Raw genomic sequence first — 57,671 nt, 5'->3', positions numbered from 1 at the left:
AGAGCCGTAGCTATCATCGTGGCCAGAAGGGTGGGGATACGTTTTTTCATACGTTTTATTTATTGTTCCGTCATCAGTGGCTTATCGCTGGCAAACGGTCAGAGACTATCTTACTCATCATCACAGTGCCAGCGTTAATCCTGCCCGTAAACGAGCCATGGTGATAGGCTCGTTATTGAATGACGAGTATGATAATGCAAATTATAGGCGATGTCCTTCACTTGACCGTGGCCAGGCCACCGGAATGATGGCGTTGCGCTGGATCAAATCGATCACCATTTGGGGAGTATATGCAGTATTGGGGAAAAATTATCGGCGTAGCGTTCGCTTTACTGATGGGCGCGGGCTTCTGGGGTATCGTTCTGGGGCTGCTTATCGGCCATATGTTTGATAAAGCGCGCAGTCGCAAGATGGCCTGGTTCGCTAACCAGCGTGAACGCCAGGCGCTTTTTTTTGCGACAACCTTCGAGGTAATGGGCCATCTGACCAAGTCGAAAGGGCGTGTCACCGAGGCCGACATCCATGTCGCCAGCCAGTTTATGGATCGCATGAACCTGCACGGTGACTCCCGGGCGGCCGCGCAAAACGCATTTCGTATCGGTAAGGCGGATAACTATCCCTTGCGCGAAAAAATGCGTCAGTTCCGCAGCATCTGCTTCGGGCGCTTCGACTTAATTCGGATGTTTCTGGAGATTCAGATCCAGGCGGCGTTTGCCGATGGGTCGCTCCACCCGAACGAACGTGAGGTGCTGTATGTTATCGCCGAAGAGTTGGGCATTTCCCGCACCCAGTTCGATCAGTTCCTGCGCATGATGCAGGGCGGCGCACAGTTTGGCGGCGGCTATCAGCAACAGCAGGCGGGCGGAGGCGGCTGGCAGCAGGCGCAGCGTGGTCCTACCCTGGAAGATGCCTGTAACGTGCTGGGCGTGAAGCCAACCGATGAGCCGACAACCATTAAGCGCGCCTACCGTAAGCTGATGAGCGAGCATCATCCGGATAAGCTGGTCGCGAAAGGTTTACCGCCAGAGATGATGGAGATGGCGAAGCAAAAAGCGCAGGAAATTCAGAAAGCCTACGAGCTTATCAAAGAGCAGAAGGGCTTTAAGTAAGGAAGCGGTTGGCCCGGCGGCAAGGTGCTGCCGGGCAACGGTTCAAAAGTCTGCCGGTGCCTTAAAGGTCATCGGCGTACCGTATTCCGGGTGGGTGATGGTGAGCATTTCCGCATGCAGTTGCAGACGCGGCGCCATCGCCCGGGCTTCCGGCGTGGCATAAAAGCGATCCCCCAGAATCGGGTGACCCAGCGCCAGCATATGCACACGCAGCTGGTGCGAGCGGCCGGTAATCGGTTTTAACAGCACGCGGGCGCTGTTGTCCTCCGCGTACTCCAGCACTTCATACTCGGTTTGCGCCGCCTTGCCGGTCTCGTAGCAGACCTTCTGTTTCGGGCGGTTAGGCCAGTCGCAGATCAGCGGCAGGTCAACCAGCCGTTCCGCAGGCTGTGGATGTCCCCAGACGCGCGCCAGGTACTGCTTCTTCGGCTCACGCTCACGAAACTGACGTTTCAGCTCGCGCTCTGCCGCCTTGGTCAGCGCCACTACAATCACTCCACTGGTGGCCATGTCCAGACGGTGGACGGACTCCGCCTGTGGAAAATCACGCTGAACGCGCGTCATCACGCTGTCTTTGTGCTCATCCAGCCGGCCCGGCACGGACAACAGGCCGCTTGGCTTGTTGACCACCATAATATGCTCATCCTGATAGAGAATGACCAGCCACGGATCCTGCGGCGGATTGTAGGGTTCCATCAACATGTTTCGCTCCGCTTACTGATGCGTCACAACGATAAGGCGCAGCGCATCCAGACGCCATCCCGCCTGGTTCAGGCTCTCAAGCACCTGCTGACGATTGGTTTCAATCGCCGCCAGTTCATCGTCACGAATATTCGGGTTCACCGCACGCAGGGCCTCGAGACGAGAGAGCTCCGCCGACAGTTTTTCATCCGCCTCGCTGCGCGCCGCGTCAATCAGGGTACGCGCTGCTTTCTCAACCTGAGACTCACCCTGCTGGAGGATGGCGTAGACATCCTGCTGCACCGCATTCACCAGCTTGCTGCCGGTATGGCGATTCACCGCGCTCAGCTGGCGGTTAAAGCTCTCAAACTCGACCTGCGCCGCCAGGTTGGTACCGTTTTTGTCCAGCAGCAGACGCACCGGCGTGGCAGGTAGGAAGCGGTTGAGTTGCAGCTGTTTCGGCGCCTGGGCCTCCACCACGTAGATCAGCTCCAGCAGCAGGGTACCCACCGGCAGCGCCTTATTCTTCAGCAGCGAGATGGTGCTGCTGCCGGTATCGCCAGAGAGGATCAGATCCAGACCATTGCGGATCAGCGGGTGCTCCCAGGTGATGAACTGTGCATCCTCGCGGGACAGCGCCACATCACGCTCGAAGGTGATGGTGCAGCCATCTTCCGGCAGGCCCGGGAAGTCCGGCACCAGCATGTGATCGGACGGGGTCAGCACAATCAAGTTCTCGCCGCGATCGTCCTGGTTGATACCGACGATATCAAACAGGTTCATGGCGAAGCTGATCAGGCTGGTATCGTCATCCTGCTCTTCAATGCTCTCTGCCAGCCGCTGGGCTTTCTCGCCGCCGTTGGAGTGGATCTCCAGCAGGCGGTCGCGGCCCTGCTCCAGCTGCGCTTTCAGGGCGTCATGCTGTTCACGGCAGGTTTTGATCAGCTCGTCAAAGCCCTCGGTGTTTTCCGGCGCCGCCAGATAGCCAGTCAGCTCGTTATGCACGCTATCGTAAATGGTACGACCGGTCGGGCAGGTATGTTCAAACGCATCCAGCCCTTCGTGGAACCAGCGCACCAGCACCGACTGGGCGGTTTTTTCCAGATACGGAACGTGGATCTGAATGTCGTGCGCCTGACCGATACGGTCCAGACGACCGATACGCTGCTCCAGCAGGTCCGGGTTGAACGGCAGATCGAACATCACCAGACGGCTGGCGAACTGGAAGTTACGCCCCTCGGAGCCGATTTCGGAGCAGAGCAGCACCTGGGCGCCGCTGTCCTCTTCGGAGAACCACGCCGCGGCGCGGTCGCGCTCGATAATGGACATGCCTTCATGGAACACCGCCGCGCGAATACCTTCCCGCTCGCGCAGAACCTGCTCAAGCTGCAGCGCGGTGGTGGCTTTGGCGCAGATGACCAGCACTTTCTGGGAACGGTTGGCGGTCAGATAACCCATCAGCCATTCAACGCGCGGGTCGAAGTTCCACCAGGTGCCGGTATCGCCTTCAAACTCCTGATAAATCTGTTCCGGATAGAGCATGTCCCGGGCGCGCTCTTCCGCTGTTTTGCGTGCGCCCATGATGCCGGAGACCTTGATCGCCGTTTGATACTGGGTGGGCAGCGGCAGACGAACGGTATGCAGCTCGCGTTTCGGGAAGCCTTTCACCCCGTTACGGGTATTACGGAACAGTACGCGGCTGGTGCCGTGCCTGTCCATCAGCATGGAGACCAGCTCCTGGCGTGCTGCGTCGGCGCCTTCACGATCGCTGTTGGCCGCCTGGAGTAACGGCTCGATATCCTGTTCGCCAATCAGATCGCTCAGGGTGTTGAGCTCGTCGTTGGAGAGGTGCTTGCCCGCCAGCAGCAGGGCAACGGCATCCGCCACCGGGCGATAATTTTTCTGCTCTTCGACAAAGAGGTCAAAGTCATGGAAACGGTTTGGGTCCAGCAGGCGCAGACGCGCGAAGTGGCTCTCCAGACCCAGCTGTTCCGGCGTAGCGGTGAGCAGCAGTACGCCAGGTACGCGCTCGGCCAGCTGTTCAATCGCCATATATTCACGGCTCGGCGCGTCGACGTTCCACACCAGATGGTGCGCTTCATCGACCACCATGATGTCCCACTCGGCATCACAGAGGTGTTCAAGACGCTGCTTGCTGCGGCGAACGAAGTCCAGGGAGCAGATCACCAGCTGTTCGGTTTCGAACGGGTTATCGGCGTCGTGCTGGGCTTCGGCGTAGCGCTCGTCGTCAAACAGGGAGAAACGCAGGTTGAAGCGACGCAGCATCTCCACCAGCCACTGGTGCTGTAGGGTTTCTGGCACCACAATCAGCACGCGCTCGGCTGCGCCGGAGAGCAGCTGCTGGTGCAGGATCATGCCCGCTTCGATGGTTTTACCTAAACCGACTTCATCCGCCAGCAGGACGCGCGGCGCATGGCGGCAGCCAACGTCATGGGCGATGTTGAGCTGATGGGGAATCAGGCTGGTGCGCTGGCCGCGCAGACCGCTCCACGGCATGCGGTACTGCTCGCTCTGGAACTTGCGCGCACGGTAACGCAGCGAGAAGCGATCCATGCGGTCGATCTGACCGGCGAACAGGCGATCCTGCGGCTTGCTGAAGACCAGTTTGCTGTCGAGCAGCACTTCGCGCAGCATGACGCCCGTCTCTTCGGTATCCAGTCGGGTTCCGATATAGGCGAGCAGACCATTCTCTTCTTTTACGTCTTCAATCTTCAGCTGCCAGCCTTCATGGCTGGTAACGGTGTCGCCCGGGTTAAACATCACGCGGGTAACAGGGGAATCATTGCGAGCATACAGACGGTTTTCACCGGTGGCGGGGAAGAGGAGAGTGACCATACGCGCATCCAGCGCCACTACCGTTCCTAATCCAAGTTCGCTTTCGGTGTCGCTGATCCAGCGTTGACCAAGTGTAAAAGGCATATTTGTTCGGCTCTAATCTTTAATTGCAGGCAATAGTTCAACCACCGATCAGAAATGACGGTAATCGAATAATGGGTCCGGGAATGGAAAGGGCGCTATGGTACTGGATGGCAGCGATTTCGTCACCTGTCAAAATAGCCCCAACTGACCTGTCATCAGTGTAGCAAAGTCGTCGTCCATGAACGGTAAAATTCCCTCGGCGACGGGCTGTAGCTGGCGCGTGAGGTAGTGCTCATAGTCAAGGGGCGAACGCTGATAATCCACCGGCTCCGGGCCGCTGGTGGTCCAGACATACTTGATGGTGCCTCGGTTCTGGTACTGCGGCGCGCGCCCAAGACGGACGTTCTCTTCATCGGCAAGCCGGGCGGCACGAACGTGGGGCGGCACGTTGCGCTGATACTCCGCCAGCGGGCGACGCAGCCGCTTGCGGTAGACCAGCTGGTCATCCAGCTCGCCCGCCATCAGGCTGGCGATGGTCTCGCGCACAAACTCCTGATAGGGTTCGCGACGAAAAATTTTCAGATAAAGCTCCTGCTGGAAACGCTGCGCCAGCGGGGTCCAGTCGGTACGGACGGTTTCCAGCCCTTTAAATACCATTCGCTGCTTTTCCCCCTCCTGGATAAGCCCAGCGTAGCGCTTTTTGCTGCCCTGATCGGTTCCCCGGATGGTGGGCATTAAAAAGCGGCAGAAGTGGGTTTCATACTCCAGCTCCAGGGCGCTGGTCAGGCCAGCCTGTTGCAAATGCGTTCGCCACCAGTCGTTCACGTAAGCCACCAGCGCCTGGCCGATGGCGGTCGCCTCCGCTTCGCTTTTCGCCCCCCTGAGCCAGACGAAGGTCGAGTCGGTATCGCCATAGATCACGTCATAGCCCCGGGATTCCACCAGCACTTTGGTCTGGCGCATGATCTCGTGGCCGCGCATGGTAATCGACGAGGCCAGGCGCGGGTCGAAGAAACGGCAGGCGCTGGTGCCGAGCACGCCATAAAAGGCATTCATGATGATCTTCAGCGCCTGGGAAAGCGGCTTATTGCCGTGGCGCTTGGCCTCTTCGCGCCCGTACCAGATCTGGCTGACGATCTCCGGCAGGCAGTGTTTTTCCCGGGAGAAACGCGCCCCGAGGAAGCCCTCGGTGCTGTGCTGCTCATCCGGCTGGGCGAGCCCTTCCACCAGTCCAACCGGATCGATAAGAAAGGTGCGAATGATCGACGGATAGAGGCTTTTGTAATCCAGCACCAGCACCGAGTCGTACAGGCCGGGGCGGGAGTCCATCACATAGCCGCCGGGGCTGGCCTGGGGCGGCACGTCACCGAGATTGGGGGCTACATAGCCCGCCCGGTGCATGCGCGGAAAATAGAGATGGCTGAAGGCAGCCACGGAGCCGCCGTGCCGGTCGACCGCCAGGCCATTGACCGTGGCGCGCTCCAGCAGAAACGGCATGATCTCGGTTTTGTGGAAAATCCGCGTCACCAGCTCGCAGTCTTTCAGGTTATAGGTCGCCAGGGCCGGTTTATCTTCGGCGAAGCGGCGGTCAATTTCGTCCATCCTGTCCCAGGGATTGTCGATGGATTTACCTTCCCCGAGCAGCTCCTGCGATACCGATTCCAGCGAAAATGACGAGAAGCTCCAGAAGGCGGATTTCAGTGCCTCGATGCCGTCGATGATTAAGCGCCCGTTCGCCTGAGCAAAAAAGACGCCTTTTTTAAAGCCGTGCTCGCGCCACTCCAGCTCGCTGTTGCCGCGGCCGAGCAGCAGGGGGATGCGGTAACGCTCGGCATGTTTTTGCAGAATGCGCAAATCAAACTGCACTACGTTCCAGCCGATGATGACGTCCGGGTCATGCCGGGCGAACCATGCATTCAGTTTTTCGATCAGCTGCAGACGGCTGTTCACATACTCCAGCTGGAAATCGAGCCCCGAGGCGTCGCCGTTGGCCGGGCCCAGCATATAGACAACCCGCTGGCCGCAGCCTTCGATGCCGATGCAGTACAGCTCCCCGTGACGGGTGGTTTCAATGTCCACCGACGCCCATTTCAGGGGCGGACGATAGTGCGGATTGGGTTTGAGACGGGCATTGATCAGCCGTTCGCCCTGGGGCGTACCGTCCACCCAGACCGGTGCGGTGATAAAGCGCTCCATCAGAAAGCGCTCCGGGGGACGAACATCGGCCTCAAAGAGGGTCACGCCCGCCTCGCGCAGCAGCTTTTCATAACGCATCAGCTGGCGGTGGGCACGGCAGTAAAGGCCGTAAACCGGACGACGGTGGAAATCTTTCAGCTCAAGGGGCGTCAGCCGCCAGCCATTTTCACCCTGCAGCAGCTGGCGGGCTTTTTCGACGTCAGGCTCGGGAATAAACGCAACGGACTCCTGGACAGGCAGGGTGACGTTTAGCGGGCCGGTATCTGTCGCCAGCCAGAATTCAACTTCGGTACCCTGGGGCGTATCCCGCCAGTGTCGGGTGAGTAAAAAGCCTTGTTGCGCCTGCGCCACGCCGTTCTCTCATAAAACAAAACCAGGCCTGATTATAGCCTGGTTAAGGTTGTTTTGCTGGGGTTTTATACAGGTGAGCTTTGCCAGATGGCGCTGCGCTTATTCGGCCTGGGAGACCTGTAGGCCCGGTAAGCGTAGCGCCACCGGGCGGGTTTTACTGCCCGTAATAGGCTTTCGCGCCGTGCTTACGCAGATAGTGTTTATCCAGCAACGTCTGCTGCATATCCGGCAGCTGCGGCGCCAGCTGGCGGCAGAAGATGCCCATATAGGCCACCTCTTCCAGCACAATAGCGTTATGCACCGCATCTTCGGCATTTTTACCCCACGCAAACGGGCCGTGAGAGTGAACCAGCACCCCCGGCATCTGTGCGGCGTCGATACCCTGTTTCTCGAAGGTTTCAACTATCACGTTGCCGGTCTCCCACTCATACTCGCCGTTGATCTCGGCATCGGTCATCTTGCGGGTACAGGGGATGGTGCCATAGAAATAGTCGGCGTGGGTGGTGCCGGTCGCCGGTATCGGCTGGCCTGCCTGCGCCCAGATAGTGGCGTGACGGGAGTGAGTGTGGACGATGCCGCCGATAGACGGGAAGGCCTGATAGAGCAGGCGATGCGTTGGCGTATCGGAGGAGGGCTTTTTCTTCCCCTCAACCACTTCACCGGTGGCGATGCTCACCACCACCATATCCTCGGCAGTCATTACCCGGTAGTCGACGCCGGACGGTTTAATGACGAACACGCCTGCTTCGCGGTCCACGGCACTGACGTTGCCCCAGGTCAGGGTAACGAGATTATGTTCCGGCAGGGCGAGGTTGGCTTCAAGCACCTGACGTTTGAGATCTTCCAGCATGTATCCTCCAGGAAAAAAGGCCCGCCCTGCGGCAGGCCAAAGGTTCCCCTGTTAACGTTTTGAACCGTAGTAGACTTCGTTCCAGCGCAGCGCATCTTTAAAGGCTGGCAGACGGGTGTCGTTATCAATGACCGTCAGTTCGATGTCGTGCAGTTCCGCGAACTGACGCATGTCGTTGAGATCCAGCGCATGGCTGAAGACGGTATGGTGCGCGCCACCTGCTACGATCCAGGCTTCGGAGGCGGTTGCCAGATCCGGCTGGGCTTTCCACAGGGCGTTCGCCACTGGCAGTTTTGGCAGGGAATGCGGCGTTTCAACGGCGTCGACGCAGTTCACCAGCAGGCGGAAACGATCGCCCAGATCGATCAGGCTGGCGTTAATGGCCGGGCCGGTACGGGTATTGAAGATCAGACGCGCTGGATCGGCTTTGCCGCCGATGCCGAGATGCTGAACGTCGAGGATCGGTTTTTCATCCACGGCGATCGACGGGCAGACTTCCAGCATGTGCGAACCCAACACCAGATCGTTGCCGTTCTCGAAGTGGTAGGTGTAATCCTCCATAAAGGAGGTGCCGCCCTGCAGACCGGTCGACATCACTTTCATGATGCGTAGCAGAGCGGCAGTTTTCCAGTCGCCTTCACCGGCAAAGCCGTAGCCCTGCTGCATCAGACGTTGTACCGCCAGGCCCGGAAGCTGCTTCAGGCCGTGAAGATCTTCAAAGGTGGTGGTAAAGGCATGGAAGCCGCCCTGTTCCAGGAAGCGTTTCATGCCCAGCTCAATACGGGCTGCATCCAGCACGTTCTGGCGCTTATCACCATTCACCTGTGCCGCCGCCGTCAGGCGATAGCTGCTTTCGTACTCATCCACCAGCGCATTGACGTCGCCATCGCTGATTTCATTGACGACCTGCACCAGATCGCCCACCGCCCAGGTGTTGACGGAAAAACCAAACTTGATCTGCGCGGCCACTTTATCGCCGTCCGTTACCGCCACTTCACGCATGTTGTCGCCGAAGCGCACCACTTTCAGCTGGCGGGTATCCTGCTTCGATACGGCCTGGCGCATCCAGGAACCAATCCGCTGGTGCGCCTGCTTGTCCTGCCAGTGGCCAGTGACGACAGCATGCTGCTGGCGCATACGCGCGCCGATGAAGCCGAACTCACGGCCGCCGTGCGCGGTCTGGTTCAGGTTCATAAAGTCCATATCAATGCTGTCCCATGGCAGCGCCGCGTTGAACTGGGTATGGAACTGCAGCAGCGGTTTGTTGAGGATGGAGAGGCCGTTGATCCACATCTTGGCCGGAGAGAAGGTGTGCAGCCACACCACCAGACCCGCGCATTTATCGTCGTAGTTAGCATCGCGACAGATATGGGTAATTTCATCCGGTGAGGTGCCCAGCGGCTTCAGTACCAGCTTGCACGGCAGTTTTGCTTCCGCATTCAGGGCGTTTACAACATGTTCTGCGTGTTGAGTCACCTGGCGCAGGGCTTCCGGCCCATAAAGATGCTGGCTACCAATCACAAACCACACTTCATAATTATTAAAAATCGTCATTATCGTGTCCTTAATGTGTCAGGGTTGCCGTAGATTCCGGGATGTTTTTAACCGGGGCGGCGACAGGGAGATAGTGCTGCTCAGCGCTCTTCGCCCACTGCTGGTAGCGCTGATAAAGCTGTTCAAAACGTTGCGCCTGCTGCGTGCGCGGCTGCAGGGTGCTTTCCACCTTGCTCGCCATATGCTGCTGCGCTGTTGGGATGTCGGTGTGTACGCCCGCCGCCACCGCCGCGAAGATCGCCGCGCCCAGGGCACAGCACTGATCCGAGGCGACAATCTGCAGCGGACGGTTCAGCACGTCGCAGCAGGCCTGCATAATTACCGGGTTCTTACGGGCGATACCGCCCAGCGCCATCACCTCATTGACGGCGATCCCCTGTTCGGTAAAGCACTCCATAATGGCGCGCGCGCCAAAGGCGGTAGCCGCTACCAGCCCGCCAAACAGCGCCGGGGCGTCGGTGGCGAGATTCAGATCGGTAATCACCCCTTTCAGACGCTGGTTGGCATTTGGCGTACGGCGGCCGTTAAACCAGTCGAGAACGACCGGAAGATGATCGAGGGAAGGATTCTTCGCCCAAGCGTCGGTCAACTGCGGCAGCAGCTGTTTTTTGCTCTCTGTGATCTGGGTTTTCAGTTCCGGATGGGCGGCGGCCAGCTGATCCAGCGGCCAGCCCAGCACGCGGCCAAACCAGGCGTAGATGTCGCCAAAGGCGGACTGACCCGCTTCCAGCCCGATAAAGTCAGGTACCACGCTGCCGTCAACCTGGCCGCAGATGCCTTTCACGGCGCGATCGCCGACGCTGGCTTTATCCGCTGTCAGGATGTCGCAGGTGGAGGTGCCGATCACTTTCACCAGCGTGTTGGGCTGTGCGCCCGCGCCGACCGCGCCCATATGGCAGTCAAAAGCGCCGCCGGAAATGGCCACCGTCTGAGGCAGGCCCAGGCGTTCCGCCCACTCGGCGCAGAGCGTGCCGACCGGGATATCAGCGGTCCAGGTATCGGTAAAGAGCGGGTAGTCGAGGTTCTGGTTGATGATGGGGTCGAGTTCGTCAAAGAAGGCGGCAGGCGGCAGGCCACCCCAGCTTTCATGCCAGAGGGATTTGTGCCCGGCGCTACAGCGACCGCGACGGATATCCTGCGGACGGGTAGTGCCGGAGAGCAGGGCCGGAACCCAGTCACACAGCTCAATCCAGGAGACTGCCGCTTTTGCCACCTGCGGATCCTGACGGGTAACGTGCAGGATCTTCGCCCAGAACCACTCGCTGGAGTAAATGCCGCCGATGTAGCGGGAGTAGTCGTTTTTGCCTGGCTGATGGCACAAACGGGTGATGGCTTCGGCTTCTTCCACCGCGGTATGGTCTTTCCACAGCACAAACATGGCGTTCGGGTTATCGGCGAACGCCGGCTGCAGCGCCAGAACGTGACCATCGGCGTCAATTGGCGCCGGGGTAGAGCCGGTACTGTCCACGCCAATCCCGACGATCTGAGCGCGCTGCGCCTCGCTTAACTCCGCCAGTACGGTTTTGATTGCCGCTTCCATCGACTCGATATAGTCACGTGGATGATGGCGGAACTGATTGTTTGGCGCATCGCAATAGCGCCCCTCTTGCCAGCGCGGATACCACTCGACGCTGGTTGCTATCTCCTGACCCGTAGTGCATTCCACTGCCAGGGCGCGTACTGAGTCACTGCCAAAATCGAGGCCAATCGCAATTGCCATGGTGTTGCTCCATCAAAAAACAGATATGAATGAACATTAGAGAGTGAGGGGGAAAATCGTCAGGCGGGATCCGCTAATCTTATGGATGATTTTGCTGTGACATGGGAAAGTGTGACGCCGAGCAAATAATCCATGTGGACATTTCTGCCGTGGTTATAGACACTTTTGTTACCGCCGACCCGCTCGATGTTACGGATAAATCGCAACGGAAGCGTTATGATGGCGGATCTGAAAGCGGGCTGATACTTTTTCGATCTTTGTGTAGCCCGTTTTTATGCCGCTTTTGATGATATGGACAAATGGTTTCCTTCAGGACTGCCAGGAGGACTGAAAATATGGCTGAAACGCAAAGCGATCCGCTGCTGCCGGGCTACTCGTTTAACGCGCATCTGGTGGCGGGACTGACGCCCATTGAGGCTGACGGCTATCTCGATTTTTACGTTGATCGACCGCTGGGGATGAAGGGCTATATCCTCAACCTGACCGTGCGCGGAGAGGGGGTGATCAAGAATGGCGATCAGACCTTCGTCTGCCGTCCGGGCGATATTCTGCTCTTCCCGCCGGGTGAAATTCATCACTATGGCCGTCATCCCGATGCCCGGGAGTGGTATCACCAGTGGGTCTACTTCCGTCCGCGCGCTTACTGGCAGGAGTGGCTGGCCTGGCCGTCGATGTTTGCCCATACTGGCTTTTATCGCCCGGATGAAGCGCATCAGCCGCAGTTTCGGGAACTGTTTGCCCAGATCATCGAGGCCGGACAGGGCGGGGGGCGCTATGCCGAGCTGCTGGCTATCAACCTGCTGGAACAGCTGCTGCTGCGCCGGATGGAGGCGATCAATGAATCGCTCAACCCGCCGCTGGATCACCGGGTGCGCGAAGCCTGTCAGTACATCAGCGACCATCTGGCGGACAGCCAGTTTGATATCGCCAGCGTCGCCCAGCATGTCTGCCTGTCGCCGTCGCGTCTGTCGCACCTGTTCCGCCAGCAGCTGGGGGTGAGTGTGCTGAGCTGGCGCGAGGATCAGCGCATCAGCCAGGCCAAGCTCCTGCTCAGCACCACCCGCATGCCGATTGCCACCGTCGGGCGCAACGTCGGCTTTGAGGATCAGCTCTACTTTTCCCGGGTCTTTAAAAAATGCACTGGTGCCAGCCCCAGCGAATTTCGCGCAGGGTGTGAATAGAAAGTAAATAAAACTAAACAAGTTCGCTGAATGTCGTTCACACCCGGTAAACTATTCAGACAATTGTTGTCTTGACGCAGCAGGGCGCTCTTCGCAGAATCCCTGCTTCGCCACCTGACCGGAACTGTTATGCAGGCATTGCTGGAACATTTTATTACCCAGTCCGTTACCTATTCGCTCGTCGCCGTCGCGCTCGTGGCCTTCCTGGAATCTCTGGCGCTGGTTGGACTGATCCTGCCTGGCACGGTGATGATGACCGGGCTCGGCGCGCTGATTGGCAGTGGCGAGGTTAACTTCTGGCAGGCGTGGCTGGCGGGGATCGTCGGCTGTCTGCTGGGCGACTGGATCTCATTCTGGCTGGGCTGGCGCTTTAAAAAGCCGCTGCACCGCTGGTCATTCATGAAAAAGAACAAAGCCCTGCTCAATAAAACCGAGCATGCCCTGCATCAACACAGCATGTTTACCATTCTGGTGGGGCGCTTTGTTGGCCCGACGCGCCCGCTGGTGCCGATGGTGGCGGGAATGCTGGATCTGCCGGTGGCGAAATTTATCGTGCCGAACCTGATTGGCTGCCTGTTCTGGCCGCCCATTTACTTCCTGCCGGGTATCCTGGCCGGCGCGGCAATCGATATTCCTGCCGGTGTGCAGAGCGGCGGCTTCCGCTGGCTGCTGCTGGCGACCGCGCTGCTGCTGTGGCTGGCGGCCTGGCTCTGCTGGCGGCTGTGGCGCAGCGGGAAAGCCTCCTCGGATCGCCTCAGCCGCTATCTGCCGCGTGGACGTTTATTCTGGCTGGCCCCCGTCACCCTGGGCGTGGCGCTGGTGGCACTGGTGATGCTGGTACGTCACCCGCTGATGCCGGTGTATGGTGAGATCCTGCTTAAGGTTGTCAGCCGCTGATCGGCGTCAGTGGATCCCCAGCAGGCGCGACGCGCTCGCGTTTCCGCTTGCCAGCTGTTCCGTATCGCCATCCCAGGCGATACGGCCATCGGCAATCACCACCGACCGGGGGGCGATTCTGAGCGCATCTTCCACGCTGTGCGACACCATCAGCATCGTCAGGTTCTGACGTTCACATACCTCTTTAACCAACAGCAACATCTCCTGACGTAAGGCGGGATCGAGAGCCGAAAAGGGCTCGTCCAGCAGCAGGACAGGCTGTTCACGCACCAGACAGCGCGCCAGCGCGACGCGCTGGCGCTGACCGCCCGACAGTTCACCCGGCAGGCGTTCCAGCAGATCGCCGATCCCCATCTGCAGCGCGATGTCGCTTAGCTTCTGCTGTTGCACAGCATTCAGTCTGAGACCGGGATGCATGCCCAGACCAATGTTCTGGCGCACGTTGAGGTGCGTGAAGAGATTGTTTTCCTGAAACAGCATCGACACCGGGCGCGCAGCAGGCGGCGTACGGGTGTGATCGTGACCGTTAAGGGTGATGCTGCCGTTGGCCGGTTGCAGAAAACCGGCGATCAGATTGAGAAGGGTGCTTTTCCCGGCGCCGCTGGGGCCGAGCACGGCGATAAGTTCGCCCCGGCGCACGGACAAGGTGAAGCGCATCGGCAGGTGCTGATAAAGCCAGGTTACATCAGTCAGTTTTAACATCACGCCCCGGTAGTTTTTCGATAACGGTAAATAACGCAAAGCAGAGCAGCAGCAGCAGCAGCGCCGTGACGGCCCCGTCCTGGCTGCGATACGAGCCGATCTGCTGATAGAGCCAGAACGGCAGGGTGCGGAAATCATCATTGCCAAACAGCGCCACCACCCCGAAATCGCCAATCGACAGTACGCAGGCAAAGGCCAGGGCCTGGGCCAGCGGGCGCTTCAGGGCGCGCAGTTCCACCACCTTCAGCCGCTGCCAGCCGTGCATTCCCAGCGAGTCGCAAAGCAGGGTATAGCGGGCGCTGAGGTCGCGCATCGGATTTTCCAGCACTTTCAGTGCATACGGAATGGCCATCAGGGCGTTGGTGAAGATGACAATGCCGTCGGCCGATTCGGGCAGGCCAACGGTGCTGTTGAAGAGCAGGAAAAAGCCGCTCGCCAGCACGATGCCGGGCATCGCCAGGATCAGCATGCCGCTGAGATCCAGCGCCTGCGCGGCCACCGTCGCCTGCCGGGCATAGAGTTCCCGACTGCTCCACAGCAACATCATGGTCAGCAGGACGCAGAGCAGCCCGGCTCCCAGCGCAATGCGCAGCGAAGTGCCCAGCGCCTGCCACAGCACCGGCTGTTGCAGCACCGACAGCAAATTCAGGTTCAGACCATCGACCACCACCGCCAGCAGCGGCGGGATCAACAGCAGCAGCGCCAGGGTAATAAGCAGGCCATCGGTCAGGCGGCTGCGCAGGCTATCCTGGGGATCGCGCCAGCCGGCAAGCTGGCTGGTGCCGACGGGGATAGCTTTCCCCAGCCGCTGGCTCAGCATCACCAACCCCAGGCAGCAGACCATCTGCACCATCGCCAGCAGGGCTGCCCGGCCCGGATCGTAGTCGTAGCTCAGGGCCTGATAGATGGCGAGCTCGATGGTGGTGGCCTGCGGCCCGCCGCCGAGCGAGAGCACGGTGGCGAAGCTGGCAAAGCAGAGCATAAAGATCAGCGCGGCGACGGGAGGGATCTGGCGGCGCAGCCACGGCCACTCGACGAAGCGGAAAAATGACCCGCCACGCATCCCGAGCTGGGCGGCAAGCTGGCGCTGTTCGCCGGGGATATTCTCCAGCGCCTGTAAAAGCAGGCGCGTGGCCATCGGCATGTTGAAAAAGACGTGCGCCAGCAGGATCCCCTGCAGGCCATAGGGCGAGAAGCTCCACTCCAGCCCGAGCGCCTGGAATAGCGCAGCCAGCCAGCCCTGACGCCCGTAAACGCTGAGAATGCCAAATACCGCCACCAGCACCGGCAGGATCAGGGTCATGGCGCACAGGCGCAGCAGCGCCTGCCTGCCCGGGAAGCGACGCCGGTAGAGCGCGCGGGCAAGAAATATCGCGGGCACGACGGAGAGCAGGGCGGAGAGAAACGCCTGCCAGAACGAGAAGCGGATGACGTGCCACAGATAGCTGTCGTGCAGCAGCGCCGCGACGTCGGTGGCTGGCGCGTTAAACCACAGCGCCAGAAATGCGCCCAGGGCGACCGCCACCATCAGCGTGGCGGCCAGCAGCCCCGGCAGCAACCAGCCGGCGATTAATGGCTGACGGCGCGTTGCCATTCATTGATCCATGCTGCACGTTTCCCGGCCACTTCCTGCGGGGTAAATTCCAGCGTGGTTTGCGGTTTCACCAGGGTGTCAAAACCTGCCGGTAACGTCACATTGGTGACCGGGTACATCCAGTTGCCGGTCGGGATGGTGTTCTGGAACGACGGCGAGACCATAAATTTCAGGAACTTCTCAGCCAGCTCCGGCTGTTTGCTGGCTGCGGTCCGGGCGGCGACCTCAACCTGCAGATAGTGACCTTCAGCAAAGTCAGCGGCGGCGTAGTTCTCTTTTTTCTCGGCAATGATGTGGTACGCCGGGGAGGTGGTGTAGCTCAGCACCAGATCGCTCTCCCCTTTCAGGAACAGGCCATAGGCTTCGCTCCAGCCTTTGGTCACGGTGACCGTTTTGGCGGCCAGTTTCTGCCAGGCTTCCGGGGTCTTGTCGCCGTAGACCTTTTGCATCCACAGCAGCAGACCCAGCCCCGGGGTGCTGGTGCGCGGATCTTCGTAGATCACACGCCATTTCTGGTCGCTTTCAACCAGCTCTTTCAGGCTCTTTGGCGGATTTTTCAGCTTGTTTTTGTCGTAGACGAAGGCGAAATAGCCGTAATCGAAAGGCACAAAGGTGTCGTTCTTCCAGCCGCCTGGGACGTTAACCGCATCGGTCGGCACGCCGCTTTTAGCGAACAACCCGGTCTGGGTGGCCGCTTCCAGCAGATTGTTATCCAGCCCCAGCACCACGTCGGCTTTGCTGTTTTTGCCTTCCATGCGCAGGCGGTTCAGCAGCGAGACGCCATCCTCCAGCGCCACGAACTTCAGCTCGCACTTGCAGTCGGCTTCAAAGGCTTTTTTGACCGCCGGGCCCGGGCCCCAGTCGGCAGCGAAAGAGTCGTAGGTGTAGACCGTCAGGACAGGACTGGCCACGGCAGGCAGCGCAACCAGCGCCAACAGGGGAAGAACAGTTTTGAACACTTTGCACCTCATTGTTTGAGAGTGGCAAAGGATTTTGAGCAACAGCCTCAAATCCCTTCGCCGGCGTTATCCGGATCAGGTTCGACGGGTATTTTCTCAGCACACGCTTTCGCGCAGCACCCCGTTGAGAACGGCGGTATTGTAATGATTTGGTGAATATTACGAAAGTGTTATGGTTCCGGCGGCGCAAACCACGCCGATTTAAAATCAAACCATCCCAGCGTATTCATGCGCAAGCCGCGCATACTGCGCTGGCCCTGGATCATCAGCCAGTGGTGGATCAGCGGGACGATCGCCTGCTGGGCAAGCAACTGCTGGCACCAGACCGCAAGATTCATCTCACCCGCGCGCCACTCGGCGGCGTCCTGTTGCCAGTCGCGCTCAATACAGTTTTGCAGAAGCGGCACCTCATAGAGATGTGAGAACAGCGAGAAATCCAGCGGCAGGGTGAAGTTGACGCTGTTGAGCCAGATGTCGCTCACGATCTCGCCGCGATGCCACTCCTCATAGCTGACCTCCTGAATGTTCAGCGTCACCTGCTCGGCGGCGAGCAGCTCGCTCATCATTCTGGCGATCACCCGATGTTCGATATGTTCGCGGTAGAAGGTCAGGGTGAGGCTCTCCAGCCCGGCCGGTTTATCGCCGCGTCCCGGGCGGGCGTGGTGCCAGCGCGGCAGCAGGCCATACGCCGGGAACCAGTAGGACTGATACACTTCCTCAGCCTGGTAGATCAGGTTCGCCGGGGAGAGGATCCGGCTTACCCACTGGCGCACCTCTGCGCTGGCCCCGCGGTGGGAGCGGGCGTCAAACAGCAGATAGTAACAGCCCTCTTCAAGCCGACTTTCCACCGCCTTTTCCCCCTCGGTTGGCCCTTCCAGGGTCAGACCGACGCTCAGCTCTTCGTTGATATCCGGTAACACCCAGACGTTCACCTCGTCAATCAGCGCCCGGTAGCCGAAGTAATCGTCGAAGGCGCGGATCTTCAGCTGGTTATTGTTATTACGGGAAACGGCGTACGGCCCGGTACCTACCGGCAGGCTGGCAAAGTTGTGCATCGTTTCCCATTCGCGCGGCAGGATCATCGACGGCACATACCCCAGCAGCCACGGCAACCAGCGGTCGGGCTGCGTAAGCTGAATATCCAGCGTCCAGGCGGTGGGTGACTGGACCTGGCTGATGTGTGAATAGAGGGGCAATTCGCGGGCGCGCTGCAGCGAGGCGATAACATCAACCATCTCCAGCTCGCGGCCATGATGGAAATGGATGCCAGGCCGCAAGAAAAAGCGCCAGTGCAACGGGGAAAGTTGCTGCCAGTGGTGGGCAATGTCAGCTTCCAGTTCCCCATTTTCCTCATTTATGCGCGTCAGCCCGCTGAAGATCTGGCGCGCCATGTGGGTTTCGGAGCGCCGTAATGCGCTGCCCGGCAACAGGTTTTTCATCGGGCGATAATAGAGTACCCGCAGGATGTGCTTGCCCTGGCGGAAGCTGCGTCCGAGGTGGGAAACCAGCATCTGACGCACCGCGGCTTTATCGCCGACCAGTTGCACCAGCTGCTCGATGCGGTCCTGCTCCAGCAGATCCTCCGCCCGCTGCTGCTGAAGCGCAAGGCCGGTATACAAAAAGGTGAGACGTGAGCGCTTGCCGCGCCCGGCCTCCGCTTCCCAGCTCAGCCAGCCCTGCTGCTGCATGGTGTTAAGCAGGGTACGCATATGGCGGCGCGAACAGTTGAGCAAGTCGGCCAGTTCGCTGAGCGTGGTTTCCCGGGTCTGGCCGTCACAGCACTGCCACAGGCGGATAAATTGTTGTTGCAGACGACCAGAGGGCATAAAAGAGGAACTCCTGACAAAAAATCAGCAATTTATTAATCCCTATATTAAGCCAATAATTCACTTCGATGAAGCGAGGAGGTAAATATGAAGAGGTCTGCCACAAATCAGTTTTACCAACAGTACTTCTCAGCGACAAAGGGAGTGTCCTGGCTGGCCCGCCGGTGTGCAGAGCAGCGGCTGAAAATACTGGAAGAGCTGATGCAGTGGGAGGTGACAACGTCGACCTCGGAACGCTGAATTGCTTCGATCATGTGTGACTGAGTATTGGTGCGAATCACCACGCCAGCAGGTATCATCTGCTGGCTTTTTTCGTTTTCTCGTGCGCTAAAGGAACAGTGAATGCTTTGGTTAATGACGATGGGACGCCGTCTAAACGGTGTGTATGCCGCTTTTTTGATAGTGGCTTTTATGATGGGCGTCGCCGGTGCGCTGCAGGCCCCGACCCTGAGTCTGTTCCTGAGCCGCGAGGTGGGCGCCCAACCGTTCTGGGTGGGGCTGTTCTATACCGTCAACGCCGTCGCCGGGATCCTGGTCAGCCTGGGGCTGGCGAAGCGTTCGGACAGCCAGGGCGATCGCCGCAAGCTGATCCTCTTTTGCTGCGCGATGGCGATTGGCAACGCGCTGCTGTTTGCCTTTAACCGCCACTACCTGACCTTATTAACCTGCGGTGTGCTGTTGGCCTCAATTGCCAACACCGCCATGCCGCAGCTGTTTGCTCTGGCGCGGGAATATGCCGACAGCTCTGCGCGTGAGGTGGTGATGTTCAGCTCGGTGATGCGTGCGCAGCTTTCGCTGGCGTGGGTCATCGGCCCGCCGCTGGCATTTATGCTGGCGCTTAACTACGGCTTTACCACCATGTTCTCTATTGCGGCGGCCATTTTTGCCATCAGCCTGGCGCTGATCGCCTTCGCGCTGCCTTCTGTGGCCAGGGTGGAATCGGCGACCGCTGTTCCGGTGACGGAGGTAAGCGGCTGGAAAGACAAAAATGTCCGCAGGCTGTTTATCGCGTCCACGCTAATGTGGACCTGTAACACCATGTATATCATCGACATGCCGTTGTGGATCAGCAGCGATCTAGGGCTGCCAGACAAGCTGGCCGGGATCTTAATGGGGACTGCCGCCGGGCTGGAGATCCCGGCAATGATCCTTGCAGGTTATTACGTCAAACACGTCGGTAAACGGCGGATGATGGTGATCGCGGTGGCGGCGGGTGTGCTCTTTTATCTGGGCCTGATCCTCTTTCACAGCCGCGAGGCCTTGCTTGGCCTGCAACTCTTTAACGCGATCTTTATTGGCATCATCGCCGGGATTGGCATGCTCTGGTTCCAGGATCTGATGCCGGGCAGGGCGGGGTCGGCAACCACGCTGTTTACCAACAGCATCTCTACCGGCGTGATTCTGGCGGGGGTGATTCAGGGCGCGCTGGCGCAAAGCTACGGCCACTCTGTGGTTTACATGGTTATAGCAGGGATTTCGCTGGTGACGCTGGTGCTCACCTGGCGGGTAAAAGATGTCTGAATAAAAAAGAGTCCATTGACTGTGCAATGGACTCTCTAGCGTGAGGGCTAAGCGATTAGCCCATAAAGGCTGGCTGCTTACTCTCGTAGGCAGCGATGGCCTCTTCGTGTTGCAGGGTCAGTCCGATGCTGTCCAGACCGTTAATCATGCAGTGACGGCGGAACGCGTCGATATTAAAGCTGTAGGTTTTATCCCCGGCTTTTACGACCTGCGCTTCCAGATCCACTTCAAAGGTCATGCCCGGGTTGCCCTGCACCAGCGTAAACAGTTCGTCGACCTGTTCATCACTCAACGTGACCGGCAGCAGCTGGTTGTTGAAGCTGTTGCCATAGAAGATGTCGGCAAAGCTTGGGGCAATCACTACCTTAAAACCGTAATCGGTCAGCGCCCATGGCGCATGCTCGCGCGATGAGCCACAGCCGAAGTTTTCCCGCGCCAGCAGGATAGATGCGCCTTTGTACTCAGGAAAGTTCAGTACGAACTCCGGATTTGGCACTTCGCCTTTGTCGTCCAGAAAACGCCAGTCGTTAAACAGGTGCGCGCCAAAACCGGTGCGGGTTACCTTCTGCAAAAACTGCTTTGGAATGATGGCGTCGGTATCGACGTTAGCCGCGTCCAGAGGGACCACCAGGCCAGTATGTTGGGTAAATTTTTCTGCCATGATGGTCTCCTTATTTCAGGCTGCGAATATCGGCGAAGTGGCCGGTCACTGCGGCTGCCGCGGCCATCGCCGGGCTGACCAGATGCGTGCGCCCACCGCGCCCCTGACGACCTTCAAAGTTACGGTTGCTGGTGGAAGCGCAGCGCTCGCCCGGGTTCAGGCGGTCGTTGTTCATCGCCAGACACATGGAGCAACCCGGCAGACGCCACTCAAAGCCTGCTTCAATGAAAATCTTATCCAGACCTTCGGCTTCCGCCTGGGCTTTGACCGGGCCGGAGCCTGGGACCACTAGCGCCTGTACGCCCGGCGCCACTTTACGGCCTTTCGCCACTTCTGCCGCGGCGCGCAGATCTTCGATGCGCGAGTTGGTGCAGGAGCCAATAAACACTTTATCAATGCTCACGTCGGTCAGCGGTACGCCCGGCTTCAGCCCCATATAGGCCAGCGCTTTCTCTGCGCTGGCGCGCTCAACCGGATCGGCGAACGAGGCCGGATCGGGAACGCTGTCGTTAACGGAGATGACCTGCCCCGGATTAGTGCCCCAGGTGACCTGCGGCGCAATCGCTTCGGCCTGCAGGGTGACCACGGTGTCGAATACCGCACCCTCGTCGGTTTTCAGGGTTTTCCAGTACGCGACCGCGTCGTCAAAATCCTGGCCTTTCGGCGCGTGCAAACGCCCCTGCACATAGTTGAAGGTCGTTTCGTCAGGCGCAACCAGACCGGCTTTCGCACCCATTTCAATCGCCATGTTGCACAAGGTCATACGGCCTTCCATGCTCAGGGCCTGGATTGCGCTGCCGCAGAACTCCACCACATGTCCGGTGCCGCCTGCGCTACCGGTTTTACCGATGATTGCCAGCACGATGTCTTTGGCAGTGATGCCCGGTGCGGCCTCGCCGGTGACCTCAATTTTCATGGTCTTCGCACGACCCTGTTTCAGGGTCTGGGTCGCCAGCACATGTTCCACTTCGGAGGTGCCGATACCGAAGGCCAGGGCACCGAATGCGCCGTGGGTCGCGGTATGGGAGTCGCCGCAAACGATGGTCATGCCCGGCAGGGTGATACCTTGCTCAGGGCCCATCACGTGGACGATGCCCTGATACGGGTGGTTCAGATCGTACAGCTCAACGCCAAACTCGTTGCAGTTCTTGATCAGCTCCTGCATCTGAATGCGCGCCATCTCACCGGAGGCGTTGATGTCTTTAGTCTGGGTTGAAACGTTATGGTCCATCGTGGCGAAGGTTTTGCCCGGCTGACGCACCGGACGCTTGTGCGCGCGCAGGCCATCGAACGCCTGCGGCGAGGTCACTTCGTGCACCAGATGGCGATCGATATAGAGCAGCGGGGTTTCGTTCTGCGCTTCATAGACCACGTGAGCATCATAAATTTTTTCGTACAACGTCTTCGCCATGATTACACCCCTTCAGCGACATAGCGGGCAATGATATCGCCCATTTCTTCAGTACTGACCGCCGCGTTGCCGCGGGCTAAATCGCCGGTGCGCACACCCTCTTCCAGGGCGCGGTTGATGGCGTTTTCGATCGCGGTAGCCGCCTCGTTAGCATCCAGGCTGTAGCGCAAAAGCAGCGCCAGAGAGAGGATCTGCGCGATCGGATTGGCGATGTTTTTACCCGCGATATCCGGTGCGGATCCGCCAGCCGGTTCGTACAGACCAAAACCTTCTTCGTTCAGGCTGGCGGATGGCAGCATTCCCATGGAGCCGGTGATCATCGCGCACTCGTCAGAGAGAATGTCCCCGAACAGGTTGGAACAGAGCAGGACGTCAAACTGGGACGGATCTTTAATCAGCTGCATGGTGGCATTGTCGATGTACATATGCGCCAGCTGAACGTCCGGGTATTCCTGTGCAATCTCGTTAACGATTTCGCGCCACAGGATGGAGGATTGCAGCACGTTAGCTTTATCAATAGAGGTCACTTTATGGCCGCGTTTGCGGGCAGATTCGAACGCGATACGGGCGATACGCTCGATCTCAAAACGGTGATACACCTCGGTATCGAACGCTTTTTCGTGCTGACCGCTGCCTTCGCGGCCTTTCGGCTGACCAAAGTAGATGCCGCCGGTCAACTCACGGACGCACAGAATGTCGAAGCCGTTGGCGGCGATATCGGCGCGCAGCGGGCAAAACTCTTCCAGCCCCTGGTACAGTTTGGCGGGGCGCAGGTTGCTGAAGAGCTTGAAATGTTTACGCAGTGGCAGCAGCGCCCCGCGCTCTGGCTGCTCGGCCGGTGGCAGGTGTTCCCATTTCGGGCCACCTACAGATCCGAACAGAACCGCGTCGGCATTCTCACAGCCGGTCACGGTTGCCTGCGGCAACGGCGTACCGTGGTTATCGATCGCGATACCGCCCACATCGTAGTGGCTGGTGGTAATTTTCATCGCAAAACGGGTGCGAACAGCGTCCAGCACCTTCAGCGCCTGTGCCATAACTTCGGGACCAATTCCGTCGCCCGGTAACACAGCAATATGGTAATTCTTCGACATTACACGGTTTCCTTATTGTTCTCTTTATTCTGAGCTTTGCGTTGCAACTCTTTTTCTACTTCTGCGGCGCGCCAGATATTGTTCAGGACGTGAACCATGGCTTTGGCGGAGGATTCGACGATATCGGTCGCCAGGCCCACGCCGTGGAAGCGGCGGCCGTTATAGTTGACCACGATGTCTACCTGGCCCAGCGCGTTTTTGCCCTGGCCTTTCGCCGTCAGGTCATATTTGACCAGCTCAACGTCATATTCGGTGACGCGGTTAATGGCCTGGTAGATGGCATCGACCGGACCGTTGCCGTTGGCGGCTTCGGCTTTAACCTCTTCACCGCAGGCCAGCTTGACGGAGGCGGTCGCGATGTCGCTTGAACCCGACTGCACGCTGAAGTAGTCCAGACGGAAATGCTCTGGCTCTTCCTGCTGCTTGTTGATAAACGCCAGCGCTTCCAGGTCGTAGTCAAATACCTGGCCTTTTTTATCGGCCAGCTTCAGGAAGGCGTCGTACAGGTGATCCATGTTGTAGTCGGTCTCTTTATAGCCCATCTCTTCCATGCGGTGTTTAACCGCCGCACGCCCAGAGCGGGAGGTCAGGTTCAGCTGCACCTGATTCAGACCGATCGATTCCGGGGTCATGATTTCGTAGTTTTCGCGGTTCTTCAGCACGCCGTCCTGGTGAATACCGGAGGAGTGAGCGAAGGCGCCAGTGCCCACAATCGCTTTGTTCGCCGGGATCGGCATGTTGCAGATCTGGCTGACGGTCTGGCTGGTGCGCCAGATCTCCTGGTGATTGATGCGGGTATGCACATTCATGATGTCCTTGCGCACCTTGATCGCCATGATCACCTCTTCCAGCGAACAGTTGCCCGCGCGCTCACCGATACCGTTCATGGCACCTTCAACCTGACGCGCCCCAGCGTGGACCGCGGCAATGGCGTTACCCACCGCCAGGCCCAAATCGTCGTGGGTGTGAACGGAGATGATCGCTTTATCAATATTCGGTACACGTTCATACAGCCCGGTAATGATGTTGGAGAATTCGAATGGCATGGTGTAGCCGACGGTGTCCGGGATGTTGATGGTGGTGGCGCCGGCACGGATGGCCGCTTCAACGACACGGGCCAAATCTTCAATTGGTGTACGGCCTGCGTCCTCACAGGAGAACTCAACGTCGTCGGTATAATTGCGGGCGCGTTTCACCATATAGATGGAGCGCTCGATCACCTCATCCAGGGTGCTGCGCAGCTTGGTGGCGATATGCATCGGCGAGGTAGCAATAAAGGTGTGAATACGGAAGGCTTCGGCGACCTTCAGCGACTCCGCAGCCACGTCGATATCTTTCTCGACGCAGCGCGCCAGGGCGCACACACGGCTGTTTTTGACGGTGCGGGCGATGGTCTGAACAGATTCAAAATCACCCGGAGAAGAGACCGGGAAGCCCACTTCCATGACGTCTACGCCCATACGTTCAAGGGCCAGAGCAATCTGCAATTTCTCTTTAACGCTCAGGCTTGCCTGTAATGCTTGTTCACCGTCACGTAAGGTCGTATCGAAAATAATGACTTGCTGGCTCATGGGTTAGGTCCTTGTCTGAATTTGGGCGCCTTGCTACGAGCATAAAAAAACCCGCGCAGTGGCGCGGGTTTTTTGTCTTAACCAGAGAACGATTCAACGCTGAATTTCGCCCGCCAGTCTACCGCGCACAGTGGATGCGTTTAGTAGTAGTTGACCGGTGAAACGAATGCTGCGAATCATGAATCAGCTCCAGATAAATAAGATATGCTTTTAGTGGTACTGGATACGCGGATTGATGTCAACCCCTGCCAGGCGAAAACCCCCATTCACCCGCAAGACCCGGGTGGAAACAATTAGCTTATTGTGCTGGTTTTTCCCTTTTCTGCCATTTTCTTATTCTGAATTATGTGTGCGAATTTATCAGTTGAATCGTTTGCATATACTTTATTGCAATTGCTTAAAATCCAGGAACAATAAGTCATCATTTTGAATCCTTTAACTTTCATTAAGTTATCATGATAATTGCGTTGTTACAGGTTGTAAGGTGATTGGCCTGATAATGAATTGTTAAATAATTTAATTAAGTTGCTGTTAATATTTCATTAAAACTTAAATGAGCCTTAACGAGAAGCCATATTGTTTATTTGCGTGATCTATGGTTTCATTCGCAACATAAACTAATTAATATGTTTTATTGTTTTTTAAACATGTTTTCTTATCTTATGTCTGAGTCCTGTCACGGCTAGCGGGTATTTATATATTCCTAATTTGTAACATTTCTCTTTAGCTTGTTTTATATGCGTGATAAATCATATTTTCAAAATTTATTGTTACACACGAGGAAAGGAGTTCAGCGTGACAATGGAGCAGGATATGTGTGAAGAAAGTAGCGAAAAATCGCCTGTATCAGAGGGGGCAAAACCACAGCTCCGTACGGTGGACCTGAATCTTTTAACGGTTTTCGATGCGGTCATGCAGGAACAAAATATTACGCGTGCCGCCCAGTCGCTGGGAATGTCTCAGCCAGCTGTCAGCAATGCCGTTGCAAGACTCAAGGTTATGTTTAATGACGAATTATTCGTTCGTTATGGCCGTGGCATTCAGCCTACAGCCCGTGCCTATCAGCTGTTTGCATCGGTACGGCAGGCGCTTCAGCTTGTGCAGAATGAACTACCGGGTTCCGGGTTCGACTCGCGCAGCAGCGAGCGTGTTTTCCATCTGTGCGTTTGCAGCCCTCTGGATAATTATCTGACCTCACTTATTTACAATAAGGTGGAGGAAGTTGCACCCAATATTCAGCTGGTTTTTAAGTCATCCCTTAACCAGAATACGGAACATCAGCTGCGGTATCAGGAAACGGAGTTTGTTATTGGCTACGAAGAATTTCGTCGCCCCGAATTTTCTTGCGTACCGTTATTCAAGGATGAAATGGTACTGGTTACCAGCAAAACGCATCCGCGCCTTAATGGTATGCTGCAGGAGAGCGATATTTATCGCGAACAGCATGCGGTTGTTGCGCTCGATCGCTACGCCTCTTTTAGCCAGCCATGGTATGACACGCCAGATAAGCAGGCCTGTGTAGCTTATCAGGGGATGGCGATGGTCAGCGTATTAAATATCGTCTCGCAAACTCATCTGGTTGCCATCGCCCCGCGCTGGCTGGCTGAAGAGTTTGCCGAGCCGCTGAGCCTGCGGATTATGCCGTTGCCGCTGAACCTTAACTCACGCACCTGCTATCTCTCATGGCATGAAGCGGCCGGTCGCGATAAAGGTCATCAGTGGATGGAAGAGCTGTTGGTTAGCGTCTGCCGTCGATAAATGTGGTCAGGATAAATTTCAGTATTATTGTTATTTATCCTGACTTTTTTTTCGTTTCTGAAATTTTATTCTGTTGAGGATATTTTCACTGCCCTTTGCTGGCCGTAAAAATGCATGAATTACTGTGCCGCCACCATTTTAAATGATGAACGCTCACTCACCTTCGTTCTCGTAGTCGATTTATCCATAACAAATATTAATACCTCGTTTTTCTTCTTTTGTGATCCTGCGCCAGCCAGGGTTTGCTAATTGCCTGCCTTCCGGCGAGCGGTTATGGTAACTGTCACTCTGCACAATAAAAATCGCCAGGGGTAACCCTGACAAAAAAGACGGCGCAGTGCATATTTCTCCTGTCCGTCTGAAACGATAAGCCTGGAGGCAAATCATGGAGATGTTGTCTGGCGCCGAAATGGTCGTCCGATCGTTAATCGATCAGGGCGTGAAGCAAGTGTTCGGTTACCCTGGAGGCGCGGTCCTCGATATTTACGACGCACTACATACCGTTGGCGGTATCGATCACGTCCTGGTGCGTCATGAGCAAGCCGCCGTACATATGGCTGATGGACTGGCACGTGCGACAGGTGAAGTGGGGGTCGTGCTGGTGACATCGGGTCCTGGCGCGACGAACGCCATTACGGGGATCGCCACCGCCTATATGGATTCCATTCCGATGGTGGTGCTCTCCGGTCAGGTTGCAACCTCGCTGATTGGCTATGATGCCTTTCAGGAGTGCGACATGGTCGGCATCTCCCGTCCGGTGGTGAAACACAGTTTCCTGGTCAAGCAGACGGAAGATATTCCGGGTGTGCTGAAAAAGGCCTTCTGGCTGGCGGCCAGCGGGCGTCCGGGGCCGGTGGTGGTGGATCTTCCGAAAGATATTCTCAACCCGGCCAATAAATTGCCTTATGTCTGGCCGGAGTCGGTCAGCATGCGTTCGTATAACCCTACTACCCAGGGACATAAGGGGCAGATTAAGCGCGCCCTGCAAACCCTGATAGCGGCCAAAAAGCCGGTGGTCTATGTTGGCGGCGGGGCGGTGAACGCCCAGTGTGAAACGCAGCTGCGTGCGCTTATCGAAAAGCTGAACCTGCCGGTGGCCTCCTCATTAATGGGGCTCGGGGCGTTCCCGGCTTCCCATCGTCAGGCGCTCGGCATGCTCGGTATGCACGGCACGTACGAAGCCAATATGACGATGCACAACTCCGACGTTATTTTTGCCGTTGGGGTGCGCTTTGACGATCGTACCACCAACAACCTGGCGAAATATTGTCCTGATGCCACGGTGCTGCACATTGACATCGATCCCACCTCGATTTCCAAAACCGTGCCGGCGGATGTGCCAATTGTGGGCGATGCGCGTCAGGTGCTGGACCAAATGCTGGAGCTGCTGGCGCAGGAAAATTATGCCCAGCCGCTGGACGATATTCGTGACTGGTGGCTGCAGATTGAGCAGTGGCGTGCGCGTCAGTGCCTGAAATACGATACCCAAAGCGAGAACATCAAGCCGCAGGCGGTGATTGAAACTATCTGGCGTCTGACCAAAGGCGACGCTTACGTGACCTCGGACGTCGGCCAGCACCAGATGTTTGCCGCCCTTTATTACCCGTTTGATAAGCCACGTCGTTGGATCAACTCCGGCGGTCTGGGCACCATGGGCTTTGGCCTACCCGCCGCGCTGGGCGTAAAGCTGGCATTACCGGAAGAGACGGTGGTGTGCGTGACCGGCGATGGCAGTATCCAGATGAACATTCAGGAGCTCTCCACCGCGCTGCAGTACGAGCTGCCGGTGCTGGTGCTCAATCTGAATAACGGCTATCTGGGGATGGTGAAGCAGTGGCAGGATATGATCTATTCCGGTCGCCATTCGCAGTCCTATATGAATTCATTGCCGGATTTTGTTCGTCTGGCAGAGGCTTACGGCCACATTGGTATGCGTATCAGTCATCCGGCAGAGCTGGAAGCGAAGCTCAGTGAAGCCCTTGAGCACGTTAAAAATAACCGTCTGGTCTTTGTCGATGTGGTTGTGGATGGCACCGAGCATGTTTATCCGATGCATATTCGCGGCGGCGGTATGGATGAAATGTGGTTAAGCAAAACGGAGAGAACCTGATGCGCCGGATATTATCTGTATTACTGGAAAACGAGTCCGGTGCGCTGTCGCGCGTGATTGGGCTCTTTGCACAGCGTGGCTACAATATTGAAAGCCTGACGGTAGCGCCGACAGACGATCCCACGCTTTCCCGCATGACCATCCAGACGGTGGGCGATGCCAAGGTGCTGGAGCAGATCGAAAAGCAGCTGCACAAACTGGTGGATGTCTTACGCGTCAGCGAGCTGGGGCAGGGGGCCTACGTTGAACGTGAAATCATGCTGGTGAAAATTCAGGCCACCGGTTACGGACGTGAAGAGGTGAAACGCAATGCGGATATCTTCCGCGGGCAGATCATCGATGTCACACCGTCTATCTACACCGTTCAGCTTGCCGGCACCAGCGATAAGCTGGATGCTTTCCTCGCCTCGGTGCGGGATGTGGCAAAAATTGTTGAAGTGGCGCGTTCAGGCGTTGTGGGACTTTCTCGCGGCGACAAAGTGATGCGTTAAGGATAAAAAGTTCGCCTCTCTATTGCCCGGTGCGAGTAACCGGGCTTTTTTTTGCGCACCGATGCCGGTGTCGCGACAAAAGCGGTTGCCGCACAGACTATTCTGCGTTTAGATGTTACAAGATTTAGCCATAACCCTGACGAGGTCATGGACTCTTTTCTTTTTTTTAAGGGGTAATTGTGAAACTGGATGAAATCGCCAGGCTCGCCGGTGTGTCGCGAACGACGGCAAGCTATGTGATTAACGGTAAAGCGAAGCAGTATCGTGTCAGCGACAAGACCGTTGAGAAAGTCATGGCAGTGGTTCGTGAACATAACTACCATCCGAATGCTGTCGCAGCAGGTCTGCGTGCCGGACGTACCCGTTCGATCGGCCTGGTGATCCCGGATCTGGAGAACACCAGTTACACCCGGATCGCCAACTATCTTGAGCGTCAGGCGCGTCAGCGCGGCTATCAACTGTTGATCGCCTGCTCAGAAGATCAGCCCGATAACGAAATGCGTTGCATCGAGCATCTGCTCCAGCGCCAGGTCGATGCCATTATCGTTTCAACCTCGTTACCTCCGGAGCATCCTTTCTATCAGCGTTGGGCTAATGATTCCTTCCCGATTGTCGCCCTCGACCGTGCATTAGATCGCGAACATTTCACCAGCGTGGTGGGTGCCGATCAGGACGATGCTGAAATGCTGGCGGCAGAGCTGCGTACCTTCCCGGCGGAAAATGTCCTCTACCTGGGGGCGTTGCCGGAACTCTCCGTGAGCTTCCTGCGCGAGCAGGGTTTCCGCACCGCCTGGAAAGACGATCCCCGTAAAGTGGATTTCCTCTATGCCAACAGTTACGAGCGCGAAGCCTCGGCGCAGCTATTCGAGAAGTGGCTGGAAACCCATCCGATGCCGCAGGCGCTGTTCACCACCTCTTTTGCCCTGTTGCAAGGAGTGATGGACGTGACGCTGCGCCGCGAAGGTAAGCTGCCGTCCGATCTGGCGATTGCGACCTTTGGCGATCACGAACTGCTCGATTTCCTGCAGTGCCCGGTGCTGGCAGTCGCCCAGCGTCATCGTGACGTGGCAGAACGGGTGCTGGAGATTGTGCTGGCGAGTCTCGATGAGCCGCGTAAGCCTAAACCGGGGCTGACGCGCATCCGTCGTAACCTCTATCGTCGCGGCATATTGAGCCGGTCATAAGAGATACAGGGCAGTGGAAACTGCCCTGTATTTATTGCTATTAATCCGCTCAGGAATGCCCTTATTCTTTTTAAGATAATTCTATAAAAAACATCGCCTCACAGCCTTTTTATTTCACTTTGCTATTTAAAACTTCTTTTCATGTTTATTTAAAAGCCATTAGTGACATTATTTGTATTATTTTGTTACACAACCGATCATCATTGCTAAATTATCAACCATTTTTGCCCCCTGAATTTTCCGCCATCCGCTTATCAGCGTTCGACGCGGCGGCAGCGTTGAATCTGGCGCTGTTCACCCCTGACTATATGGCTTAAAATGCCGCCCGCGTCGCAAACTGACACTTTATATTTGGTTGCGACGAGATGAGTGATTTTTAACGCTGCTCTGCATATTCAAGTTTTTTCTCACAAATATTCATCACGTTAATTTTGCCTCGCCAGTTGTACGGTTAATAGCCTGATTAACTTCCGTTCGTAAATCAGTAACATTTAGACTGATGTCGCGGAAGTCCTGGCTTGACAAGCTTTTCCATCGCTCCGTAAACTCCCTTAAGTGGGAATTTGTGGGTAAAAGTGGTGAGGAGGGGTGAGACTGGCATGTTCCGTGGAGCGACGTTAGTCAATCTCGACAGCAAAGGGCGTTTGTCGGTACCAACCCGATATCGCGACCAGCTGAACGAGAGCGCTTCTGGTCAAATGGTCTGCACCATTGACATCAACCACGCCTGCCTGTTGCTTTACCCCTTGCCTGAATGGGAAATCATTGAGCAAAAGCTGTCTCGACTGTCGAGCATGAACCCGCAGGAACGCCGCGTGCAGCGGCTGTTATTGGGTCATGCCAGTGAATGTCAGATGGATAGCGCGGGGCGTTTATTGATTGCGCCAGTGCTGCGGCAGCATGCGGGTCTGACAAAAGAAGTGATGCTGGTCGGACAGTTCAATAAGTTTGAACTGTGGGATGAAACGGCCTGGTATCAACGGGTCAAGGAAGATATCGACGCTGAGCAGTCTGATTCCGCGACATTGTCGGAACGATTGCAGGATTTGTCTCTATAAATATGATGGAAAATTATAAACATACGACGGTGCTACTGGATGAGGCCGTCAATGGCCTGAATATTCGTCCTGATGGCATCTATATTGATGGCACTTTTGGCCGGGGTGGCCACTCACGTTTAATCCTCTCCCAACTGGGCGCGGAAGGCCGTTTGCTGGCGATCGATCGCGATCCGCAGGCGATTGCGGTAGCAAAAGCCATTGATGATCCACGCTTTTCTATTGTTCATGGTCCTTTCTCTGCGCTGGCTGATTACGTCAGCGAGCGCGATTTAACCGGCAAGATCGACGGCATTCTTCTCGATCTTGGCGTCTCCTCACCGCAGCTTGATGACGCTGAACGTGGCTTCTCCTTTATGCGCGACGGTCCGCTGGATATGCGTATGGATCCGACGCGCGGCCAGTCCGCCGCCGAGTGGCTGCAAACGGCTGATGAAGCGGATATCGCCTGGGTGATCAAAACCTTTGGCGAAGAGCGTTTTGGCAAGCGTATCGCGCGCGCCATCGTTGAGCGCAACCGCATTGAGCCGATGACCCGCACCAAAGAGCTGGCAGAAGTCATTGCGGCGGCAACGCCGGTGAAGGATAAGTACAAACATCCCGCTACCCGTACTTTCCAGGCGATTCGCATCTGGGTGAACAGCGAGCTCGAGGAGATTGAGCAGGCGCTGAAAAGTTCGCTTGGCGTACTCGCGCCGGGTGGTCGCCTGTCGATTATCAGCTTCCACTCGCTGGAAGATCGCATCGTGAAGCGTTTTATGCGCGAGCAAAGCCGCGGTCCGCAGGTTCCGGCCGGTTTACCGATGACGGAAGAGCAGCTCAAAAAGCTGGGTGGCCGTCATCTGCGCGCATTGGGCAAGTTAATGCCGGGCGAGGCAGAAGTGGAAGAGAATCCACGCGCCCGTAGTTCAGTGCTGCGTATTGCAGAAAGGACGAGTGCATGATCGGCAAAGTGGCAGGCACCTTAAGCAAGGTCAAAGAGACGTTAGGCAGCAACGAGCGTCATGCGTTGCCGGGCGTCATCTGGGACGATCTGTTGCGTTTCGGCAAGCTGCCACTGTGCCTGTTTATTTGCATCATTGTGTCGGCGGTCACCGTGGTGACCACCGCTCACCATACCCGTTTGTTAACGGCGCAGCGCGAACAGCTGGTGCTGGAGCGTGATGCGCTGGATATCGAGTGGCGAAATCTGATCCTCGAAGAAAATGCGCTCGGCGATCACAGCCGGGTTGAACGGATCGCAACGGAAAAGCTGCAGATGCAGCATGTGGATCCTTCTCAGGAAAATATCGTTGTACAAAAATAAGGGAAAATGCGACGCATGAAATCCGCGGCGAAGGCGCTAAAACCAAAACGTCAGGAAGAACAGGCCAGCTTTATCAGCTGGCGTTTTGCGTTGCTGTGCGGCTGCATTTTACTGGCGCTGGGTTTCCTGCTGGGTCGTGTGGCGTGGCTGCAAATCATTGCCCCCGACATGCTGGTGCGTCAGGGCGATATGCGTTCTCTGCGCGTTCAGGAAGTTTCCACCTCGCGTGGGCTGATCACCGACCGTTCCGGTCGTCCGCTGGCGGTTAGCGTGCCGGTGAAAGCGATCTGGGCGGATCCGAAAGAGCTGCATGATGCTGGCGGGATCTCCCTGGATAACCGCTGGAAGGCGCTCTCTGATGCGCTGAAAATGCCGCTCGATCAGCTGGCTGCTCGCGTCAATGCTAACCCGAAAGGGCGCTTTATCTATCTGGCGCGTCAGGTAAACCCTGACATGGCCGACTACATCAAAAAGCTGAAGCTGCCCGGCATTCACCTGCGTGAAGAGTCGCGTCGCTACTACCCGTCCGGGGAAGTGACCGCCCACCTGATTGGCTTTACCAACGTCGACAGTCAGGGGATTGAAGGCGTTGAGAAGAGTTTCGATAAGTGGCTGACCGGTCAGCCGGGCGAGCGCGTGGTGCGTAAAGACCGCTATGGTCGCGTGATTGAAGATATCTCTTCAACCGACAGCCAGGCGGCGCACAACCTGGCGTTGAGTATTGACGAGCGTTTACAGGCGCTGGTCTACCGTGAGTTGAATAACGCCGTTGCCTTTAACAAAGCGGAATCCGGCAGCGCCGTGCTGGTGGATGTCAGCACCGGTGAAGTGCTGGCGATGGCCAACAGCCCCTCCTACAACCCGAACAATTTTACCGGCACGGCCAAAGACGCCATGCGTAACCGTGCCATCACCGACGTCTTCGAGCCGGGTTCAACGGTGAAACCGATGGTGGTGATGACCGCTCTGCAGCGCGGCATCGTCAATGAAAACACCGTGTTGAATACCGTGCCTTACCGCATCAACGGTCACGAGATTAAAGACGTGGCGCGTTACAGCGAATTGACCCTCACCGGGGTTTTACAGAAGTCGAGTAACGTTGGCGTTTCTAAGCTGGCGTTAGCGATGCCGTCCTCAGCGTTGGTAGAAACTTACTCACGTTTTGGGCTGGGAAAGGCGACCAATTTGGGGTTGGTCGGAGAACGCAGTGGCTTATATCCTCAAAAACAACGGTGGTCTGACATAGAGAGGGCCACCTTCTCTTTCGGCTACGGGCTAATGGTAACGCCGTTACAGTTGGCGCGTGTCTATGCAACGATTGGCAGCTATGGCGTCTATCGCCCGCTCTCAATTACCAAAGTTGATCCCCCGGTTCCCGGTGAGCGTATCTTCCCGGAATCGATCGTCCGTACCGTCGTTCACATGATGGAAAGCGTGGCGCTGCCCGGCGGCGGCGGCGTGAAGGCGGCGATCAAAGGCTATCGCATCGCGATCAAAACCGGTACGGCGAAAAAAGTCGGGCCAGATGGCCGCTACATCAATAAATACATTGCATATACCGCAGGCGTTGCGCCTGCGAGTAATCCGCGTTTTGCGCTGGTGGTCGTCATCAACGATCCACAAGCGGGTAAATACTACGGTGGCGCCGTTTCCGCGCCGGTCTTCGGTGCCATCATGGGCGGCGTACTGCGCACCATGAACATCGAGCCGGATGCGCTGGCAACGGGCGAGAAAAGTGAATTTGTAATTAATCAAGGCGAGGGAACAGGTGGCAGATCGTAATTTGCGCGACCTTCTTGCTCCGTGGGTAACAGGCTTACCTGCGAGAGAACTGCGAGAGATGGTACTCGACAGCCGTGTGGCTGCCTCGGGCGATCTTTTTGTGGCAGTCGTAGGTCATCAGGCGGACGGGCGTCGGTATATCCCGCAGGCGATAGCGCAAGGTGTTGCTGCCATTATTGCTGAGGCAAAAGATGAGGCCACTGACGGTGAAGTCCGTGAAATGCATGGCGTGCCGGTCATCTATCTCAGCCAGCTGAATGAACGTCTCTCTGCGCTGGCGGGACGTTTTTATAACGAACCCTCAGACCGGTTGCGTCTGGTTGGCGTAACCGGCACCAACGGTAAAACCACCACCACGCAGCTGATGGCGCAGTGGGCGCAACTGCTGGGTGAAACCAGCGCGGTGATGGGTACCGTGGGTAATGGCCTGCTGGGCAAAGTGAACCCAACGGAAAATACCACCGGCTCTGCCGTTGACGTACAGCACGTGCTCGCCGGTCTGGCAGGGCAGGGCGCGACCTTCGCGGCGATGGAAGTCTCTTCTCACGGGCTGGTACAGCACCGTGTCGCGGCGCTGAAATTTGCCGCCTCTGTGTTCACTAACCTGAGCCGGGATCACCTTGATTACCATGGCGACATGGAAAACTACGAAGCGGCGAAATGGCAGCTTTATGCCACGCATCACTGCGGTCAGGCGATCATTAACGCCGATGACGAAGTAGGTCGCCGCTGGCTGGCTAAACTGCCGGATGCCGTTGCGGTCTCCATGGCCGATCATATTAATCCGAACTGCCATGGCCGCTGGCTGAAGGCCACCGACGTGACCTATCACGATAGCGGTGCGACCATTCGCTTTGCTTCGAGCTGGGGTGAAGGGGAAATCGAGAGCCGCCTGATGGGGGCATTCAACGTCAGCAACCTGCTGCTGGCTCTCGCGACCCTGCTGGCGCTGGGTTATCCGCTGGCGGAACTGCTCCGTACCTCCGCGCGCCTGCAGCCGGTTTGCGGCCGCATGGAAGTCTTCACCGCCCCAGGCAAACCGACGGTGGTGGTGGATTATGCCCACACGCCGGATGCGCTGGAGAAAGCGCTGGAAGCCGCGCGCCTGCACTGTGCCGGTAAACTGTGGTGCGTTTTTGGCTGCGGCGGCGATCGTGATAAAGGCAAACGTCCGCTGATGGGTGCCATTGCTGAACAGTTCGCTGATATCGCGATCGTGACCGATGACAACCCGCGCACCGAAGAGCCGCGCGCCATCATCAACGACATTCTGGCCGGTATGCTGGATGCGGGCCGTGCCCGCGTGGTGGAAGGCCGCGCAGAAGCGGTGACCAACGCCATCATGCAGGCTAACGAGAACGATGTGGTCCTGCTGGCCGGTAAAGGCCACGAAGATTATCAGATTGTCGGCACCAACCGTCTGGATTACTCCGACCGTGTAACCGCGGCGCGTCTGCTGGGAGTAGTGGCATGATCAGCGTAACGCTAAGCCAGCTTGCGACGATCCTGCGCGCAGACGTCAGCGGCGATGAGATGAGTTTCGATGCGGTGACCACCGACACGCGTAAAATCACCCCCGGCTGCCTGTTTGTGGCGCTTAAGGGTGAGCGTTTCGATGCACACGATTTTGCTGAACAGGCGAAAGCCGCCGGAGCAGGTGCGCTGCTGGTAAGCCGTAAACTGGATATCGACCTGCCGCAGGCGGTGGTAAAAGATACCCGTCTGGCGTTTGGTGAACTGGCGGCATGGGTTCGCCAGCAGGTTCCGACGCGCGTTGTGGCGCTGACCGGCTCCTCTGGTAAAACGTCCGTCAAAGAGATGACGGCCGCCATCCTCACCCAGTGTGGCAATACTCTCTATACCGCAGGCAATCTGAACAACGATATTGGCGTACCGATGACGCTGCTGCGTCTGACCCGCGAGCATGAGTTTGCGGTAATCGAACTGGGGGCCAATCACCAGGGTGAAATCGCCTGGACCGTTAGCCTGACGCAACCGGAAGCGGCGCTGGTAAATAACCTGGCGGCGGCACATCTGGAAGGCTTCGGCTCGCTCGAAGGCGTGGCAAAAGCGAAGGGCGAGATCTACACCGGCCTGCCAGCCAACGGTATCGCCATTATGAATGCCGATAATAACGACTGGCTGAACTGGCAAAGCGTTATCGGGGATCGCAAAACCTGGCGCTTCTCGCCTAATGCTGCGAACAGCGACTTCACCGCCAACAACATTCATGTGACCTCTCACGGCACCGAATTTACGTTGCAGACCCCAACGGGGAATGTGGACGTACTGTTGCCGCTGCCGGGCCGCCACAACATCGCCAATGCTCTGGCGGCGAGTGCGCTGGCGATGGCCATCGGCGCGCCGCTGTCTGCTATCAAAAGCGGGCTGGCAAACCTCAAAGCTGTTCCCGGACGCCTGTTCCCGATCCCGCTGGCGGAAAACAAACTGCTGCTGGATGACTCCTACAACGCCAACGTCGGCTCCATGACCGCTGCGGTACAGGTGCTGTCTGAGATGCCAGGCTATCGCGTGATGGTGGTTGGCGATATGGCCGAGCTGGGCGATGAGAGCGAAGCCTGCCACCAGCAAGTGGGCGAGGCGGCAAAAGCCTCCGGTATCGATCGCGTATTAAGCGCCGGTCACCTCAGTAAATTTATCAGCCAGGCCAGCGGCGTCGGTGAGCACTTTGCCGATAAAGCGGCGTTGATCGCTCGCCTTAAGGCACTGGTTGCAGAACAACAAATTGTGACAGTTTTAGTGAAAGGTTCACGCAGTGCTGCCATGGAAGAGGTTGTGCACGCTTTACAGGAGAATGGGACATGTTAGTTTGGCTGGCCGAGCATTTGGTCAAATATTATTCCGGCTTTAACGTCTTTTCCTATCTGACGTTTCGCGCCATCGTCAGCCTGCTGACTGCGCTGTTCATCTCATTGTGGATGGGTCCGCGCATGATTGCCCGTCTGCAAAAACTCTCTTTCGGCCAGGTAGTACGTAACGACGGTCCGGAATCACACTTCAGTAAACGCGGTACGCCGACCATGGGCGGCATTATGATCCTCACCGCGATTGTGGTGTCGGTGCTGCTGTGGGCTTACCCGTCAAACCCGTACGTCTGGTGCGTGTTGGTGGTGCTGATCGGGTACGGAATTATCGGTTTTGTCGATGACTACCGCAAAGTGGTACGTAAAGACACCAAAGGTCTTATCGCCCGCTGGAAGTATTTCTGGATGTCGGTCATTGCCCTGGGCGTGGCTTTCGCGCTCTATCTTGCGGGCAAAGACACCCCGGCCACCGAGCTGGTAGTGCCGTTCTTTAAAGATGTGATGCCGCAGCTGGGGCTGTTCTACATCCTGCTGGCCTACTTTGTGATTGTCGGTACCGGCAACGCGGTAAACCTGACTGACGGCCTGGATGGCCTGGCCATTATGCCAACGGTCTTCGTCGCGGCGGGCTTTGCCTTAGTGGCCTGGGCGAGCGGCAACATGAACTTCGCCAGCTATCTGCATATTCCTTATCTGCGTCACGCCGGTGAACTGGTGATCGTCTGCACGGCGATTGTCGGCGCAGGTTTAGGCTTCCTGTGGTTCAACACCTACCCGGCGCAGGTCTTTATGGGCGACGTGGGTTCGCTGGCACTGGGCGGCGCGCTGGGCATTATTGCCGTGCTGCTGCGCCAGGAGTTCCTGCTGGTGATCATGGGCGGTGTGTTCGTGGTTGAAACCCTGTCGGTGATCCTGCAGGTAGGCTCCTTCAAGCTGCGCGGTCAGCGCATCTTCCGGATGGCACCTATCCATCACCACTATGAACTGAAAGGCTGGCCGGAACCGCGCGTCATCGTGCGCTTCTGGATTATTTCGCTGATGCTGGTGCTGATTGGCCTGGCAACGCTGAAGGTACGTTAATCATGGCAGATTACCAGGGTAAAAAAGTCGTTATCATCGGGTTAGGCTTAACCGGCCTCTCCTGCGTGGACTTTTTCCTCGCGCGGGGCGTCACGCCGCGCGTGATGGATACGCGTGTCTCTCCGCCTGGTCTGGATAAACTGCCGGAACAGGTTGAACGCCACCTTGGTGGTCTGAATGATGACTGGCTGCTGGCAGCCGATCTGATTGTGGCCAGCCCCGGTATGGCGCTGGCGCACCCTTCACTGAGCGCCGCGGCCGATGCAGGCGTTGAGATTGTCGGTGATATCGAGTTGTTCTGCCGCGAAGCGCAGGCCCCGGTTATCGCCATTACCGGTTCTAACGGAAAAAGCACCGTCACCACCCTGGTGGGTGAGATGGCGAAAGCGGCGGGTAAAAATGTCGGCGTTGGCGGCAACATTGGTTTGCCGGCGCTGATGCTGCTGGACAAAGGCTGTGAGTTGTATGTGCTGGAACTCTCCAGCTTCCAGCTGGAAACCACCTCCAGCCTGCATGCGGCCGCGGCCACGATCCTGAACGTGACCGAAGATCATATGGACAGGTATCCGTTTGGTCTGCAGCAGTATCGCGCTGCCAAACTGCGTATTTATGAAAATGCGAAAGTCTGCGTCGTTAACGCCGATGATGCCCTGACCATGCCAGTACGCGGCGCTGATGACCGCTGCATCAGCTTTGGTATCACCATGGGTGATTATCATCTGAACCGTCAACTGGGTGAAACCTGGCTGCGGGTGAAAGGTGAGAAAGTGCTGAACGTGAAGGAGATGAAGCTTTCCGGTCAGCATAACTACACCAATGCGCTGGCGGCGCTGGCGCTGGCGGATGCCGTCGGTCTTCCACGTTCCTCCAGCTTGCAGGCGTTAACCACCTTTACCGGACTGGCGCACCGTTTCCAGCTGGCGCTGGAGCATAACGGCGTGCGCTGGATCAATGATTCCAAAGCCACCAACGTCGGCAGCACCGAAGCGGCGCTGAACGGCCTGCACGTCGACGGCACTCTGCATCTGCTGCTGGGGGGGGACGGTAAATCCGCCGATTTTACCTCTCTGAAGCAGTATCTCTCAGGCAATAACATCCGTCTCTACTGCTTTGGTCGTGACGGCAGTGAACTGGCTGAACTGCGTCCTGAGATCGCCGAGCAGACCGAAACCATGGAACAGGCAATGCGCCTGATTGCCCCTCGCGTGAAGCCGGGCGATATGGTGCTGCTCTCTCCGGCCTGCGCCAGCCTCGATCAGTTTAAGAATTTCGAACAGCGGGGGGATCTCTTTACCCGCCTGGCGAAGGAGTTAGGCTGGTGCGTTTCTCTCTCCCTCGCCCAAAAATGCCGCGCCTGCCAGGATTTGGCATCCTGGTCTGGATCTCGTCGGCATTAAAAGGCTGGGTCATGGGCTCCCGGGATAAAGACTCCGATAGCCTGGTGATGTACGACCGCATGCTGCTCTGGCTCACGCTGGGGCTGGCGGCGATTGGTTTTATTATGGTGACCTCGGCATCGATGCCTGTTGGGCAACGTCTGGCGAACGATCCTTTCCTGTTTGCCAAGCGCGACGGGCTCTACATCATCCTGGCGTTCTGTCTGGCGATGGTGACGTTACGTCTGCCGATGGCGTTCTGGCAGCGCCACAGTACCGCCATGCTCATCGCCTCGATCGTGATGCTGCTGATCGTGCTGGTGGTCGGAAGCTCGGTAAACGGGGCATCGCGCTGGATTGCCTTTGGCCCGCTGCGTATTCAGCCAGCGGAATTTACCAAGTTGTCGCTCTTCTGCTATCTCGCCAACTACCTGGTGCGTAAGGTGGATGAGGTGCGTAACAACCTGCGCGGCTTCTTAAAACCCATGGGCGTGATTCTGGTGCTGGCGGTACTGCTGCTGGCCCAGCCGGACCTCGGGACCGTGGTGGTACTGTTCGTCACCACGCTGGCGATGCTGTTCCTGGCGGGGGCGAAACTGTGGCAGTTCATCGCCATCATCGGAATGGGGATCTCCGCGGTCGTGCTGCTGATCCTCGCCGAGCCGTATCGTATCCGCCGCGTGACCTCTTTCTGGAACCCTTGGGAAGATCCGTTCGGCAGCGGTTATCAGCTGACACAGTCATTGATGGCCTTTGGCCGCGGTGAAATGTGGGGCCAGGGGCTGGGGAACTCGGTCCAGAAACTGGAATATTTACCCGAAGCGCATACCGACTTCATCTTCTCCATTATTGGGGAAGAACTGGGTTATATCGGTGTGGTATTAGCGCTATTAATGGTATTCTTCGTCGCTTTCCGTGCGATGTCGATTGGCCGAAAAGCGCTGGTTATCGATCACCGTTTTTCAGGCTTTTTAGCCTGCTCAATCGGGATCTGGTTTAGCTTCCAGGCGCTGGTTAACGTAGGTGCCGCAGCAGGTATGCTGCCAACCAAAGGTCTGACGTTGCCGTTAATCAGTTACGGTGGTTCGAGTCTGTTGATCATGTCGACCGCCATTATGTTCTTGTTACGCATAGATTATGAAACGCGTCTGGAAAATGCCCAGGCGTTTACACGAGGTTCACGATGAATCAACCGAAGCGGTTAATGGTGATGGCGGGCGGTACTGGCGGACATGTGTTCCCCGGGCTCGCGGTTGCGCACCATTTAATGGATCAGGGCTGGCAGGTACGCTGGCTGGGAACCGCCGACCGCATGGAGGCCGATCTGGTGCCGAAGCACGGGATTGAGATCGACTTTATTCGTATCTCCGGGCTGCGCGGCAAGGGGATCAAAGCGTTGCTGCTGGCGCCGGTGCGTATTTTCAACGCCTGGCGTCAGGCGCGGGCGATCATGAAGCGTTTTAAGCCGGACGTGGTGCTGGGGATGGGCGGTTATGTCTCCGGTCCTGGCGGGCTGGCGGCGTGGTCGCTCGGTATTCCGGTTGTGCTCCACGAGCAGAACGGTATCGCGGGCCTCACCAATAAATGGCTGGCGAAAATTGCCAGTAAAGTGATGCAGGCTTTTCCAGGGGCATTCCCGAAAGCCGACGTGGTAGGCAACCCGGTGCGTGTTGATGTGCTGGCCCTGCCATTGCCGCAGGAGCGACTCGTTGGCCGTGAAGGGCCGGTGCGGGTGCTGGTCGTGGGGGGCTCTCAGGGCGCGCGCGTGCTGAACCAGACGCTGCCGCAGGTTGCGGCGAAGCTCGGCAGCGCTGTGACCATCTGGCATCAAAGCGGAAAAGGCGCGCAGCAAACGGTAGAGCAAGCCTATGCCGAAGCCGGACAGCCGCAGCATAAAGTGACCGAATTTATCGACGACATGGCGGCAGCGTATGCCTGGGCCGATGTCGTGGTATGCCGCTCCGGCGCGCTGACGGTGAGCGAGATCGCCGCCGCTGGTCTGCCGGCGCTGTTTGTGCCGTTCCAGCACAAAGATCGTCAGCAGTACTGGAATGCGCTGCCGCTTGAGAAAGCTGGCGCCGCGAAAATTTTTGAACAGCCGCAGTTTACCGCCGACGCGGTCGCCACCACCCTGGCGGGCTGGGACCGGGAGACATTACTGGCGATGGCGCAGCACGCACGTGCCGCCGCGATCCCGGATGCAACGGAGCGGGTGGCGAAAGAAGTGAGCCTGGCAGCCCAGGCGTAACCCTCGCAGCGCGTGTTGCGCTGCACGATTTTTTTGAAGTAGTCGATGGCGTTTAGAGAATGAATACACAACAACTGGCGAAACTGCGTTCAATCGTGCCCGAGATGCGTCGCGTCCGGCACATTCACTTTGTTGGCATCGGCGGCGCCGGTATGGGCGGTATTGCCGAGGTGCTGGCAAATGAAGGCTACCAGATCAGCGGGTCCGATCTGGCGCCGAACCCTGTTACGCAACAGTTGGCGTCGCTGGGTGCGACCATCTATTTTAATCACCGCCCGGAAAACGTGCTTGATGCGAGCGTGGTCGTGGTCTCCAGCGCCATTCCCGCCGATAACCCGGAAATCGTTGCCGCACATGAAGCGCGTATCCCGGTGATCCGCCGCGCGGAGATGCTGGCCGAGCTGATGCGTTTTCGTCACGGCATCGCCATTGCCGGTACGCACGGTAAAACCACCACTACGGCGATGGTCTCCAGTATTTATGCCGAAGCGGGTCTCGATCCGACCTTCGTTAACGGCGGCCTGGTCAAAGCGGCGGGCGTGCATGCTCGCCTGGGGCACAGCCGTTATCTCATCGCGGAAGCGGATGAGAGCGACGCCTCGTTCCTGCATTTGCAGCCGATGGTGGCGATTGTGACCAACATCGAAGCCGACCATATGGATACCTACCAGGGCGACTTCGAAAATTTAAAGCAAACCTTTATAAACTTTTTGCACAACCTGCCGTTTTATGGACGTGCGGTCATGTGCGTTGACGATCCGGTGATCCGCGAGCTGCTGCCGCGTGTCGGACGTCAGATCACCACATACGGTTTCAGCGAAGATGCTGATGTCCGCATAGAGAGTTTCAAACAGATTGGTGCGCAGGGGCATTTCACCCTGGCGCGTCAGGATAAAGAACTGCTGCAGGTAACGCTTAACGCGCCAGGGCGCCATAACGCCCTTAATGCTGCGGCAGCCGTTGCGGTCGCCACAGAGGAAGGCATTGACGACGAGGCGATTCTGCGGGCGCTGGAAAGCTTCCAGGGAACCGGGCGCCGTTTTGATTTCCTCGGCGAGTTTCCGCTGGATGAGGTTAACGGCAAAAGCGGCACCGCAATGCTGGTGGATGACTACGGGCATCACCCGACAGAAGTGGATGCCACGATCAAAGCGGCGCGCGCGGGCTGGCCGGACAAAAATCTGGTTATGCTGTTCCAGCCACACCGTTACACCCGTACCCGTGACTTATACGACGATTTCGCTAATGTGCTCTCACAGGTTGATACGTTGCTGATGCTGGAAGTGTACTCAGCGGGTGAGACGGCGATTCCGGGTGCCGACAGCCGTTCGCTGTGCCGTACCATTCGTGGTCGCGGCAAGGTCGACCCGATTCTGGTCTCCGATCATGCCCAGGCGGCAGCCATGCTTGCCCCGGTATTGACCGGCAATGATTTGATTCTGGTGCAGGGGGCAGGAAATATCGGCAAAATCGCCCGTACACTGGCCGAAATCAAACTTAAGCCGCAAATTTCGGAGGAAGAGCGCCATGGCTGATAAGATTGCGGTCCTCGCTGGCGGCATCTCGGCTGAGCGCGAGGTCTCCCTGAATTCCGGCGCCGCGGTGCTGGCAGGGCTGCGGGAAGGTGACGTTGATGCGCACCTGGTCGATCCGAAAGAGACCGACGTGACGCGCCTGAAAGAGATGGGTTTTGACAAAGTGTTTATCGCGCTGCACGGTCGCGGCGGGGAAGATGGCACGTTGCAGGGCTTGCTGGATATCATCGGCCTGCCTTATACCGGCAGCGGCGTGATGGCGTCGGCCATCTCCATGGACAAACTGCGCAGCAAACTGCTCTGGCAGGGCGCCGGCTTACCGGTTGCGCCGTGGGTGGCATTGACCCGTCGTGAATTTGAGCAGGGCCTTGCCGAAAGCGTGAGCGATCGTATTGCTGCCCTGGGTTTACCGGTGATCGTTAAGCCCAGCCGTGAAGGCTCAAGCGTAGGAATGTCTAAAGTAGACAAAGCTGACGATATATCATCTGCATTAGCGCTGGCATTTCAACATGATGAAGAAGTTCTGGTGGAAAAATGGCTAAGCGGACCGGAATTTACCGTTGCGATGCTCGGTGAAGAAATTTTACCGTCAATTCGTATCCAACCTGCCGGAACCTTCTATGATTATGAGGCGAAGTATCTCTCTGATGAGACGCAATATTTCTGCCCAAGTGGTCTGGAAGCGGAGCGTGAAGCCATTTTAAATGCTCTGGTGCTTAAAGCCTGGCATGTACTTGGCTGCCGTGGCTGGGGACGGATTGACGTGATGCAGGATAGCGACGGGCAGTTTTATCTGCTGGAAGCCAATACCTCACCGGGTATGACAAGCCACAGTCTGGTGCCGATGGCGGCTCGCCAGGCGGGAATGAGCTTCTCGCAGCTGGTGGTTCGCATTCTGGATCAGGCGGGCTGATATGTCTCAGGCTGCGCTGAACACGCGAAACCGCGACGAGGAAGAAGAATATACTTCCCGGCGGAGTAATGGAACGCGTCTTGCAGGGATCACCTTCCTGCTCGCCGTGCTGTGTACTGTGTTTGTTAGCGGCTGGATGGTGCTCGGCTGGATGGAAGATGCACAACGTCTGCCTCTGTCGAAACTGGTAGTAACGGGTGACCGTCACTACACGCGTAATGATGATATTCGTCAGTCGATCCTGGCATTAGGATCGCCCGGCACCTTCATGACGCAGGATGTAAACATTATTCAGAGTCAGATTGAGCGCCTGCCATGGATTAAACAGGCAAGCGTCAGAAAGCAATGGCCTGATGAATTGAAGATTCATCTGGTTGAATATGTACCCATTGCGCGTTGGAATGATCAGCATATGGTTGACGTAGAGGGAGTTTCTTTCAGCGTCCCGGCCGATCGTGTCAGCAAGCAAAATTTACCTATGTTGTATGGGCCGGAAGGCAGCGAAAACGAAGTGCTGGAAGGTTTTCGTAGCATGGGGAAAGTGCTGGCTAAGGATCGTTTTACCCTGAAACAGGCTGCAATGACAGCGCGTCGTTCCTGGCAGTTGACGCTGACGAACGATATTAAGCTGAACCTGGGGCGGGGTGACACGATGAAGCGTCTGGAACGTTTTGTAGAACTCTATCCCGTTCTGCAGCAGCAGGCGCAGGCTGAAGGCAAAAGGATTAGCTACGTTGATTTGCGCTATGACTCAGGCGCATCGGTCGGGTGGTCCCCGGCCCCGGTTGAGGAACCTAATCAGCAACAGAATCAGGCTCAGGTACAGGCAGAATAAAAATGATCAAGGCGACGGACAGAAAACTGGTAGTAGGACTGGAGATTGGCACTGCGAAGGTTGCTGCTTTAGTAGGGGAAGTTCTGCCCGACGGTATGGTCAATATCATTGGCGTGGGCAGCTGCCCCTCCCGTGGTATGGATAAAGGTGGGGTAAACGACCTCGAGTCGGTGGTGAAATGCGTACAGCGCGCCATCGATCAGGCCGAACTGATGGCAGATTGCCAGATTTCCTCCGTGTATCTGGCACTCTCTGGCAAACATATCAGCTGCCAGAACGAGATCGGTATGGTGCCGATCTCAGAAGAAGAAGTCTCGCAGGAAGACGTCGAGAACGTAGTGCATACTGCGAAGTCGGTGCGTGTCCGCGATGAGCATCGCGTACTGCATGTGATCCCGCAGGAATATGCCATCGACTATCAGGAAGGCATTAAAAATCCGGTAGGACTTTCAGGCGTGCGTATGCAGGCAAAAGTGCACTTGATCACATGTCACAACGATATGGCGAAGAACATTGTTAAAGCCGTGGAACGTTGTGGTCTGAAAGTTGACCAACTTATTTTCGCCGGTCTGGCGGCAAGTTATTCGGTGCTGACCGAAGACGAACGTGAGCTGGGCGTCTGTGTCGTCGATATCGGCGGTGGTACTATGGACATGGCCGTCTATACCGGCGGTGCGCTGCGCCACACTAAAGTTATCCCTTATGCAGGGAATGTGGTCACCAGCGATATCGCGTATGCCTTTGGTACGCCACCGAGCGATGCTGAGGCGATTAAAGTGCGCCACGGGTGTGCGCTGGGCTCCATCGTGGGCAAAGATGAGAGCGTCGAAGTGCCGAGCGTCGGTGGTCGTCCGCCGCGCAGCCTGCAGCGCCAGACGTTGGCCGAGGTCATTGAGCCGCGTTATACCGAGCTGCTCAACCTCGTGAACGAAGAGATTTTGCAATTACAGGAACAGCTTCGCCAGCAGGGGGTTAAACATCATCTTGCGGCGGGGATTGTATTAACCGGCGGCGCGGCGCAAATTGAAGGTCTTGCGGCTTGCGCTCAGCGCGTGTTCCATACGCAGGTGCGCATTGGGGCACCGCTGAACATCACCGGTCTGACGGATTATGCTCAGGAGCCGTATTACTCAACGGCAGTGGGCTTGCTTCATTACGGGAAGGAAACCCATCTTAGTGGCGAAGCAGAAGTAGAAAAACGCACGTCGGTGGGGTCGTGGTTTAAACGAATCAACACCTGGCTGCGAAAAGAGTTTTAATTTTTGTAAGAGACCGGAGAGAATTAACGGTTTCAGGCGACAGGCACAAAACGGAGAGAAACTATGTTTGAACCTATGGAACTGACCAACGACGCGGTGATTAAAGTCATCGGCGTCGGTGGCGGCGGCGGTAATGCTGTAGAGCACATGGTGCGCGAGCGCATCGAAGGTGTTGAATTCTTCGCGGTGAACACCGATGCGCAGGCACTGCGTAAGACGGCTGTTGGCCAGACAATTCAGATCGGCGGCGGCATCACCAAAGGGCTGGGCGCTGGGGCAAACCCGGAAGTCGGCCGTAACGCTGCAGAAGAAGATCGTGAAGCACTGCGTGCGGCACTGGATGGTGCAGACATGGTGTTTATTGCCGCAGGCATGGGCGGTGGTACCGGAACCGGTGCTGCGCCAGTTGTTGCGGAAGTGGCTAAAGATTTAGGTATCCTGACTGTTGCCGTTGTGACCAAGCCTTTCAACTTTGAAGGCAAGAAGCGTATGGCGTTTGCAGAGCAGGGTATCACCGAGCTGTCCAAGCATGTGGACTCGCTGATCACTATTCCAAACGACAAACTGCTGAAAGTGCTGGGTCGTGGCATCTCTCTGCTGGACGCTTTTGGCGCGGCGAACGATGTCCTGAAAGGCGCAGTCCAGGGTATTGCCGAGCTGATCACCCGTCCAGGCCTGATGAACGTCGACTTTGCTGACGTGCGCACCGTGATGTCCGAAATGGGCTACGCGATGATGGGCTCCGGCGTGGCGAAAGGTGAGGACCGTGCAGAAGAAGCCGCTGAAATGGCGATCTCTTCTCCGCTGCTGGAAGATATCGATCTCTCTGGCGCGCGCGGCGTGCTGGTTAACATCACTGCGGGCTTCGACCTGCGTCTGGATGAGTTCGAAACCGTGGGTAACACCATCCGTGCGTTCGCGTCTGACAACGCAACCGTGGTAATCGGTACTTCCCTTGATCCGGAAATGAACGATGAGCTGCGCGTAACGGTTGTTGCGACCGGTATCGGCATGGACAAACGTCCTGAGATCACCCTGGTGACCAACAAAACTGCACAGCAGCCGGTGATGGATCGCTACCAGCCGCACGGCATGGCACCATTGACCCAGGAGCAGAAACCTGCCGCTAAGGTGGTGAATGACAATACGCCACAAACGCAGAAAGAGCCGGATTATCTGGACATTCCAGCATTCCTGCGTAAACAAGCTGATTAAGAATTAGCTGGAATTAGGGAATTTACGCTCTTTGTGCTAAACTGGCCGCCCGATAGTGATGTACACTCTCGGTTGGATAAGTAACTTGGCGAGATTATACGATGATCAAACAAAGGACATTAAAACGTATCGTTCAGGCGACAGGTGTCGGTTTACATACCGGCAAGAAAGTCACCCTGACGTTGCGCCCTGCGCCGGCCAATACCGGGGTCATCTATCGTCGCACCGACTTGAATCCACCGGTAGATTTCCCGGCTGATGCCAAATCTGTGCGTGATACCATGCTCTGTACTTGCCTGGTGAATGAGCATGACGTACGGATCTCTACCGTAGAGCACCTGAATGCCGCCCTGGCGGGTCTGGGTATCGACAACATTATTGTTGAAGTCGATGCGCCGGAAATCCCGATTATGGATGGCAGTGCTGCACCGTTCGTCTACCTGTTGTTGGACGCCGGCATCGAAGAATTGAACAGTGCGAAGAAATTCGTACGTATCAAAGAGACCGTTCGTGTCCAGGATGGCGACAAATGGGCTGAATTCAAGCCGTTTAATGGTTTTTCGTTGGATTTCACCATCGACTTTAATCATCCGGCGATTGATTCCAGCACCCAGCGCTATGCGATGAACTTCTCTGCTGATGCGTTTATGCGTCAGATCAGTCGAGCGCGTACGTTTGGTTTCATGCGTGATATCGAATATCTGCAGTCCCGCGGCCTGTGCCTGGGCGGCAGCTTCGATTGTGCCATCGTTGTTGACGATTATCGCGTACTGAACGAAGACGGCCTGCGTTTTGAAGACGAATTCGTTCGTCACAAAATGCTGGATGCAATCGGCGACCTGTTCATGTGTGGTCACAACATCATTGGTGCGTTTACCGCGTATAAATCCGGTCACGCGCTGAACAACAAATTGTTGCAGGCTGTTCTGGCAAAACAGGAAGCCTGGGAATATGTGACCTTCGAAGACGAAGCTGAACTGCCACTGGCATTCAAAGCACCGAGCACGGTTCTGGCGTAACGGTAAATTCCGTTATGTAAATTCGACTGGTTGACCTGGCACTCTCTCCGGCCAGGGAGACCAGTCGTTTTTGTTTTTATCTTCCCCATATTGCTGTAGTCAATGGCGCGTTTGCTGATTTCATCACCATTTTTAACCTCCTCTGTGGCGCAATACTGCTGCTGCAACCCGGCTTTAGTGTTACTATCTTTGCGCGAAAATATAAAAATCATACGGTGAGCCGAAGGTTCATTTACTTGTGGTGGGGCAATTGAGCGGAATTCTGACGCGCTGGCGACAATTTGGCAGACGTTACTTCTGGCCGCATCTCCTTCTGGGGATGGTCGCGGCGAGTCTTGGCCTGCCCGCGCTCAGCAGTAACACCGAAACCGCAAATCCGGCAAAGACCACTACCACCCGCCACGATCTGAGCACGCGGGTCAATTTCACGAATCTCGCCCTGCTGGAAGCGAACCGCCGACCCAACTTCACGGTAGATTACTGGCATCAGCATGCGATTCGTACCGTCATCCGGCATCTCTCCTTTGCCATGGCGCCACAGGCGTTACCCGTAGTTGATGAGCCTCTCCCGGTACAGGCGCATCATCTGGCGCTGCTCGATACACTCACAACGCTGCTTACACAGCAAAGCAAGCCGCCGGTTATCGTCCGTCAGGTCGCGCTTGCCGCATTTTATCCACAGACCGCTTTCTCCGTCTCCGCCTGGATTAGCCAGGTGCAGGGCATCCGCGCCGGACCTCAACGCCTCAGCTAAATTAACCGTTGTTTAATACCTTAATTTAACTGCCCATCATGGGGTGTTTGAGAATTTATTATGTTAATCAAATTACTAACTAAAGTTTTCGGTAGTCGTAACGATCGTACCCTGCGCCGCATGCGCAAAGCCGTCAGCGTCATCAACAGCCTTGAGCCGGCGATGGAAAAACTCTCTGATGAAGAGCTGAAAGCCAAAACCGCTGAATTCCGTGCCCGCCTTGAAAAAGGTGAAACCGTTGAAAGCCTGATCCCGGAAGCGTTCGCCGTGGTGCGTGAAGCGAGTAAGCGCGTGTTTGGCATGCGTCATTTCGATGTGCAGCTGCTGGGCGGGATGGTGCTGAACGACCGCTGCATCGCCGAGATGCGTACCGGTGAAGGTAAAACCCTGACCGCGACCCTGCCTGCCTACGTCAACGCCCTGTCGGGTAAAGGCGTGCACGTGGTGACCGTCAACGACTATCTGGCGCAGCGTGACGCCGAAAACAACCGTCCACTGTTCGAATTCCTCGGTATGACCGTCGGGATCAACATGTCTGGTTTGCCAGCGCCTGCGAAACGCGAAGCCTATAACGCCGACATCACCTACGGTACCAACAACGAATACGGCTTTGACTACCTGCGTGACAACATGGCCTTCAGCCCGGAAGAGCGCGTCCAGCGTAAGCTGCACTATGCGCTGGTGGATGAGGTGGACTCCATTCTGATCGACGAAGCGCGTACGCCGCTGATCATCTCTGGCCCGGCTGAAGACAGCTCCGAGATGTATCGTAAAGTCGATAAAATCATTCCGCACCTGATCCGTCAGGAGAAAGAGGATTCTGACACCTTCCAGGGTGAAGGTCACTTCTCCGTTGACGAAAAAGCCCGTCAGGTGAACCTGACCGAGCGCGGTCTGGTGCAGATCGAAGAGTTGCTGGTTGCCCAGGGCATTATGGAAGAGGGCGAGTCACTCTACTCCCCAGGCAACATCATGCTGATGCACCACGTGACCGCGGCGCTGCGTGCGCACGTGCTCTTTACCCGTGACGTGGACTACATCGTTAAAGATGGCGAAGTCATTATCGTCGATGAACACACCGGTCGTACCATGCAGGGTCGCCGCTGGTCCGACGGTCTGCATCAGGCCGTTGAAGCCAAAGAAGGTGTCGATATCCAGAACGAAAACCAGACCCTGGCATCCATTACCTTCCAGAACTACTTCCGTCTGTACGAGAAGCTGGCAGGGATGACCGGTACGGCGGATACCGAAGCCTTTGAATTCAGCTCCATCTATAAGCTGGATACCGTAGTCGTTCCAACCAACCGTCCAATGATCCGTAAGGATATGCCGGACTTGGTCTACATGACCGAAGCGGAAAAAATTCAGGCCATCATTGAAGATATCCGCGATCGTACCGCTGCAGGCCAGCCGGTGCTGGTGGGGACTATCTCCATTGAAAAATCGGAAGTGGTCTCCAATGAGCTGACCAAAGCCGGTATCAAACACAACGTGCTGAACGCCAAGTTCCACGCTAAAGAGGCCGATATCGTTGCCCAGGCGGGCTATCCGGCAGCTGTGACCATCGCCACCAACATGGCGGGTCGTGGTACCGACATTATGCTGGGCGGTAGCTGGCAGGCTGAAGTGGCTGCGCTGGAAAACCCAACCCCGGAACAGATCGCGCAGATCAAAGCCGACTGGCAGGTTCGTCACGATGCGGTTCTGGCTGCGGGCGGTCTGCACATCATCGGTACTGAGCGTCACGAATCTCGTCGTATTGACAACCAGCTGCGTGGCCGTGCGGGTCGTCAGGGTGATGCCGGTTCATCCCGCTTCTACCTGTCGATGGAAGATGCGTTGATGCGTATTTTCGCCTCTGACCGTGTGTCGGGCATGATGCGTAAACTGGGTATGAAGCCGGGCGAAGCGATTGAACACCCGTGGGTGACCAAAGCCATCGCCAACGCCCAGCGTAAAGTGGAAAGCCGTAACTTCGATATTCGTAAGCAGCTGCTTGAGTACGATGATGTGGCGAACGACCAGCGTCGCGCTATCTACACCCAGCGTAACGAACTGCTGGACGTTTCCGACGTGAGTGAAACCATCAACAGCATTCGCGAAGATGTCTTCAAAGCGACTATCGATAACCATATTCCACCGCAATCTCTGGAAGAGATGTGGGATGTCGAAGGTCTGCAGGCGCGTCTGAAAAACGACTTCGACCTGGATCTGCCGATTCAGGAGTGGCTGGATAAAGAGCCGGAGCTGCATGAAGAGACCCTGCGCGAGCGTATTTTCGCTAACGCCCTCGAGGTCTATAAGCGTAAAGAAGAAGTGGTTGGCGCCGAGATGATGCGTCATTTCGAAAAAGGCGTGATGCTGCAAACCCTGGACTCCCTGTGGAAAGAGCACCTGGCAGCGATGGACTATCTGCGTCAGGGTATTCATCTGCGTGGCTATGCGCAAAAAGATCCGAAGCAGGAGTACAAGCGCGAATCCTTTGCGATGTTTGCCTCTATGCTTGAATCACTGAAGTACGAAGTGATCAGCACCCTGAGCAAGGTCCAGGTGCGCATGCCGGAAGAAGTGGAAGAGATGGAACAGCAGCGTCGTGAAGAAGCGGAGCGTCTGGCTCAGATGCAGCAGCTCAGCCATCAGGACGATGAAGAAGCCGCCGCTGCCGCGATTGCCGCGCAGTCCGGTGAGCGTAAGGTCGGTCGTAACGATCCGTGCCCGTGCGGTTCCGGTAAAAAATACAAACAGTGCCATGGCCGTCTGAGCTAAGCCTGTAACACACTTAAAAGGCGCAGATATCTGCGCCTTTTTTATGGATGTAAGTCAATGAAAATACTTCAAATCGCTGTCGGGATCATTCGTAATTCCGATAACCAAATCTTTATTACCCAGCGTGCGGCCGATGCGCACATGGCGAATAAGTGGGAGTTTCCTGGCGGAAAGATTGAGTCCGGCGAGACCCCGGAACAGGCGCTTATCCGCGAGCTTCAGGAAGAGGTGGGCATCACGCCGCGCGGTGCGACTCTGTTCGACAAACTAGAATATACCTTTCCCGATCGCCATATCACGCTGTGGTTCTGGCTGGTGGAAAACTGGGAGGGGGAACCCTGGGGCAAAGAGGGACAGCCTGGAAACTGGGTGACGCTGAACGCGCTGGATGCCGATAAATTCCCACCGGCAAATGCGCCTGTCATTGCGCGTTTAGTGGCGGACTGACTGGCCTGCGAGCGAGGTGCTGGCAGGCCATGGCGATGTTACTGCTGCTTTTCGCTCCAGTCATCGCTGTCAGACATATCGCCTGAGCTGGGAATACGTTTCTCTTCCGCAGCCCACTCGCCCAGATCGATTAGCTGGCAGCGCTTGCTGCAAAAAGGGCGGAACGGACTCTGTTCGCCCCAGACAACGGGCTTGCCACAGGTGGGGCAGTTCACGGTGGTGACATCAGACATCTTAACTCCTTAGCAGCACGCCAGTTCAAAGTCGAGGCGTTCCGGCACCAGACCATGTTCACTGTCGAGCGGCATGAAACGGATCGCAAAGCGGCTCTTATGGCCTGAAATTTGCGGGTAAAGCTGATCGGCAAGGGAGAGCTGCAGGCGCAGGAGATCCGCATCTTCACCGTTATCCTGATAAAATCCATTCAGGCTGGTTTGCTTGCGGAATGGCGCTGAATTGCGGATCAAATCCAGGATCAGCGACAGCGCCTGGTTCAGCGGCTCAAGGCTGTTCAGCCAGCTTTGCACCTGCATATCGCGCTGCTCCTGGGGCATATGCAGCCAGATATGCAAGGTCGGTAAATCGAAACTGCAGCAGCCGCCGGGAATGCTCAGGCGCTGACGCACCAGTGCGACCAGGCGGTCTTCACGCAAAAACTGGCCGATACGCGGCGCCGCCATTAATACGCCGCTGCTGTGTTTCAGCTGCTGGCGCAGGCTGTCGATACGGCTGTTATCCACCCCCGGCACTTCCGCCCAGGCCTGCAGTTTACGCTGCTGACGTTCCAGCTCTTTCAGCAATTCTGTGCGAACTTCGCCACGCTCTAACACGTCCAGCAGATCGCTCACGTTGCGGAAAAAGTGCAGCGCCGAGGTGTGGTCATGAATCGGAAGCAGGCCAGAAAGCTGCTGGATCAAAAATTCGATACGCAACCAGGTGCGCATTTTCTCGTTGAGGGGATGCTCGAAAAGAACATGGGTGTGCATTAGGCTTTTTCCTGTAAAACGGCCTGCGCCAGATATTGCTGATGCAGGCGAGCCACATCCGATGCAATGGCATCCGGTGAGCCGTTATTATCAATCACATCATCCGCTACGGCCAGGCGCGCTTCACGCGTGGCCTGCGCGGCAAGAATTTGTTCCGCATGTTCACGCCCGACGTTATCACGGGCGATGGTGCGCTGAATTTGTGTTGCCGGAGAGACGTCAACAACCAGTACCCGATCCGCTTTATCATGGAGATTATTTTCCACAAGAAGCGGGACAACCCAGAGCACATAGGGTGAAGTGGCGTGTGCTATCTGTTTCTGCGTCTCCTGCTGGATAAGCGGGTGAAGCAGGGCGTTAAGCCAGGCTTTCTCTTCAGGATGCATGAAAATGCGTTCGCGCAGCATTCGACGATTAAGGGTGCCATCAGGCTCAATAATGTCGCTGCCGAAATGGTCTGCAATAGCGCGTAGTGCGGGTGTACCTGGCTCTACCACCTGGCGGGCAAGAATGTCGGCATCAATTATCGTGATACCCAGACGAGAGAAGGCTTCAGCCACAGTGCTTTTGCCACTGCCAATGCCTCCCGTTAATGCAACGATGTACCCCATTAAATAAAATCCTGGGAAATATTCATTATTGATATCAACTGCTTAAGATTTAATCTTTTATCAGCAAAGAGTAAGCTCTGCTTACGTACTTTTTACCAGGTAAATTTATAGGATTGTAGCGTAAAAAAAGTGATTTTCGCAGTCTTGCGCAACAGGTATTAGTGCGTATGATAGCGTCACTGGAGTTGTGTGTTACGTTTTTCGACATTTACCCCAGTACCCCAGGAATCCGCAAATGCGTATCGAAGAAGATTTGAAGTTAGGTTTCAAAGACGTTCTTATCCGCCCTAAACGTTCTACTCTGAAAAGTCGCTCCGACGTTGAACTTGAACGTCAATTCACCTTTAAGCATTCCGGTCAGACCTGGTCTGGCGTACCCGTTATCGCCGCTAACATGGATACCGTTGGAACGTTTGCGATGGCAAAAGCGCTGGCTTCCTTCGATATTCTGACCGCTGTACACAAGCACTACAGCGTGGAAGAGTGGAATGCGTTTGCAGGCTCCGTATCTGAAAACGTGCTGAAGCATGTGATGGTATCTACCGGCACCTCTGATGCCGATTTCGAAAAAACGAAACAGATCCTGATTGCTAACCCAAACCTGAACTTCGTCTGTATTGATGTTGCGAATGGCTATTCTGAGCACTTCGTTCAGTTCGTCAGCAAGGCGCGTCAGGCCTGGCCGACCAAAACCATTATCGCAGGTAACGTGGTTACCGGTGAAATGTGTGAAGAGCTGATCCTATCCGGGGCAGATATCGTGAAAGTGGGGATTGGTCCGGGTTCTGTCTGCACCACGCGCGTAAAAACCGGCGTTGGCTATCCGCAGCTGTCAGCAGTGATCGAGTGTGCTGACGCAGCCCACGGTCTGGGTGGCCAAATCATCAGTGACGGTGGATGCACCATGCCGGGTGACGTGGCAAAAGCATTCGGCGGCGGCGCAGACTTCGTGATGCTGGGCGGTATGCTGGCGGGCCACGACGAGAGCGGCGGTACCGTTGTTGAAGAAAACGGTGAAAAATTCATGCTGTTCTACGGCATGAGCTCAGAATCGGCCATGAACCGCCACGTAGGTGGTGTTGCGCAGTATCGTGCCGCGGAAGGTAAAACCGTTAAGCTGCCTCTGCGCGGCCCGGTTGAGAATACCGCGCGTGATATCCTGGGTGGCCTGCGTTCAGCATGTACCTACGTGGGGGCATCCCGCCTGAAAGAGCTGACCAAGCGCACGACCTTCATCCGCGTTCAGGAGCAGGAAAACCGCGTTTTCAACAGCCTGTAATGCTTCTCGCTGGCGCGTTTTCGCGCCAGCGTTATCCCGCACTCATCGCATCCCCCAGATGGAAAATCGGCAGATACATCGCGACCACCAGCGTGCCGATAATCAACCCCGTCACAATCAACAGTACTGGCTCCAGCAGTGAGGCTAAATTGTCGGCCTGCTGAAAGGTCTGCTCATTATGATGCTGCGCCAGATTGCTCAGCATGGTGTCCAGCGCGCCCGATGCTTCGCCTGTGCGTACCAGCTGAATGCAGAGTGGCGTAAAAATTTCTGCCTCATTCAGGGCTGACCAGATGGGCATCCCTTGCATGATGCGATGCCGTATCGTCTGTAATTTCTCCTGCCAGAAGGGGCATTCCAGCGTCTCCTCCGTACTTTCCAGCCCTTGTATAAAGGCGATGCCCGCCTGCTGCGTGAGCGAAAGAACGGTGAATATCTGGCTGAGCTTTTGCCCCCGAACCAGTGGGCCAATCACCGGGCTGTTCAGCAGCAGACGCTGGGTAGCGTATCGCCACCGTCGTTTGCGGCGAAGAAACAGCAGGCCGGATGTTATCGCCAACAGGCTGAACAGCAGCGCCACTCCCTGTTGCTGGAGCACGTTTGCCAGCCCCATCACTGCCCGGGTCAGGCCTGGTAATGGGGTGTTAAAGGTTTTATAGATAGCGGCAAACTCCGGCAGCACCAGCGTGACCATCGCCAGCACTACGGCGAAAGCCAGGCCGAGAATGATCACCGGATAACGCAGCGCTTTTTTTACCTTTGCGCTGAGTTGCTGCTGGGTTTTTTGCTGCTGCGCGAGCTGGCGACAACATTCATCCAGCTTGCCGGTCAGTTCCCCGGTTTTGATCATTGAAACATAAAGCGGCGGAAAAACATGCGGCCATTTTTTCAGGGCGTCAGAGAAGGCGCACCCGGCACTGAGGTCGTCGGCGACGCTTTGCAACAACGCCTGCCATTGCCTGGCCGGGTGCTGCTGCGCCAGAAGCGCCAGCCCTGCCGATAGGGTTAACCCCGCCTGCAGCAGTGTCGCCAGCTGGTGGATAATGTCGTAGCGATGCTGCGCCTGCCACCGTGTCTGTTGCGCGCATCGCCTGAGTTCCAGGGGAACGAGCGCTTTGCCATGCAGGATAGCCCATGCCGTTTGTTTGTCGGGTGCCCAAAGCGCGCCCGCCTGCCGCTCCCCCTGCGGGCTGAGTGCCCGCCAGCGCCAGAGCTGATTACCTGCCATCCGGCGCGCCCAGCATCTGCACCAGCTCTTCCAGGGTGGTGTGGCCCTGTTCTACCGCCATGCAGCCATGCTCAAACAGCGTGGTCATACCCGTCTGGCGGGCCAGCTTTTCGATCTCTTCCACCGGCGCTCCGCTGGCAATGGCGGTGCGCAGCTCGCGGGTGATTACCATCACCTCGAAGATTGCCACCCGGCCATAAAAACCGTGGTAGCAGCGGTCGCAACCCACCGGTTGCCAGTGCGGCAACGGACGAGGCCACAACGCCTGGGGCAGAGGGGCATCCCGGCGGGCCTCCTGACGACAGTGCGGGCACAGCCGACGTACCAGCCGCTGGGCGATCACCAGAGACAATGCCGAAGAGATCATCCAGCGCGCCACACCCATTTGCTGCAGGCGAACCAGCGTTTCGGCGGTAGAGTTGGTATGCAGCGTCGACAGCACCAGATGGCCGGTCTGGGCGGCATTGATGGCGATCTCGGCCGTTTCGCCATCGCGTATTTCGCCCACCATGATGATGTCTGGATCCTGGCGTAAAAATGCGCGCAATACGCTCTGGAAGGTTAACCCCGCCCGGGGATTTATGGGGGTCTGGTTTAGCCCCTCGAGCGGGATTTCAACAGGATCTTCTACGCTGCAGATGTTCACTGCGGGCGTGTTCCGGGCCTGTAAGGCGCTGTAAAGGGTAACGGTTTTACCACTGCCGGTGGGGCCGGTCACCAGAATCAGCCCCTGGGATTTATGCAGCGCTTCGGCGAATAATCGCTGCTGGATGGTGCTCATGCCCAGCTGATCCAGCAGGAGCGCCTGCTGCTCCTGCTGCAAAAGCCGCAGCACGATTTTTTCCCCG

General features: G+C 56.8%; 49 protein-coding genes, 1 pseudogene and 1 riboswitch (2 of these 51 only partly in view). Of the genes and pseudogenes, 29 read left to right on the top strand and 21 right to left on the bottom strand.

Annotation, left to right across the window (positions count from 1 at the left end):
• Nucleotides 1–50: the 5' portion of an LPS assembly protein LptD gene (gene lptD / locus DVA43_RS14215; RefSeq protein ID WP_114315912.1), read on the bottom strand. 2,305 nt of this gene lie to the left of the window's left edge; the window shows 50 of its 2,355 coding nt (coding positions 1–50); its start codon is at nt 48–50; its stop codon lies beyond the left edge, outside the window.
• Between the two features lie 240 nt (nt 51–290).
• On the opposite strand from lptD, the gene djlA reads away from it, so the two are divergent.
• The gene (gene djlA, locus DVA43_RS14210) at nt 291–1,109 is read left to right on the top strand and encodes a co-chaperone DjlA (protein ID WP_103178240.1); all 819 of its coding nucleotides are present in this window, start codon (nt 291–293) and stop codon (nt 1,107–1,109) included.
• Nucleotides 1,110–1,151: 42 nt separating this feature from the next.
• Here djlA and rluA read toward each other — a convergent pair whose 3' ends face one another.
• The 6 genes from rluA to araB all read right to left on the bottom strand — a co-directional run bounded on the left by rluA (nt 1,152) and on the right by araB (nt 11,341).
• Entirely contained in the window at nt 1,152–1,811 is a 660-nt protein-coding gene (rluA, locus tag DVA43_RS14205) for a bifunctional tRNA pseudouridine(32) synthase/23S rRNA pseudouridine(746) synthase RluA (protein ID WP_114315911.1), read from the bottom strand.
• A 12-nt stretch (nt 1,812–1,823) separates the two neighbouring features.
• Nucleotides 1,824–4,730, bottom strand: coding sequence for an RNA polymerase-associated protein RapA (rapA, locus tag DVA43_RS14200; protein ID WP_114315910.1), 2,907 nt, complete (start codon nt 4,728–4,730; stop codon nt 1,824–1,826).
• A 129-nt stretch (nt 4,731–4,859) separates the two neighbouring features.
• The gene (gene polB, locus DVA43_RS14195) at nt 4,860–7,217 is read right to left on the bottom strand and encodes a DNA polymerase II (RefSeq protein ID WP_114315909.1); all 2,358 of its coding nucleotides are present in this window, start codon (nt 7,215–7,217) and stop codon (nt 4,860–4,862) included.
• 154 nt (nt 7,218–7,371) lie between these two features.
• Nucleotides 7,372–8,067, bottom strand: a complete 696-nt coding sequence (gene araD / locus DVA43_RS14190; protein ID WP_114315908.1) for an L-ribulose-5-phosphate 4-epimerase — start codon at nt 8,065–8,067, stop codon at nt 7,372–7,374.
• A 51-nt stretch (nt 8,068–8,118) separates the two neighbouring features.
• Nucleotides 8,119–9,621 carry an L-arabinose isomerase gene (gene araA, locus DVA43_RS14185; protein WP_039030399.1) on the bottom strand — a complete coding sequence of 501 codons (1,503 nt, stop codon included), beginning with the start codon at nt 9,619–9,621 and terminating at the stop codon, nt 8,119–8,121.
• Between the two features lie 10 nt (nt 9,622–9,631).
• Nucleotides 9,632–11,341: a ribulokinase gene (gene araB / locus DVA43_RS14180; protein WP_114315907.1), complete on the bottom strand. Its 1,710-nt coding sequence runs from the start codon at nt 11,339–11,341 to the stop codon at nt 9,632–9,634.
• A gap of 335 nt (nt 11,342–11,676) precedes the next feature.
• Here araB and araC point away from each other — a divergent pair, with 335 nt between their 5' ends.
• Together araC and DVA43_RS14170 are read left to right on the top strand one after the other, a co-directional pair.
• Nucleotides 11,677–12,522, top strand: a complete 846-nt coding sequence (gene araC, locus DVA43_RS14175; RefSeq protein ID WP_103823228.1) for an arabinose operon transcriptional regulator AraC — start codon at nt 11,677–11,679, stop codon at nt 12,520–12,522.
• Nucleotides 12,523–12,651: 129 nt separating this feature from the next.
• Entirely contained in the window at nt 12,652–13,419 is a 768-nt protein-coding gene (locus DVA43_RS14170; protein ID WP_114315906.1) for a DedA family protein, read from the top strand.
• Between the two features lie 6 nt (nt 13,420–13,425).
• Here the strand turns inward: DVA43_RS14170 and thiQ are convergent, their stop codons facing one another.
• The 4 genes from thiQ to sgrR all read right to left on the bottom strand — a co-directional run bounded on the left by thiQ (nt 13,426) and on the right by sgrR (nt 18,500).
• A complete protein-coding gene (gene thiQ / locus DVA43_RS14165; protein WP_103823230.1) occupies nt 13,426–14,121 on the bottom strand; it encodes a thiamine ABC transporter ATP-binding protein ThiQ in 696 nt (231 codons plus the stop codon).
• Nucleotides 14,105–15,715, bottom strand: a complete 1,611-nt coding sequence (gene thiP, locus DVA43_RS14160; RefSeq protein WP_103823231.1) for a thiamine/thiamine pyrophosphate ABC transporter permease ThiP — start codon at nt 15,713–15,715, stop codon at nt 14,105–14,107. The genes thiQ and thiP overlap by 17 nt, the downstream gene beginning before the upstream one ends.
• On the bottom strand, nt 15,691–16,674 hold the full coding sequence (gene thiB / locus DVA43_RS14155) for a thiamine ABC transporter substrate binding subunit (protein WP_114317147.1): 984 nt from the start codon (nt 16,672–16,674) through the stop codon (nt 15,691–15,693). Before thiB ends, thiP begins: the two co-directional genes overlap by 25 nt.
• 34 nt (nt 16,675–16,708) lie before the next feature.
• Nucleotides 16,709–16,808, bottom strand: a riboswitch (TPP riboswitch).
• 36 nt (nt 16,809–16,844) lie between these two features.
• A complete protein-coding gene (gene sgrR, locus DVA43_RS14150; RefSeq protein WP_114315905.1) occupies nt 16,845–18,500 on the bottom strand; it encodes an HTH-type transcriptional regulator SgrR in 1,656 nt (551 codons plus the stop codon).
• 87 nt (nt 18,501–18,587) lie between these two features.
• Between sgrR and sgrT the strand changes: the two genes are divergently transcribed.
• Both sgrT and DVA43_RS14140 read left to right on the top strand, forming a co-directional pair.
• Nucleotides 18,588–18,740: a glucose uptake inhibitor SgrT gene (gene sgrT, locus DVA43_RS14145; protein ID WP_103178252.1), complete on the top strand. Its 153-nt coding sequence runs from the start codon at nt 18,588–18,590 to the stop codon at nt 18,738–18,740.
• 102 nt (nt 18,741–18,842) lie between these two features.
• Nucleotides 18,843–20,021 carry a sugar efflux transporter gene (locus DVA43_RS14140; RefSeq protein WP_114315904.1) on the top strand — a complete coding sequence of 393 codons (1,179 nt, stop codon included), beginning with the start codon at nt 18,843–18,845 and terminating at the stop codon, nt 20,019–20,021.
• Between the two features lie 55 nt (nt 20,022–20,076).
• Here the strand turns inward: DVA43_RS14140 and leuD are convergent, their stop codons facing one another.
• The 5 genes from leuD to leuL all read right to left on the bottom strand — a co-directional run bounded on the left by leuD (nt 20,077) and on the right by leuL (nt 24,938).
• Entirely contained in the window at nt 20,077–20,682 is a 606-nt protein-coding gene (gene leuD / locus DVA43_RS14135) for a 3-isopropylmalate dehydratase small subunit (RefSeq protein ID WP_114315903.1), read from the bottom strand.
• 10 nt (nt 20,683–20,692) lie between these two features.
• Nucleotides 20,693–22,093, bottom strand: a complete 1,401-nt coding sequence (gene leuC / locus DVA43_RS14130; RefSeq protein WP_114315902.1) for a 3-isopropylmalate dehydratase large subunit — start codon at nt 22,091–22,093, stop codon at nt 20,693–20,695.
• A gap of 2 nt (nt 22,094–22,095) precedes the next feature.
• Nucleotides 22,096–23,187, bottom strand: coding sequence for a 3-isopropylmalate dehydrogenase (gene leuB, locus DVA43_RS14125; protein WP_103823237.1), 1,092 nt, complete (start codon nt 23,185–23,187; stop codon nt 22,096–22,098).
• The gene (gene leuA / locus DVA43_RS14120) at nt 23,187–24,758 is read right to left on the bottom strand and encodes a 2-isopropylmalate synthase (protein WP_103823238.1); all 1,572 of its coding nucleotides are present in this window, start codon (nt 24,756–24,758) and stop codon (nt 23,187–23,189) included. The genes leuB and leuA overlap by 1 nt, the downstream gene beginning before the upstream one ends.
• Nucleotides 24,759–24,851: 93 nt before the next feature.
• Nucleotides 24,852–24,938 carry a leu operon leader peptide gene (gene leuL, locus DVA43_RS25355; protein WP_114315901.1) on the bottom strand — a complete coding sequence of 29 codons (87 nt, stop codon included), beginning with the start codon at nt 24,936–24,938 and terminating at the stop codon, nt 24,852–24,854.
• 633 nt (nt 24,939–25,571) lie between these two features.
• Between leuL and leuO the strand changes: the two genes are divergently transcribed.
• The 23 genes and pseudogenes from leuO (at nt 25,572) to mutT (ending at nt 52,719) form a co-directional block, all read left to right on the top strand.
• Nucleotides 25,572–26,516: a transcriptional regulator LeuO gene (gene leuO, locus DVA43_RS14110; protein WP_139157125.1), complete on the top strand. Its 945-nt coding sequence runs from the start codon at nt 25,572–25,574 to the stop codon at nt 26,514–26,516.
• 385 nt (nt 26,517–26,901) lie between these two features.
• Nucleotides 26,902–28,626, top strand: coding sequence for an acetolactate synthase 3 large subunit (ilvI, locus tag DVA43_RS14105; protein ID WP_103823240.1), 1,725 nt, complete (start codon nt 26,902–26,904; stop codon nt 28,624–28,626).
• Nucleotides 28,626–29,117, top strand: a complete 492-nt coding sequence (gene ilvN / locus DVA43_RS14100) for an acetolactate synthase small subunit (protein WP_032616525.1) — start codon at nt 28,626–28,628, stop codon at nt 29,115–29,117. Before ilvI ends, ilvN begins: the two co-directional genes overlap by 1 nt.
• 179 nt (nt 29,118–29,296) lie before the next feature.
• Nucleotides 29,297–30,301: a catabolite repressor/activator gene (gene cra / locus DVA43_RS14095; protein WP_103823241.1), complete on the top strand. Its 1,005-nt coding sequence runs from the start codon at nt 29,297–29,299 to the stop codon at nt 30,299–30,301.
• Between the two features lie 599 nt (nt 30,302–30,900).
• Nucleotides 30,901–31,359, top strand: a complete 459-nt coding sequence (gene mraZ, locus DVA43_RS14090) for a division/cell wall cluster transcriptional repressor MraZ (protein ID WP_103178262.1) — start codon at nt 30,901–30,903, stop codon at nt 31,357–31,359.
• A 2-nt stretch (nt 31,360–31,361) separates the two neighbouring features.
• Nucleotides 31,362–32,303, top strand: a complete 942-nt coding sequence (gene rsmH / locus DVA43_RS14085) for a 16S rRNA (cytosine(1402)-N(4))-methyltransferase RsmH (protein WP_114315900.1) — start codon at nt 31,362–31,364, stop codon at nt 32,301–32,303.
• Nucleotides 32,300–32,665 (top strand): cell division protein FtsL, encoded by a 366-nt coding sequence (gene ftsL, locus DVA43_RS14080; protein ID WP_103178264.1) that lies wholly within the window; start codon nt 32,300–32,302, stop codon nt 32,663–32,665. Before rsmH ends, ftsL begins: the two co-directional genes overlap by 4 nt.
• Before the next feature lie 15 nt (nt 32,666–32,680).
• Nucleotides 32,681–34,447: a peptidoglycan glycosyltransferase FtsI gene (locus DVA43_RS14075; RefSeq protein ID WP_114315899.1), complete on the top strand. Its 1,767-nt coding sequence runs from the start codon at nt 32,681–32,683 to the stop codon at nt 34,445–34,447.
• On the top strand, nt 34,434–35,921 hold the full coding sequence (murE, locus tag DVA43_RS14070) for a UDP-N-acetylmuramoyl-L-alanyl-D-glutamate--2,6-diaminopimelate ligase (protein ID WP_114315898.1): 1,488 nt from the start codon (nt 34,434–34,436) through the stop codon (nt 35,919–35,921). Before DVA43_RS14075 ends, murE begins: the two co-directional genes overlap by 14 nt.
• On the top strand, nt 35,918–37,276 hold the full coding sequence (murF, locus tag DVA43_RS14065) for a UDP-N-acetylmuramoyl-tripeptide--D-alanyl-D-alanine ligase (protein WP_114315897.1): 1,359 nt from the start codon (nt 35,918–35,920) through the stop codon (nt 37,274–37,276). The genes murE and murF overlap by 4 nt, the downstream gene beginning before the upstream one ends.
• Complete coding sequence (gene mraY, locus DVA43_RS14060; protein ID WP_103823246.1) at nt 37,270–38,352, top strand: phospho-N-acetylmuramoyl-pentapeptide-transferase; 1,083 nt, start codon at nt 37,270–37,272, stop codon at nt 38,350–38,352. Before murF ends, mraY begins: the two co-directional genes overlap by 7 nt.
• A gap of 2 nt (nt 38,353–38,354) precedes the next feature.
• A pseudogene (gene murD, locus DVA43_RS14055) lies at nt 38,355–39,668 on the top strand (UDP-N-acetylmuramoyl-L-alanine--D-glutamate ligase); the annotation flags it as partial.
• Nucleotides 39,669–39,670: 2 nt separating this feature from the next.
• Nucleotides 39,671–40,915: a cell division protein FtsW gene (ftsW, locus tag DVA43_RS14050; protein WP_039030375.1), complete on the top strand. Its 1,245-nt coding sequence runs from the start codon at nt 39,671–39,673 to the stop codon at nt 40,913–40,915.
• Nucleotides 40,912–41,976, top strand: a complete 1,065-nt coding sequence (murG, locus tag DVA43_RS14045) for an undecaprenyldiphospho-muramoylpentapeptide beta-N-acetylglucosaminyltransferase (protein ID WP_103823248.1) — start codon at nt 40,912–40,914, stop codon at nt 41,974–41,976. Before ftsW ends, murG begins: the two co-directional genes overlap by 4 nt.
• 59 nt (nt 41,977–42,035) lie before the next feature.
• The gene (murC, locus tag DVA43_RS14040) at nt 42,036–43,511 is read left to right on the top strand and encodes a UDP-N-acetylmuramate--L-alanine ligase (RefSeq protein ID WP_114315896.1); all 1,476 of its coding nucleotides are present in this window, start codon (nt 42,036–42,038) and stop codon (nt 43,509–43,511) included.
• Nucleotides 43,504–44,424 (top strand): D-alanine--D-alanine ligase, encoded by a 921-nt coding sequence (locus tag DVA43_RS14035; RefSeq protein WP_114315895.1) that lies wholly within the window; start codon nt 43,504–43,506, stop codon nt 44,422–44,424. The genes murC and DVA43_RS14035 overlap by 8 nt, the downstream gene beginning before the upstream one ends.
• A gap of 1 nt (nt 44,425) precedes the next feature.
• Nucleotides 44,426–45,259: a cell division protein FtsQ gene (gene ftsQ, locus DVA43_RS14030; RefSeq protein WP_114315894.1), complete on the top strand. Its 834-nt coding sequence runs from the start codon at nt 44,426–44,428 to the stop codon at nt 45,257–45,259.
• A gap of 2 nt (nt 45,260–45,261) precedes the next feature.
• Nucleotides 45,262–46,518, top strand: a complete 1,257-nt coding sequence (gene ftsA, locus DVA43_RS14025; RefSeq protein WP_103178274.1) for a cell division protein FtsA — start codon at nt 45,262–45,264, stop codon at nt 46,516–46,518.
• Nucleotides 46,519–46,581: 63 nt separating this feature from the next.
• On the top strand, nt 46,582–47,733 hold the full coding sequence (ftsZ, locus tag DVA43_RS14020) for a cell division protein FtsZ (RefSeq protein ID WP_103178275.1): 1,152 nt from the start codon (nt 46,582–46,584) through the stop codon (nt 47,731–47,733).
• 101 nt (nt 47,734–47,834) lie between these two features.
• A complete protein-coding gene (gene lpxC, locus DVA43_RS14015) occupies nt 47,835–48,752 on the top strand; it encodes a UDP-3-O-acyl-N-acetylglucosamine deacetylase (protein ID WP_103178276.1) in 918 nt (305 codons plus the stop codon).
• A gap of 250 nt (nt 48,753–49,002) precedes the next feature.
• Nucleotides 49,003–49,506, top strand: coding sequence for a secA translation cis-regulator SecM (secM, locus tag DVA43_RS14010; protein WP_114315893.1), 504 nt, complete (start codon nt 49,003–49,005; stop codon nt 49,504–49,506).
• 60 nt (nt 49,507–49,566) lie between these two features.
• Complete coding sequence (gene secA, locus DVA43_RS14005; protein WP_114315892.1) at nt 49,567–52,272, top strand: preprotein translocase subunit SecA; 2,706 nt, start codon at nt 49,567–49,569, stop codon at nt 52,270–52,272.
• Between the two features lie 57 nt (nt 52,273–52,329).
• On the top strand, nt 52,330–52,719 hold the full coding sequence (gene mutT / locus DVA43_RS14000) for an 8-oxo-dGTP diphosphatase MutT (RefSeq protein ID WP_103178278.1): 390 nt from the start codon (nt 52,330–52,332) through the stop codon (nt 52,717–52,719).
• 38 nt (nt 52,720–52,757) lie between these two features.
• Here the strand turns inward: mutT and yacG are convergent, their stop codons facing one another.
• From yacG to coaE, 3 genes are read right to left on the bottom strand one after another with little or no spacing between them, the layout of a single operon-like run.
• A complete protein-coding gene (gene yacG, locus DVA43_RS13995) occupies nt 52,758–52,952 on the bottom strand; it encodes a DNA gyrase inhibitor YacG (RefSeq protein WP_114315891.1) in 195 nt (64 codons plus the stop codon).
• Between the two features lie 9 nt (nt 52,953–52,961).
• Nucleotides 52,962–53,705, bottom strand: coding sequence for a cell division protein ZapD (zapD, locus tag DVA43_RS13990; protein WP_114315890.1), 744 nt, complete (start codon nt 53,703–53,705; stop codon nt 52,962–52,964).
• Nucleotides 53,705–54,316, bottom strand: a complete 612-nt coding sequence (gene coaE / locus DVA43_RS13985) for a dephospho-CoA kinase (RefSeq protein WP_114315889.1) — start codon at nt 54,314–54,316, stop codon at nt 53,705–53,707. Before coaE ends, zapD begins: the two co-directional genes overlap by 1 nt.
• A 235-nt stretch (nt 54,317–54,551) precedes the next feature.
• Between coaE and DVA43_RS13980 the strand changes: the two genes are divergently transcribed.
• Nucleotides 54,552–55,595 (top strand): GMP reductase, encoded by a 1,044-nt coding sequence (locus tag DVA43_RS13980; RefSeq protein ID WP_103823258.1) that lies wholly within the window; start codon nt 54,552–54,554, stop codon nt 55,593–55,595.
• Between the two features lie 31 nt (nt 55,596–55,626).
• Here DVA43_RS13980 and hofC read toward each other — a convergent pair whose 3' ends face one another.
• Both hofC and gspE read right to left on the bottom strand, forming a co-directional pair.
• A complete protein-coding gene (gene hofC, locus DVA43_RS13975; RefSeq protein ID WP_114315888.1) occupies nt 55,627–56,823 on the bottom strand; it encodes a protein transport protein HofC in 1,197 nt (398 codons plus the stop codon).
• Nucleotides 56,813–57,671, bottom strand: the 3' portion of a protein-coding gene (gspE, locus tag DVA43_RS13970; RefSeq protein WP_114315887.1) for a type II secretion system protein GspE. The gene runs 527 nt beyond the window's last position; 859 of the gene's 1,386 nt are visible here — the last part of the coding sequence; its start codon lies off the right edge, out of view; its stop codon occupies nt 56,813–56,815. The genes hofC and gspE overlap by 11 nt, the downstream gene beginning before the upstream one ends.

It is taken from the genome of Leclercia sp. W6 (assembly GCF_003336345.1).
Taxonomy (GTDB): Bacteria; Pseudomonadota; Gammaproteobacteria; order Enterobacterales; family Enterobacteriaceae; genus Enterobacter.
The sequence above is the reverse complement of the archived record's forward strand: the minus strand, read 5'-3'. Positions and strand labels throughout refer to the sequence as shown.

What these genes read in the sequence shown, in the direction of transcription:
- djlA (WP_103178240.1), top strand. Translation starts at nt 291, where the DNA reads ATGCAGTATTGGGGAAAAATTATCGGCGTAGCGTTCGCTTTACTGATG.
- rluA (WP_114315911.1), bottom strand. Translation starts at nt 1,811, where the DNA reads ATGTTGATGGAACCCTACAATCCGCCGCAGGATCCGTGGCTGGTCATT.
- rapA (WP_114315910.1), bottom strand. Translation starts at nt 4,730, where the DNA reads ATGCCTTTTACACTTGGTCAACGCTGGATCAGCGACACCGAAAGCGAA.
- araD (WP_114315908.1), bottom strand. Translation starts at nt 8,067, where the DNA reads ATGCTGGAAGATCTCAAACGTCAGGTGCTTGAAGCCAACCTCGCCCTG.
- araA (WP_039030399.1), bottom strand. Translation starts at nt 9,621, where the DNA reads ATGACGATTTTTAATAATTATGAAGTGTGGTTTGTGATTGGTAGCCAG.
- araB (WP_114315907.1), bottom strand. Translation starts at nt 11,341, where the DNA reads ATGGCAATTGCGATTGGCCTCGATTTTGGCAGTGACTCAGTACGCGCC.
- araC (WP_103823228.1), top strand. Translation starts at nt 11,677, where the DNA reads ATGGCTGAAACGCAAAGCGATCCGCTGCTGCCGGGCTACTCGTTTAAC.
- DVA43_RS14170 (WP_114315906.1), top strand. Translation starts at nt 12,652, where the DNA reads ATGCAGGCATTGCTGGAACATTTTATTACCCAGTCCGTTACCTATTCG.
- thiQ (WP_103823230.1), bottom strand. Translation starts at nt 14,121, where the DNA reads ATGTTAAAACTGACTGATGTAACCTGGCTTTATCAGCACCTGCCGATG.
- thiP (WP_103823231.1), bottom strand. Translation starts at nt 15,715, where the DNA reads ATGGCAACGCGCCGTCAGCCATTAATCGCCGGCTGGTTGCTGCCGGGG.
- sgrR (WP_114315905.1), bottom strand. Translation starts at nt 18,500, where the DNA reads ATGCCCTCTGGTCGTCTGCAACAACAATTTATCCGCCTGTGGCAGTGC.
- sgrT (WP_103178252.1), top strand. Translation starts at nt 18,588, where the DNA reads ATGAAGAGGTCTGCCACAAATCAGTTTTACCAACAGTACTTCTCAGCG.
- DVA43_RS14140 (WP_114315904.1), top strand. Translation starts at nt 18,843, where the DNA reads ATGCTTTGGTTAATGACGATGGGACGCCGTCTAAACGGTGTGTATGCC.
- leuD (WP_114315903.1), bottom strand. Translation starts at nt 20,682, where the DNA reads ATGGCAGAAAAATTTACCCAACATACTGGCCTGGTGGTCCCTCTGGAC.
- leuC (WP_114315902.1), bottom strand. Translation starts at nt 22,093, where the DNA reads ATGGCGAAGACGTTGTACGAAAAAATTTATGATGCTCACGTGGTCTAT.
- leuB (WP_103823237.1), bottom strand. Translation starts at nt 23,187, where the DNA reads ATGTCGAAGAATTACCATATTGCTGTGTTACCGGGCGACGGAATTGGT.
- leuA (WP_103823238.1), bottom strand. Translation starts at nt 24,758, where the DNA reads ATGAGCCAGCAAGTCATTATTTTCGATACGACCTTACGTGACGGTGAA.
- leuL (WP_114315901.1), bottom strand. Translation starts at nt 24,938, where the DNA reads ATGATTCGCAGCATTCGTTTCACCGGTCAACTACTACTAAACGCATCC.
- leuO (WP_139157125.1), top strand. Translation starts at nt 25,572, where the DNA reads ATGTGTGAAGAAAGTAGCGAAAAATCGCCTGTATCAGAGGGGGCAAAA.
- ilvI (WP_103823240.1), top strand. Translation starts at nt 26,902, where the DNA reads ATGGAGATGTTGTCTGGCGCCGAAATGGTCGTCCGATCGTTAATCGAT.
- ilvN (WP_032616525.1), top strand. Translation starts at nt 28,626, where the DNA reads ATGCGCCGGATATTATCTGTATTACTGGAAAACGAGTCCGGTGCGCTG.
- mraZ (WP_103178262.1), top strand. Translation starts at nt 30,901, where the DNA reads ATGTTCCGTGGAGCGACGTTAGTCAATCTCGACAGCAAAGGGCGTTTG.
- rsmH (WP_114315900.1), top strand. Translation starts at nt 31,362, where the DNA reads ATGATGGAAAATTATAAACATACGACGGTGCTACTGGATGAGGCCGTC.
- ftsL (WP_103178264.1), top strand. Translation starts at nt 32,300, where the DNA reads ATGATCGGCAAAGTGGCAGGCACCTTAAGCAAGGTCAAAGAGACGTTA.
- DVA43_RS14075 (WP_114315899.1), top strand. Translation starts at nt 32,681, where the DNA reads ATGAAATCCGCGGCGAAGGCGCTAAAACCAAAACGTCAGGAAGAACAG.
- murF (WP_114315897.1), top strand. Translation starts at nt 35,918, where the DNA reads ATGATCAGCGTAACGCTAAGCCAGCTTGCGACGATCCTGCGCGCAGAC.
- mraY (WP_103823246.1), top strand. Translation starts at nt 37,270, where the DNA reads ATGTTAGTTTGGCTGGCCGAGCATTTGGTCAAATATTATTCCGGCTTT.
- murG (WP_103823248.1), top strand. Translation starts at nt 40,912, where the DNA reads ATGAATCAACCGAAGCGGTTAATGGTGATGGCGGGCGGTACTGGCGGA.
- murC (WP_114315896.1), top strand. Translation starts at nt 42,036, where the DNA reads ATGAATACACAACAACTGGCGAAACTGCGTTCAATCGTGCCCGAGATG.
- DVA43_RS14035 (WP_114315895.1), top strand. Translation starts at nt 43,504, where the DNA reads ATGGCTGATAAGATTGCGGTCCTCGCTGGCGGCATCTCGGCTGAGCGC.
- ftsQ (WP_114315894.1), top strand. Translation starts at nt 44,426, where the DNA reads ATGTCTCAGGCTGCGCTGAACACGCGAAACCGCGACGAGGAAGAAGAA.
- ftsA (WP_103178274.1), top strand. Translation starts at nt 45,262, where the DNA reads ATGATCAAGGCGACGGACAGAAAACTGGTAGTAGGACTGGAGATTGGC.
- ftsZ (WP_103178275.1), top strand. Translation starts at nt 46,582, where the DNA reads ATGTTTGAACCTATGGAACTGACCAACGACGCGGTGATTAAAGTCATC.
- lpxC (WP_103178276.1), top strand. Translation starts at nt 47,835, where the DNA reads ATGATCAAACAAAGGACATTAAAACGTATCGTTCAGGCGACAGGTGTC.
- secA (WP_114315892.1), top strand. Translation starts at nt 49,567, where the DNA reads ATGTTAATCAAATTACTAACTAAAGTTTTCGGTAGTCGTAACGATCGT.
- mutT (WP_103178278.1), top strand. Translation starts at nt 52,330, where the DNA reads ATGAAAATACTTCAAATCGCTGTCGGGATCATTCGTAATTCCGATAAC.
- yacG (WP_114315891.1), bottom strand. Translation starts at nt 52,952, where the DNA reads ATGTCTGATGTCACCACCGTGAACTGCCCCACCTGTGGCAAGCCCGTT.
- zapD (WP_114315890.1), bottom strand. Translation starts at nt 53,705, where the DNA reads ATGCACACCCATGTTCTTTTCGAGCATCCCCTCAACGAGAAAATGCGC.
- coaE (WP_114315889.1), bottom strand. Translation starts at nt 54,316, where the DNA reads ATGGGGTACATCGTTGCATTAACGGGAGGCATTGGCAGTGGCAAAAGC.
- DVA43_RS13980 (WP_103823258.1), top strand. Translation starts at nt 54,552, where the DNA reads ATGCGTATCGAAGAAGATTTGAAGTTAGGTTTCAAAGACGTTCTTATC.
- hofC (WP_114315888.1), bottom strand. Translation starts at nt 56,823, where the DNA reads ATGGCAGGTAATCAGCTCTGGCGCTGGCGGGCACTCAGCCCGCAGGGG.